Source organism: Streptomyces sp. NPDC030814 (assembly GCF_055572155.1).
The window spans coordinates 151,452-206,273 of the sequence record NZ_JBVIDX010000012.1; the positions used below are offsets into that span (position 1 = coordinate 151,452).

Below are 54,822 nucleotides of genomic sequence, written 5' to 3' on the forward strand. Positions count from 1 at the left end.
AATTGGCGCTGGACGAGGGCGCTTGCTAGAGGACCGCGTTCACACATCAGAAGGAGGTGCGGTGACAGATGTGGACGCGTGCACGCATTCACGAGCGTCCCGCCGCCGACGATCACGTGCGAGACACACCCGCATCGGTGACCATTCCGTGACCTGCGCCACATCACAGCTTGATCACATCAGCCGGGCTTGGCCACGCGGTGCAATCAATGGTAAGCACAGGGCAATTCGGACGTAATCGCGAAAGCGCATGATCACGGGCTTGATCGGTAGTGTCCGCAATGCCCGTTACGTCGTCAATAAAGAGTGACGCGCAGGGAATTTGGGGCTTCCGTTGAACAACTGTGGCGCAGCACACGTTGCTTGAAGGTATGGAGCAGCCCCTGGTACCGCTTGTACCCATGTCCCACACCGCTCACATACGCAGCCACCGGAAACCCCGCCGCAACGCGTCGTCATCGATCGCAGTGCGCGCCGGAGTCGCCGGTGGCATTCTCAGCACCGTGGCAGTGGCCGGCGCGTCAGCGCAGGCGGTCGCCGCGGAGTCGGTGACGCAGACCCTGGAACTGCCCACCTTGACGGCCGACCTGGCCACGCAGACGGCGCAGTCCGCGGACGCCACGCAGCAGATGGCCGCCGACTACCAGCTGCAGGCCGAGCGTGAGGCGGCCGCTGAGGCGGCGGCGAAGCAGGCCGACAAGGACCTGGCGAAGGCCAAGAAGGAAGCGGCCCGCAAGAAGGCCGCCGAGGAGGCGGAGCGCAAGGCCGCCGCCGAGCGCGCCTCGCGGGACAGTGAGCGGACGACCCTCAGCACGAACTCCGCCTCGACGGCCCGGCCGGCCAGCGGCAGCGTCGAGACGGTCATCGCCTTCCTCGAGGCCCAGCTGGGCGACGCGTACGTCCTGGGCGCCACGGGGCCCAACGCGTGGGACTGCTCGTCGCTGGTCCAGGCCGCGTTCAAGCAGGTCGGCCTGGAGCTCCCGCGGGTCTCGCAGGACCAGTCGATGCAGGGCACCGACATCCCGCTGTCCCAGATCCAGCGCGGCGACATCCTGTACTGGGGCGGGAAGGGTTCCGCCTACCACGTGGGTGTCTACCTCGGTGGCGGCAAGTACCTCGACGCGGCGAACCCCTCCAAGGGCGTCGTCATCCAGGACCTGTCCGGCTACCCGGCGTCGGGCGCGGTGCGCGTGCTCTGAGCCGGTCCGCCGACCGCTCATGATGCGGAAGGGCCGCTTGCCCCGTTGGGCCGGCGGCCCTCCGGCATGCCTCCGTACGGGCCGTGACGGGCTCTGGGAGCGCCGTTCGGTCCAGGCCGAAGGTGGTGGGCGGACGAGCCGGTGACGGGCCCCCCGGGGGCGCTTCAGAATCTCCGGGATCGCGGCCGACGGCGGTCCGTCTCCGGCACGTCGTCGCGGGCGCATTCCAGCGGGCTCGGCGCTGCGGGCTCGTCGCTGCGGGCGCGGCCCTAACCGGCGGCGCGCACGAACCCAGCGGCGCGCAGGACGGAAGGCAGGGCACAGGCCGCAAGGCAGGGCACAGGGCGCAAGGTGGTGCGCAAGGCCCAACCGGCCCACAAACCGCCACACTCACGGTTTTCGGTGACGAAAGGGATGCGGGCGAGCGCCCCCGAAAGGCTCCCGGGCCCCGGAGCCTTCGCGTCCGGGGCCGGGAACGAGGGGGCTGGTTCAGGCCGTCACGCCTTGGGGGCCACCTTCGAGAGGCCGTTGATGACGCGGTCCATCGCGTCGCCGCCGGTCGGGTCGGTGAGGTTGGCGAGGAGCTTGAGCGTGAACTTCATCAGCAGCGGGTGGGTGAGACCCCGCTGCGTGGCGAGCTTCATGATCTTGGGGTTGCCGATGAGCTTCACGAAGGCGCGGCCCAGCGTGTAGTACCCGCCATAGGTGTCCTTGAGGACCTGGGGGTAGCGCTGGAGAGCGAGTTCGCGCTGGCCGGGGGTGGCACGGGCGTGGGCCTGGACGATGACGTCGGCCGCGATCTGGCCGGACTCCATGGCGTAGGCGATGCCCTCGCCGTTGAAGGGGTTCACAAGGCCGCCGGCGTCGCCGACGAGCAGCAGGCCCTTGGTGTAGTGGGGCTTGCGGTTGAAGGCCATGGGGAGGGCGGCGCCGCGGATGGGACCGGTCATGTTCTCGGGGGTGTAGCCCCACTCCTGAGGCATGGAGGCGCACCAGGCCTTGAGGATCTCGCGCCAGTCGAGCTCCTTGAAGGCGGCGGAGGTGTTGAGGACGCCGAGGCCGACGTTGGACGTGCCGTCGCCCATGCCGAAGATCCAGCCGTAGCCGGGCAGGAGGCGGTCCTCGCCCGGACCGCGCCGGTCCCACAGCTCCAGCCAGGACTCCAGGTAGTCGTCGTCGTGGCGCGGGGAGGTGAAGTACGTACGGACGGCGACACCCATGGGGCGGTCCTCGCGGCGGTGCAGGCCCATCGCGAGGGAGAGGCGGCTGGAGTTGCCGTCGGCGGCCACGACCAGCGGGGCGTGGAAGGTGACTTCCTGCTTCTCTCCCGAGTCCGGGTCGCCGAGTTTGGCCTTGACGCCGATGATGCGGCCCGTGCGGTCGTCGATGACGGGACCGCTCACGTTGCAGTTCTCGTGGAGGCGGGCGCCGGCCTTCTGGGCCTGGCGGGCGAGCTGCTCGTCGAAGTCGTCGCGCTTGCGGACGAGTCCGTAGTCGGGGTACGTGGCGAGATCCGGCCAGTCGAGCTGGAGGCGGACACCGCCGCCGATGATCCTCAGCCCCTTGTTCCGCAGCCAGCCGGCCTCTTCGGAGACGTCGATGCCCATGGACACGAGCTGCTTGGTGGCGCGGGGGGTGAGGCCGTCGCCGCAGACCTTCTCCCTCGGGAAGCTGGTCTTCTCCAGGAGGAGTACGTCGAGCCCGGCCTTCGCCAGGTAGTACGCGGTGGTGGAACCGGCTGGCCCGGCCCCGACGACGATCACATCGGCGGTGTGTTCGGTAAGGGGCTGGGGCTCGGTCACGACGGGTTCTCCCCAAGAGGTAGTTGAAGCACTGGAAGACCAGAAAACAGGTGCCGACAGGCATCGGACATGGGCAGTCTATTCAGCGGAACCTGATCACCGGCTGAAGGGCTGCCCCTGTGAACCGAGCTCTGCCCGACGTACGGCTGCGCGTCCCCACCGACGAGGACGCCTTCGCGTGGCACCGGATCTTCGACGACCCCGACGTCATGGAGTTCCACGGCGGCCGGTCCGCCGAGCTGTCCGTCTACGAGGAGCTCACCGCGCGCCAGCGTCGCCACGACGCCGAGTACGGGTTCTGCCTGTGGACCATGCTCGACGAGCAGGGCCGGGCGATCGGCTTCACCGGGGCCCAGCCGTGGCCGCAGTCATGGGGTCCGACCGGCGAGATCGAGATCGGCTGGCGGCTCGCGCGCGAGCACTGGGGCAAGGGGTATGTGACGGCGGCCGCGCTCATGACGGTGGAGCGGGTGCGGGCGGCGGGAATCCACAGCGTCGTCGCCATGGTCAACGCCCGCAACGAGCGCTCCATCGCGGTCACCCGGCGGCTGGGCATGGAGCTGGCGGAGACCTTCACGACACCCGTCTCCCAACAGGTGGGCCACTGCTACCGGCTGGCCCTCTGAGCCGCCCCCGCCGACCGGGCTTCCGGGCGCGCACACCCCCAACCGGTGACACAGAGTAGCGATTTCCGGCAGATCGCCACTCAGTGCTTCCGGACGAGCACCCCCGGCGGCTACCCTGCGGGTACCGCTGGGGGTGAACGTCTGTGCGCTTCGCCGGGTCTCTCGGGCCGCCCCTACTTCTGCAGGAACAGGATCGCGACCGCCGCTCCCCCGCCGACCACGAAGGCCGCCGCGATCGTGAGGATCCACATCAGCGCCCGGCTGCGCGGTCGGGCGACGGGGCCGGCCGGGAGCTGGTGGCCGAGCTCGACCATCGGGACCTCGTACGGCTCGACGGGCTGGGAGTGGTGGAACGGTTGGCTCTGCGGAGTGGGTTGGCTCTGCTGGACGGGCGGTACCCCTTGGACCCCGTGGGCCTGGGTCTGCTGGGTCTGCTGGGCCGGGAGCGAGGTGGGCTGGGGCGGGGTGCCGTCGGCCGCGGGGCCGCTCGGCATCGCCGGGAACGGGGGCGCGATCACGCCCGTGCGGGCACCGGCCATCTGCAACAGATAGGGGGCCAGGAAGGCCGCCGCGAAGATCCAGACGATGCCGAAGAGCATGGCCTCGGCGAGGTTGAGACCCACGTCGACCTGGCCGGCGGCGGAGAGGCCGCCCCCGAGGTCGGTCGTGGCGGAGCCGGACGCCTCCATGGCGAAGCCGCTGATGCCGGCGAGGAGGAGGAAGAGACCGAAGAAGACACCGGCGGCGAGGAGTTGCTCGCCCCGGCCCGAGGACCGACGGGCGGCCAGGACGCCGAGGATCAGGGCGCAGACCGCGCCGAGCGCCAACGCGCCCACGACCGCCCAGGCGTTGACGGCGTCACCCAGCTCGGACAGCCCGAACGCCTCACGTTCGTAGCCGCCGTAGGGGGACGGTTCGACGAGGCCGTAGTCGCCGGACGAGTCGTTCCCGTACGACGTGTCGTCCCCGTACCGCGCCCGTCCTGCCTCGCCCTCGACGGACGCGCCCCAGGAGATGCCGAGGAATCCGACGGCGATGTTGGGCAGGATCAGCAGCGCGATCAGCAGCGGGTTGACGTCGCCCTCCCAGTCGGCCTGGACCTCGTCGCTCGACGCGAGGGTGATGAGGGCGACGAGCGAGCACAGGGCGAGGACGATCGCCATGGCTCGTACGGCCGTTCCGGTCGCCCGGAACAGGGACCGCGGACCGGGCCGGACGGCCAGCCAGGCGGCCAGGTCGTCGCGCTGCAGCATCCCGCCCGAGACGGCGGCGGTGAGCAGCAGCGCGCCGAGCGCGGCGAGCCAGGGCGAGGTGGAGACCTCGGCGAGGGCGACGGTCGGCTGGGCGAACAGTCCGAGCAGCAGGACGGCGACGGCAACCAGCAGGGTGACCCGCACGGCCGCTTCGAGCCCGGCGGTACGGCCACCGGGGACGGCGGGGTCGCCGGGAGCGCCGGGGGTGACACCGCCGGGGGCGGTCCAGCCGACGCCGGGTGCGGCGAAGCCGGCGTACGCGGCACGGGCCGCCAGACGGGTACGGAGTTGACGTACGCCGAGGTAGAGCGCGGCGACGAACAGGAGGGTCACGGTGAGCGGGACCAGGGTGAGGGTGAAGCCCGCCTCGACGGTCCGGAGTTCGCCGGAGTAGCCACCGCCGGCCTCGGAGACCTCGAAGCCACCGCCGACGCCCTGGAGGAGCGAGGCGAGGGCGATGCCCATACGGTCCCCGAAGCCGACGATGTCCTCTTCGTCCTGGCCGTAGTCGGGGATGGCGAGGGCGACGGCGCTGCCGAGCAGCAGGAGCACCGGCCAGAGCGCCGCGAGCGCCGATCCGGCCCAGTCACCGCGGAAGGCCCGCCCCAGAAAGGCCCCGAGGGGCGACGGCCGGGCGGGGGCGGGGGCGGGGGCGTGCCCGGGAGGGGGCGGCGGCCCGAGATGCGGGGCACCGGGCACCGCCCCCGGCGGTGGCGGGGGCGGGGACGGCAGGGGTGTTCCGGATGGAGCCGGCTGGGGGGCCGACGGCGGTACGGGCGGCGGGGCGGTCGGTGGTGTCGCAGGTGGTCCGGCAGCGGCGGGCGCGTCGGGTGCCGGGGGCATCGACGGGACCGGTATGCGCTCGCGCCCGCACTTCATGCAGTAACGCGCTTCATCGGGACCGGGTGTCCCGCAGTGCGGGCAGTAGGACGTCATGGAACGCTCCGTCATCCAGAGAACTCGTGCCGTGATCAGACGTGGTCACACGTGTGCTGCGTGCTCTGACGTATCAAACGGACGGCGTTTTCTGTTGACCGGTTCCCATCAACAGGGCGCCCTTTCAGGCATCCCCCTTACGGGTGAACCTTGAACCCCCGGTGCAGGGCGACGACCCCTCCCGTGAGGTTCCGCCACGCGACCTTGCCCCAGCCCGCCTTCTGCAGCCGCTCGGCGAGACCGGCCTGATCGGGCCAGGCACGGATGGACTCGGCCAGGTAGACGTACGCGTCGGGGTTCGACGACACCGCGCGGGCGGCCGGTGGCAGCGCGCGCATCAGGTACTCGGTGTAGACGGTCCGGAACGGCGCCCACGTCGGGTGCGAGAACTCGCAGATCACGACCCGGCCGCCGGGCTTGGTCACCCGGTACATCTCGCGCAGCGCGGCCTCCGTGTCCTGCACGTTCCGCAGGCCGAAGGAGATGGTCACCGCGTCGAAGGTGTCGTCCTTGAACGGCAGCCTCGTCGCGTCGCCCGCGGTGAACGGCAGCCAGGGGGTGCGCTCCTTGCCGACCCGGAGCATGCCGAGGGAGAAGTCGCAGGGCACGACGTACGCGCCGGTCTGCGCGAAGGGCAGCGAGGAGGTGCCGGTACCGGCCGCCAGGTCCAGGACCTTCTGGGCGGGGCGGGCGTCCACCGCCCGCGCGACCTCCTTGCGCCAGCGCCGGTCCTGCCCGAGGGACAGCACGTCGTTGGTCAGGTCGTACCGTTCCGCCACTCGGTCGAACATCGAGGCGACTTCGTGCGGCTGCTTGTCCAGGGATGCGCGGGTCACGGGCCCATTGTGGCAGGAGGGGCCGGGCGCCCACGCGGCGCCCGCCGCAAGGCGGCGCCTTTTCACGCACGGACCCGAACGGCATGGCCCCGTGTGCTTGGTTGCTGTGGTGAGCAGCGTGAGGAATTCCCTGAAACAGTTCGCCGCACTGATATGTGCGGTGGCCCTGACCTGCGCGGGCTGTGCCGCGCAGTCAACGGGGTCCGCGTCGTCCGAGAGGACGGAGACGTCCACGGTGGTGTACGCCCCCTACGTGGACGCCACCAGGGCGTCCGACCTCGACGACGCCGGGTCGGCCGCCGCGTACCACCTCGCCTTCGTGATCGCCGGCCCAGACGCGTGCGAGCCCACGTGGAACGGCACCACCGCGATCGGCGACTCGGCGGTGAGGTCCCGCATCGCGGCGCTGACGGGGTCCGGGGCATCGGTGCGGGTGTCCTTCGGCGGGGCCTCGGGGACGGAGCTGGCCGAGGTCTGCGACAGCGCGGAGGACCTCGCCGAGGCGTACGGCGCGGCGCTCGACGCGGCGGGTGCGACGGCCGCCGACTTCGACGTCGAGGGTGACGCGCTGAAGGACTCCGACTCGGCGGACCTGCGGTCCGAGGCGATCGCCCGCCTCCAGCGGGACCGGCCGGGCCTCTCCGTCTCCTTCACGCTCCCCGTGATGCCGTCCGGCCTCGACGACGACGCTCTCGCCCTGCTCGACTCCGCGAACGACGCGTCCGTGCGGGTCTCCACCGTCAACATCATGACCATGAATTACGCCAGTTCGTACGGCGGCGACATGGGCGATTACGCGGAGCGGGCCGCGAGGGCCGCACACGGTCAGGTGAGGGACGTCTTCGGGACGTCCGTGGCCACGGCCTGGCGGGCGCTCGGTCTCACCTCGATGCTCGGTGTCAATGACGTGGAGAACGAGACGTTCACCTTGGAGGACGCCGCGCAGGTGAGGGAGTTCGCGGAGGAGAAGGGGATCGGCTGGGTTTCCCTGTGGGCGACGTTCCGGGACCGCGAGTGCGGGGACGGGGCGAGTGACGAACTGACCGACTGCAGTGGTGTGGAGCAGGAGGACGGGGCGTTCGCGGAGGCGCTCTCGGGATGAGCGGCCTCACGGCCCTGTCGTCAGCGGCGGCGGTGCACGAGGCGGCCCGCGCAGACCGTCGCCAGACACGCGCCCGTCTCGTCGAAGACCGCGAGGTCCGCTCTTCCGTTGTCGACGATCGCCGTGGGGCGGAGGCCACGCAGCACGACGACGTCGTTGCGCTCGGCGGCGGCGCGGAGTCCGGGGGTGTCCGTGTGGTCCTCCAGCACGGCGGTCGCCCCGGACTTCAGCACCACATGGACGCGTTCCCGTGGGGTGGGCGCGTCGGGGAGCGGACCCTCGTGGACACGGGCGGGGCCGAGCACGCCGGGCCACCGGCGCACGCGGGCGCCCGGGAAGCGCTGCTGGATCTCCTCCAGCGGCCCCGCGGCCCGGACCCGGATGCCCTCGACGACCACGGCGCCGTCCTTGACGGGCTCCGGGTCGTCCCACGTGAGGCGCACCTCGTCGGCGGCGTGGATCGTCAGCATGCGCGCCCCTAGTTGGCGCTGAGGAGCTTCAGTTCGGGGTGGGCGGTGCCGCCCTCGATCGCCGTGGACGAGATGTGGGACATGACGCGCTCGTCGACCGGGTCGTTCGCCGGGTCGTCGTGCACGACGAGGTGCTCGTACGTCGTCGACCGCTGGGCGGGGACGCGGCCCGCCTTCCTGATCAGGTCGATGATCTCCTGGCGGTTGGAGCGGTGCTTGGCGCCGGCGGAGGAGACCACGTTCTCCTCCAGCATGATCGAGCCGAGGTCGTCCGCGCCGTAGTGGAGGGAGAGCTGGCCGATCTCCTTGCCGGTGGTGAGCCAGGAGCCCTGGATGTGGGCGATGTTGTCCATGAAGAGCCGGGCGACGGCGATCATGCGCAGGTACTCGAAGATGGTGGCCTGCGTACGGCCCTTGAGGTGGTTGTTCTCCGGCTGGTACGTGTACGGGATGAAGGCGCGGAAGCCTCCGGTCCGGTCCTGTACGTCACGGATCATCCGCAGGTGCTCGATGCGCTCGGCGTTGGTCTCGCCCGTGCCCATGAGCATCGTGGACGTGGACTCCACCCCCAGGTTGTGCGCGGCCTCCATGATCTCCAGCCAGCGCTCGCCGCTCTCCTTGAGGGGCGCGATGGCCTTGCGGGGGCGCTCGGGGAGCAACTCCGCGCCGGCGCCCGCGAAGGAGTCGAGACCGGCGGCGTGGATGCGCTGGATGGCCTCCTCCACGCTCACCTTGGAGATCCGGGCCATGTGCTCGACCTCGGACGCGCCGAGGGAGTGGATGACCAGCTGCGGGAACTCCTTCTTGATGGCGGCGAAGTGCTGCTCGTAGTACTCCACCCCGTAGTCGGGGTGGTGACCGCCCTGGAACATGATCTGCGTGCCGCCCAGTTCGACGGTCTCCGCGCAGCGGCGCAGGATGTCGTCGAGGTCGCGCGTCCAGCCCTTGTCCTTGGCCTTCGGCGGGGCGTAGAACGCGCAGAACTTGCACGCCGTCACACAGACGTTCGTGTAGTTGATGTTCCGTTCGATGATGTACGTCGCGATGTGCTCCGTGCCCGCGTACCGGCGCCTGCGGACGGCGTCGGCGGCGGAGCCGAGCGCGTGCAGCGGGGCGTCGCGGTAGAGGTCGAGCGCCTCCTCTGGCGTGATCCGCCCACCCTCGGCGGCACGGTCGAGAACGGACTGGAGGTCGGCCTTCTCGGTCACCGGGAGCGTCCCTTTCGTAAGGGTTGGACGGACCAAGCCAGCCTACGTCAGCCGCTCCGCCCGGCCGACGTCAGCCCGCCGTCAGCCCTGAGGCACCGCCCGTCGGCCCCGGTGTGGCGCCCGGGTGTCAGGCCGCGTAGGCCTCCAGGAGCAGGCCCAGGTACGCCCCCGCGATCATGAACGGCCCCAGGGCGACGAGTTGCCTGCGCCTGGCCCGGCCCCGGGCCGCCTGGACCAGGGTCCAGACGCTGCCGACGAGCGCGCCGGCGAAGGTGCCGACGTACAGGGCGCCCCAGCCGTACCAGCCGAGGACCGCGCCCAGACCGACCGCGAGCTTCACGTCGCCGAAGCCGAGGGCGAGGGGGCGGATGAGGAAGAGCAGGAAGTACGCGCCGCCGAGGGTGAGGGCGCCGAACGCCGCGGTGCGCCACTCGCCCGCGTGTTCGGGGGTGAGGGTGGCGGCGCCCAGGAGTACGAGCGCGAGCGCGGCGAACGGGAGGGTCAGGGGGTCCGGGAGGCGCTGGACCGCGAGGTCGACGAGGACGAGCAGGACGCCGACGGGGGCGAGGAGGAGCCAGACCGCGAGTTCCGGGCGGGTGCCGGTGGCCACGGCGAGCGTCGCGCAGACGAAGGCGGTGAGCAGGGCGACGGTGCGGGTGCTCGGACCGTAGGTGCACGGAGCGGGTGCGCAAGCGGGGACGTGGGCCGACGCGGGAGCACGGGTGGTGGCAGCGGAGGTTGGGGTCGCGGGGGCGGCGGCCGCCGGGGCCCGCCCGGGGGCCGTGCAGCGGGCCCGGCCCAGCCAGCCGCGGGCCGGGCCCGTGAGGGGGTGGCCCGAGGGGCACGTGGTCTGCCAGGGGGAGTCCTCGTCGACCGCGAAGCGGTAGGCGGGGCGGGGCAGAAGAGTGCCCGCCACCACGCCCCAGAGGGCGGCGGCGGCCGTCAGGACGATCAGCCAGAGGTCCGGATCCACGGGGGTCAGCCTAAGGGCTGTCCCGTAATCCCCGGCGGGCGCACGACGCCGGCTACGGCACCTCGCCGCGTTGTCGGAACGCCCGCATACATCCCGTATGCGGACGCCCCTCCGCCTTGCGATGCTCCCCCACTGCCTGAACGGCGTGGGAGGTGCCCCCAGCATCCGACGCCGTGCGCTGATCCACCGCGGATTACGGGGCCTTAGGGGGGTGGGGGCGGGGGGGTCCGGGAGGGTTTTGGCCCCTTCCGGATCGCGGCCTCCGCAGGGCCGCAGCCCTCTCAGGACCGCAGCCTCCTCAGGGGGCCTGCGGCTCTGCGCTGGGTGCCGCGTAGCAGCGGATCCTCACCGTCTGTCGGGGGCTCCACTGTTGTTCGACCGTGGCCAGGTGGTGCCAGCCGAGGCGTTCGTAGAGGGCCGCTGCCGCGAAGTCGGACTCCAGCACGTCGAGCACCGGGTGCAGGGCCCGGCCCCGCGCTTCCGCCGTGGCCCGCGCCACCAGCAGCGCGCCGATGCCGTGGCCCCGGGCGGCCGGGGACACGAACAGCCGGTTGACCACGGCGGTCGTCCCGGGACCCACCCCCGCGCGGTCGGCCCACAGCCCGGGCGCCACGTCCGTGCCGTCGCCCCGGGACAGGCCGATGTGGCCGACGACGCGGCCGTCCAGTTCCGCCACCCATGAGGCGACGAGCGAGGCCGGGGTCAGCCAGGTGCGCGGGTCCTCGGGCCAGTTCACGGGGTAGCCGTCCCGCTCGTGGACCTCTGCCAGCACCCGTGCACAGGCGTCGAGGTCGTGCTCGGTCCTCGGCCGGGCGGTCGGTGGACGAACCAGGGGCGCGCCGGGGACGCTGTCGTTCTTCACCGCCGCATCGGATCACGGCCCCACGCCCGCGACCAGTGGATTTCCTACCTCAGCTTCTTCATCCGGGCCGTCGGGTCCCCCGCGTCCGCGTTGTCCGAAGCGTACTGGAGGGCGTCGCCGTCGGTGGTGAAGGTGACGACGTGGGTGTTCCTGGTGCAGGTGCTCGGGTTGTTCTCGGTGTCGGCGATGCTGGTGGCGAGGACGTGCGCGTCGGTGACCTCCTTGAGGACCAGCTTGTCGTCGCAGGCGCCGCCCAGGAGGTCGACCGAGCGGAAGCTGCCCAACTCCTCGCCCACGTCCGCCTCTTTCAGGGTGACCCGGAAGGTGCCGGCGGGGAGTTTGCCGTCCAGGGCGTAGCCGTCGCCCTCCCATGTGCCGAGGTACTTCTTCGGTACGTCGCCCTCTGTGGCGCCCGGCTGTTCGGAGGGACTCGCGCTCGCCGTCGGGGCGGGGGCCGCGGCGTCGCTGTTGCCGTCGTCCTCCTCGTTCCGGAGCATCCCGAAGACGAACACCGACCCCACGCTCACCGCCACGAAGGCGCCCGCGACAGCCAGCGCGATTGAGCAACTCACCCTCCGGCCGCGCCCGTTCGCCTCGGTCGTCGAGGTCGCCGCCACGCTCAGGGAGACCTTGCCGGGCGTGGCCGGCGGCACGGTGTCCGCCACCGCGGCGTCGGCACGTCCGCCGGGCACGTGTGTGACGGGGCCGGAGTGCGCCGACGGCACCGACGGCGTCACCGGCGACATGACGGGCGGCGGTCCGAACGCGCCGCTCACCCCGGCGCCCACCCCGCCGACCCCAGCGGCGGACGCGGCGTCCGCCGCTGCCGGCGCAGCCGGCTCCCCCAGCGAGGGGCTGCTGAATCCCACCAGACCGGAGGGACCCGGTTCCGTCGCCTCCAGGTTGAGGAGGTGGACGGCGCTGCGGCCGACCTGTTCGACGAGCGGACCGGGGAGCCAGCCGGCCGTGACCAGGCGGGCGGCGCCGTCGGGGGCGAGGGCGCGGGCGATCTCGTCCGGGGTGGGCCGGGCGCCCGGCTCCTTCGTGAGGCAGCGCTCGACCAGGTCGCGCAGTTCGCCCCGCAGACCGTCCAGCCGGGGCGGCTCATGGACGACCTTGTAGAGGAGCGCGGCGGAGGAGTCACCGGGGAAAGGAGATTCGCCGGTCGCGGCGTAGGCGAGGACCGCGCCCAGCGAGAAGACGTCCGCGGCACCGGTGACGCCCTGGCCGAGGATCTGCTCGGGCGACATGTAACCGGGGGAGCCGATGGAGACACCGGTCGAGGTGAGGGAGGCCGTGCCGTCGGTGGCACGGGCGATGCCGAAGTCGATGAGGAGCGGGCCGTCCACGGTCAGCAGCACGTTGGAGGGCTTCACGTCACGGTGGACCAGGCCCAGCGCGTGCACCGCGGAGAGCGCCTCCGCGAGGCCGGCGCCCAGCACCCGCACGGTGTGCTCGGGCAGCGGGCCGCCCGCCGTCCGCGACGGCCGCCGAGAGGGAGGGCCCGGCCGCGTACCCGGTCGCCACCCAGGGGACCGACGCCTCCGGGTCCGCGTCGAGGACGGGCGCGGTCCAGGCACCGCCCACCCGCCGGGCCGCCTCCACCTCGCGGCGGAAACGGGCGCGGAACTCCTCGTCCAGCGCGAAGTGCGGGTGCACGACCTTGACCGCGACGGTGCGGCCGCCGGCGCTGCGCCCGAGGTAGACCCGGCCCATTCCGCCGGAACCGAGCCGGCCGAGCAACCGGTAGGGCCCCACGACCGTGGGCTCGCCGACGTCGAGCGGCTGCATCGCCCCCACCCCTCCCCCGTGCGTCCTCTCCACGACTCCCCAGCAGCGTAGTGCCGCACGCCCGAAAGGGAATGCGAACGCCGACCGTCACTCCCACAGGGCCCGGAATTCGTCAAACGAATTTCCGGGGACGGCGCGGTGACAGCCGGGGGAAATGTTCAGGAAAGGAGATCCACCTTCACATCCGCCGGAAATCCCGTCGTGGGTCCGACCCGGCGGGCGAACTCGGCGACCGCCCGCAACTGCGGGTCGCCGAAGCGGAAGTCCAGGGTGGTGAAGTAGCGCTCCAGGACCCGCTCGTCGAAGGCCTCCCAGCGGGCGGCCTGCTCGGCGACCTTGGCGACCTCGACCAGGGACAGGTCGCGGGAGGCCAGGAACGCCTCGTGGACCTGCCGGGTGACCTCCGGGTTCCGCTCCAGGTAGTCCCGGCGCGCCGCCCACACCGCGAAGACGAACGGCAGCCCCGTCCACGCCTTCCACATGGCACCCAGGTCGTGCACCTGAAGGCCGTACGAGGGGCCGTCGAGCAGGTTGGCCCGCAGCGCCGCGTCGCCGATCAGTACGGCCGCCTCCGCCTCCTGCATCATCAGCGAGAGGTCGGGCGGGCAGGTGTAGTACGACGGCTGCACGCCGACACTCTCGGCCAGCAGCAGCTGGGCGAGGCGCACGGAGGTGCGCGAGGTGGAGCCGAGGGCGACGCGGGCGCCGTCCAGGCGTTCGAGGGGGACCTGCGAGACGATGACGCAGGACATCACCGGCCCGTCGCAGCCCACCGCGATGTCGGGGAAGGCGACCAGGTCATCGGCGTTGCGGAGGAACTCGACGAGGGTGATGGGGCCGATGTCGAGGTCCCCGCGCACGAGCTGCTCGCTGAGCTTCTCGGGGGTGTCCTTGGTCAGCTCGAAATCGAGGAGCGTGCCCGTTCTCGCGAGCCCCCAGTACAGAGGCAGGCAGTTCAGGAACTGGATGTGGCCCACGCGCGGCCTGGTGCGAGAATTGTCCACATCGCGAGACTAGACCTCATGAGGTACGGTCCGGGGTCCGGGGTCCGGGCGCGGGACACCACACGATCGGTGGGGCGATCGTCAATCCGGCGCAACGATCACTCAAACATCCGGGTGACGTGATCTTGACCTCTATTGCTTTCGGCTGCCCCCGTGCTAGGCTCGCCGCAAGTTGCAGTTTGGTTTCCCTTGCAGTACAGAGCCTGCGGAGCATGTAACCGCGGGCTCTAGTCGTTTTCAGACGTATGCAGTTGTGCGGCATCTTGTTTTCACACTTGCAGGGTTCTGGAGCAGGGCAACCCTTTGGGCCCAAGGAGGGCTTATGGCTACCGGAACCGTGAAGTGGTTCAACGCCGAAAAGGGCTTTGGCTTCATCGCCCAGGAAGGCGGCGGCCCCGACGTCTTCGTTCACTACTCCGCCATCAACGCGAGCGGCTTCCGTTCGCTGGAGGAGAACCAGCAGGTCTCCTTCGACGTGACGCAGGGCCCGAAGGGTCCGCAGGCGGAGAACGTCACCCCCGTCTGATCTGAGGGATGCCCCCTCTGACGACGTCTGAGAGCAGTACCTAAGGAGCCCCTCGCCTTTCGGCGCAGGGGCTCCTGCCTTCCTTCCCCTTACCGCGAGTGCCGTGCGGGACTTTCACACCGCCCTACACGTGCTGCATCACGAGCACGAACGACGTTCCCGGCGCCAGCGCCTCGTACGAGTGCGGGACATCACCCCGGAACGCTAGGTAGTCACCGGGTCCCAGCTCGACCTCCTCGCCTCTCGGGCCCGCCTTCACCCGGCCCGTGCTCACGGTGAGGTGTTCGACCGTTCCCGGAATGTGCGGCTCCGACTCCCGCACCGATCCCGGTTCCAGCCGGGTGCGGTAGATGTCGCGGCGTGCGCCGGGCGGGCTCGCGGAGAGCAGCACCGCCGTGTAGCTGGAGTGCTCGGAGTGGACCGTGGGCCCCTCCCCCGCCCGGATGACCTGCACCGTCGGCACCGGCGGCTCCATCAGCGCACTGAACGGCACCCCGAGCGCCACGCCCAGCGCCCAGAGCGTCTCCATGCTCGGATTGCCGCTCGCCGCCTCCAGCTGCGACAGCGTGGACTTGGCGATCCCGGCGCGTTTGGCCAGCTCGGAGAGGGAGAGGCCGGCGCGCGTGCGCTCCCGGCGGAGGGAGGCGGCGATCCAGTCGAGCGGGAGGCGCGCAGGGGGCTTCCCGTTGCTCCGCGCTTCTCCGGCTCCGTTCTCGCGTGCTGCGTCGACCATGTCGTTCGCTCCAGAAGTACGATCGTTCGCCTTGACGAACAGAGTGGCTGCTGTTCATTGTAGGAAACATGCGTTCGCTCTTCCGAACACGGCGCACCCCACCGTGGCTCTCCCGCACCCGGCGTCCCGCTGCCCCCGGCGCCCGTGACTCCGGGCTGTTCCGGGACATCGCCCTGGTGTGTCTGGCCGGCGGTGTCGTCGGGGTCTCCTTCGGCGCGATCTCGGTGGCGGGCGGCCTGCCGGTGTGGGTGCCGGTGGTGATGTCGCTGGTGGTGTACGCGGGATCGGCGCAGTTCAGTGCGGTGGCGATTCTGCTGGCCGGGGGCGGGCCGTTCGCGGCGGCGGCCACGGGGCTGCTGCTCAACACCCGTACGGCGGCGTTCAGTCTGGCGGTCGCGGATGTGCTGGGCAGGGGCAGGCTCGCCCGGCTGGTGGGCGCGCACCTCGTCACCGACGAGACGGTGGCCTTCGCCCTGGCCCAGCCGGATCCGGTACGGCGCCGGACCGCGTTCTGGGTCTCCGGCTTCGGCCTCTTCACGACCTGGAACGTGTGCGTCCTCGCGGGCGCGCTCGCCGGTTCCGCCCTGGGCGACACCGCCGTGTACGGCCTCGACGCCGCCTTCCCCGCCGTACTCGCCGCGCTCGTCCTGCCCTCGCTGCGCGAGCAGCCGCCCGTACGCCGGGCCGCGCTCCTCGGGGCCGTGGTGGCGCTGGCGGCCACTCCGCTGAGCCCTACGGGAGTCCCCGTACTCCTCGCGCTGACCGGGCTGCTCGCCTGGCGGCCCCCGGCGGGCGGAAGGGCCGCGGCATGAGCGGGGTCGTCCTCGCGATGCTGGTCCTGGCGGTGGGAACGTACGCCTTCCGGCTCACCGGGCCGCTGCTGCACGGGCGCGTCGAGATCCCCGTACGGGTCCGGGAACTGCTGGCCGCCGCGGCCGTGGTGCTGCTGGTGGCCCTGCTCGCCACGGGTGCCCTGACCGAGGCCGGCGGCGCCGCCGGATGGGCCCGGCCCGCCGGGGTGCTGGTGGGCGGGGCGCTGGCATGGCGGAGGGCACCGTTCGCGGTGGTGGTCCTGGGGGCGGCGGCGACGGCGGGGGTGCTGCGGGCGCTGGGGGTGCCGTAGGCGTACGGAACGCCCACACGGGCTATCCGCCCCTGGAGACCAGTTCGTCCAGTACCCGGCGGACGCGGAAGCCCGAGCCCAGGTCGGGGTCGAGGCCCTTGCCCCTCAAGAGGGCGTTGAGAGAGGCCTGGACGACCTCGGCGCCCTCGGGGGCGACGCGCTTGGAGACCTCCAGCCACTCCAGCGACTCGGCCCCCGCCGGGCTGCCGTCCAGGGTCCAGTGCTCCAGCGTGACCTCGTGGTGGTCGAGCCGTACCCCGCGCCGGCGGAGCGTGTGGACGGGGCCGAGGACGTCGAGCGAGCCGAAGGCGACGCTGACGTCGGCGCAGTCGGCGAGGAAGGCCCGTTGCCGGTCGGAGAAGACGAGCTCCAGCGGCTTCGCCCCCGTGGCCGCCGCCTCCACGGCCGTACGGCCGCAGTCCGAGACGAGGGTGGCGGACAGGACCCGGCGGTCGCCGGACCAGGTGTCCGCGAGATGGAAGGAGTCCGGTCCCTGCTCACGGAAGCGCAACCAGCGCTCCGAGAGCCGGGACCGGCGACAGGGCCGCAATTCCGCGGTCGCGGCCCCACCCCGCCCGCTCCCCGCCCGTAGGCACAGGATCAACCCCGCATCCAGAAGCGGCAGGTGACCCGGCGCCGTGGAGCGGGCGAGAGCCTCACAGAAGTAGACGCGGCGCCGGGCTCCCCCGGTGTCCGGCGCCAGCGCCCGGGTCGCGGCGGCCGCGCCCGCACCCGAGAACGTCACCTTGATCTCGACCGAGTCGAGCCGGTCGAGCGGGTCCGACCGGTCGGGCCGGTCGGACCCGGAGGTGAGATCCCCGCGTTCCACGGATGCCGGCATGAGCCGTCCCCCTTGTTCCGCGACCTGGTTCATCCCCTGGTTTTCCCCTGGTCCCCTGATTTCCCCGGGAAGTCCCTTGGGGTTCCCCCTTGCACTGATCCCTTCGATCCCCTTGATTCCCCATGAACCACGGTTCCTCGATCCCCCATGCAACCGAGGTCCCGCGAGACATCATTGAAGCCCCGCGCGGACCAGGACCGCTTCCGGGAAGTCCCTACATCTCCCGACAACCGATCCCCACGCCGACCTTCTTGGCCCGACGTCCGCACGGCATGATGGACGAGGCGGCGCGGGCACACGCGGGCACCAGGGGGTGGCGCATTGTTACGGGGACTCGTCGGTCGGGAGAGGGAACGCCGACTGATGGACGACCTGCTCGTGGCGGGTGGGGCGGGTGGGGCGGCGCTGCTCCTGTGGGGCGAGCCCGGCATCGGCAAGACGGCCCTGTTGGACTACGCGGCAGATCGGGCGGCTGCCGGAACGTCGGGCTCCGCACCGGCGACGCTCCTGCGGGCCCGGGGTATCGAGACCGAGACCGTGCTCCCGTTCGCCACTCTCGGCGACCTCCTCACGCCCTATTCATCCCTTTTCAGGGAACTCCCCGGAGCGCAACGCGCCGCCCTGGAGTCCTGTCTCGCGCTGAGCGGTGACTCCACCGACCCCCCGGGCAATCCGTACGCCGCCTGCATGGGCGCCCTGAACGTCCTGGCCGCGCTCGGCGACGAGCGTCCCGTCGTCGTCCTCGTCGACGACCTCCACTGGGTGGACCCCTCGTCCCAGCGCGTCCTGCTCTTCATCGCCCGCCGTCTCTCCAGCGAACGCGTCGCCCTGGCGCTCGGCTCCCGCGAGGACCACGGGGAGTCGGGGCCGCGCCGCAGCATCCCGACCGTGCAGGTGGGCGGGTTGACGGCGGAGGAGTGCGCGGAGCTGCTGAACGGCGCCGGCGCCGCGCACGGGAACGGCCCCGCCGACACGGGCGCGGACACCTTCGCGGCCACCGGGAGCGGCGCGGTGGCCGTCGCGCCCAGCGTGCTCGCCGACCTCGTACGCATCAGCGGCGGCAACCCGCTCGCCCTGCGGGAGATCGCGAGTGGGCTGACGGAGGAACAGGCGCGCGGGGAGCGGCCGTTGCTGGACCCGCCGTCCCTCGGCAGTCATCTGGAGCGCGCCTGGGCGACCCGGATCGACGCCCTGCCCGACCCGGCGCGCCGGGCGCTGGTCGTCCTCGCCGCCGGCCGCTCGACGGCGGCGGGCCCGCTGCGGAAGGCGTTGGAGGCGGCCGGGCTGTCGCTGGACGCCCTCTCTCCGGCCGAGGAGGACGGCCTGATCACGGCGACGGCGGACGGCCTGGACTTCCACCACCCGGTGCTGCGCGCCCTGGTCCTGGGCCGCGCGCCCCTCGCCCACCGCTATGCCGCGTTCCAGGCGCTGGCCGAGGTGAGCACGGGTTCGCTGCACGCCTGGTACCGGGCGTCCGCGACCCCCGGCCCCGACGAGGACACGGCGGCAGCGCTCGCGGAGGCCGCGCTGGAGGCCCGGCGCCGCAGCGCGTTCGGGGAGGCGGCGCTGGCCTGGCGCCGGGCCGCCGACCTCACCCCCGACCCGGCCGCCCGCGCCGGGCGCCTCCTCAACGCCGCCTCCGACGCGCTCCTCAGCGGCTCCCCCGCCGGGCCCCAGTGGTGCGAGGAGGCCGTCCGCATCACACCCGATCCGGCGATGCGCGCCGTCATCCAGGGCCTCCTGGGCCGGATGTACACCTGGAAGGGCGAGACCGCGCAGGCGTACGGCCTCCTCGTGAACGCCGCCGACGCCGTACGCGACTCCGACCCGACCCGCGCCTGCCTCCTCCTCGCCGAGGCGACGGCGGCCGCCCGCCTCGACGGCCACGTCCCGGCGGCCGTACGCGTCGCCGAGGAGTCCCTGGCCCTCGCCTCCGAGTCCGGTCCCGAACGCTGGTACAGCCTCACCCTCCTCGGCGGCGCCCTCGTCATGGCCGGCCGTACCACCGAGGGCCGCGCGATGCTGGAGTCCGCCGACCGGCACGGCGCGGGCGACCCCGTACGCGACCAGCAGGTGTACGCGATCGCCGGGCAGGCGTGGAGCCGTGTAGAGGAGTTCGCGCGGGGCCGCGGTCTGCTCAACACGGCGGTGGAGTCGGCGCGGCGGCACAGCGCGGTCGGGGTACTGGGCTTCACCCTCGCCGTACGGGGCGAACTGGAGACCCGCATCGGCCAGTGGGCGTCCGCCCGCGGCGACCTGACGGAGGCGCTGCGCTGGGCGGAGGAACTGGGCCAGCTCACCTGCGTCAGCTACGCCCTGTACTGCCTGGCCCGCCTCGAAGCGCTGCGCGGCGATCGCGTGGAGTGCGAGGAGCATGTGGCGCGGGCCCGGCGTGAGTGCGGGGCGTACGGCATCGGCTGCCAGGAGTTCCATATGACGGCCGTGCTCGGCCTGTCGGCCCTGGCGTACGGTGACCACGACGCGGCGGCCGACCAGTTGGAGCAAACGTTGTCACTCGCCGTGGAGCAGGGCATCGGCAACCCGGAGGTGGTGCCGTTCGCGGCGGACCTGGCGGAGGCACACGTACGGGCCGGGAACGCGGCGCGGGCCGGCGAGGTGGTCGCGTGGCTGGAGGAGCGGGCGCGGGAGACGGGCCTGGCCTCGGCGGAGGCGGCGGCCGCCCGCGTACGGGGCCTGCTGGCAGGGACACCGGAGGAGGCGGAGGCGCACTTCGGGGCGGCGCTGAAGGCACACCAGCGGACGACCGGCCCGTTCGACTGGGCGCGGACGCTGCTGTGCGAGGCGGAGGTGCTGCGGCGCTACCGCCGCCCGGCAGCCGCCCGCACGCCCCTGTCGTCCGCCCTGGCGTGTTTCGAGCGCCTGGGCGCGGTGCCGTGGGCCCGGCGGGCGGCGAGCGAACTGGCAGCGGCCGGGGGGATACCGACGGCCGCCCCGTCCGGGTCCGGGTCCGGTTCCGGTTCCGGCGGCATGGGCGGGGTGCTGGACCAGCTGACCCCGCAGGAGTTCCAGGTGTCGCGGGCGATCGCGCGGGGCCTGAACAACACGGAGGCGGCGGCGTCGCTGTTCGTGTCGAGGAAGACGGTGGAGGCGCATCTGACCCGCGTCTACCGGAAGTTGAAGGTGCGGTCGAGGACGGATCTGACGCGGTTGCTGACGGCGGCGGACCTGGTGGATTGAGTACGGGTACTCATGTGAGGGCTCGTCAGGGACAGGCATCGTTCAGGCATGCGATCGAATCCCCTGTACAAGTCCTTGCTGGCGGCTGCGCTCGGCGGTGCCGTCGTCCTGTCCTGCGTCGGTGTGGGCAATGCCGCTGCCGCGACCGCCGGCGACGCCGAGACCCGGTTCGTGGAGTTGGCCACGAGCATCAGGGACTACTGCACCCCGGTCCGGCCCGGCGGCGGTGGTGTCATCGACCGCCCGGCCGCGACCTCCTCCGTGTCGGGGTTCGGGAAACTCGACTCCACCCAGCCGGTCTCGGTCGACGCGGTGCCGCTGAACGCCGTGGAGCGGTGCGCGGGCAAACAGCACCAGCGGCGCATCCACGACGGGTTCTGGCAGGCCGGGGCGAACCGCAGCTACGAGGCGCTGCACGCCAAGCTGACGGAGCTGGGCTACCCGGCGTCCCGGATCCACCGCATGCGGGACTTCAGCGGCTCCCCGCGGGCCCGGGTCGACCTACGCGTCTCGGGCGGCGACCACTTGGCGGTCCAGGTCACCGGCACATACCTCGGCGCGATGATCGAGACGTTCGGCACGCCGAAGGGGGTGGGCGTCACCGAGGTGCGGCTGAAGCCGGTCATCGACCGCCCGTCGTTCTGACCCCCTTACGGGCCGGTGCTCAGCTCGGCCCACACGGTCTTGCCGAGCGGGCGGTCCTCGACGCCCCACTTGTCGGCGAGCGCCTCCACGATGAGCAGTCCGCGCCCGGACTCGGCGTCACTCACCGGCTGCCCAGGCGTTCTCGGCCGCCGCGTCCCGAAGGCGTCGGCCACCTCGATACGCAGGGTGGCGGTCTCCAAGACGATCCGCAGCAGGAAGCTGTGCCCGTAGACGTAGCCGTGCATCGCGGCGTTCGTCACCAGCTCGGCGACGACGAGGACGGCGTTGTCGTGCACGTCGCTCCCGTATGTGATGCCCCGGGCGTGCAGCCACTGAGCGGCGACTCTCCGCGCGAGCCGGGCGCCTCGGCGGCTGGGCGTGAACAGCTGGGTGAATTCACCGAGGACGGTGGGGATTTCCTGATTCATGTCACTCAGCGTGGTCGACCGGTTCTAGCCTGACCAGGTACGACGGCGGGACGCTATGTAGCCGTACGGGTGCGGTGCGTCGAGTGTCGGGTCGTCGGCCGTGACCACGACGAGGGCGAAGGCGGGATCGATGGCGGACACGGTTCACGAACGGAAGCTGGAGACTCCGGCGGAGGCCGACGGTACGACCGGCGTCTTCACGGCGGTCGGCAAGCTCTTGAAGCTGCTGCGGGAACGGGCCGGACTGACACAGAAGGACCTGGGCGAGGCAGTCGGCTACGGCCCGGACGCGATCAGCGCGATGGAGCGGGGAGTACGGGTCTCCCGCCCCGAGGTACTGGAGAAGGCGGACGAACTCCTGAACGCGGGCGGCCTGTTGCGGGCGATGATCCCGGAGATCAAGGAGGGGATGAAGAAGGCGCGGACCCGGCATCCGGAGTGGTACCGCAGCTATGCGGGATTGGAGGCGGAGGCGGTCGAGCTGCACTTCTATGCCAACCAGGGGGTGCCGGGGTTGTTGCAGACGCCGGAGTACGCGCGGGCGGTGTTCTCGCGTCGTCGACCGCTTCTCGACGACGAGACCATCGAGAGGCGGGTGGCTGACCGCATGGACCGCCAGCAGATCTTCGACAAGTGGCCTGCACCCATGCTCAGTTACGTGCTGGAGGAAGTGGTGCTGGACCGGCCGATCGGCGGTGCGACCGTCCACGCGGAGCAGCTGCGGCAGTTGCTTCGGGTCGGCGGCATGCGGAACGTTGAGATCCAAGTGATGCCGACCAGCCAGGCAGCACACCCCAACATGGACGGGGCGTTCAACCTGCTCACGCCCAGGAGGCACCCACAGGTGGCGTACACGGAGATCCAGGGCTTTCCCCGACTGATCACAGACCTTGAAGAGGTCCGGAAGATCGCAGACCGCTATGGGATCATGCGGGCCATGGCACTCCCTCCCACGGAGTCCCAGGCGTTGATCGAGAAGAAGCTGGGGGAACTGTGAGCGTCGAGGAACTCTCCTGGTTCAAGTCGAGCCACAGTGGGGGCGAAGGCGGCGAATGCCTGGAGATATCCCCCGGCCCCAACGCCATCCACATCCGTGACTCCAAGAACCCCACCGGCCCCCATCTGGCTCTCTCCCGCGCCACCTGGTCGGCGTTCCTCTCGCACTACTTCGAGCGCCACCAGAACGTCGGCCGCCACCAATAGAGCACCCTTCTATCCTCGGGCCAAGGTCTCTGCTGCACCGACGCTTCCTCGAAGTGATCGACTGCGAGGTCGATAGGCCTGAAACCCTCGTCCACCGGCTCGTCAATCACCGGCTTCCGAATCTTACTTACAAATCGAACTTCACTCGCCTGCAATTGCTGATATGCGCGCTGAGCCTCAACGAGGGAGCATGCATTTGCGCCGCCGGCCAGCAGAGGCCACCGAAGTTGGACCATGTCATCCTCCCAGAAGCACACAGGACAAACTAGAGACGATCCAGGTCCTTCCTCGTGCACGAGATGGCCACAACAGGGGCACGGAGATCAACCGAAAGGAAGGATCATGGAATCAGGGCTCCAGGCTGGTTATTGAAGTGCACCATCGGATTGTCCGGCCTACGGGCAACGCCCTCGACCTGCCCACCACATTCCCTCGTCCGCTGATGTTGCCGTCAACCAGCCTGCGGGTGTCCGCCGGAGGTCACCCCGGCGGACACCCTTGCTTCACCGGGTTCTTCGCTCATTGGGAATTCAAGCTGGCGATTCTCACGCGCTGGGCCGCTTTCCGTAGTAAGGCCTTACCGCCGGGGCCAACTTGAGCTGGATTACACGCAGAATTCGAATGCTCAACTCGTCGCTTAAACCTGTGGTCGTCGACCATTCGCACCCCGAACCTGCAAGATCACTAACAAAGACAATCTCTGCGGCCAGCAATATGCGCGCCCAATCAACCGGGGCTAGTGGAATATCGTTTCCGAGTGCCGAACGCAACCTGCCGCATTGGTCGAGCAGATCCTGCATGCCTTCGAACCCCATACCCATAGCGAGCTCGTCGCCGCATCGAGCCGGGCCGCCCCATTCCAGGAGTGCGCGCCGCAGCCAGGTGATCTCGTCTGCGGTGAGCAAGTCACTCGCCACTGCAGTAATTTCAGGCATCAGTTCAAGCCGTCTTCCCAGTATTCATCAATTGTTGCCGGATCTCGACGGAAGATAGTACCGCCGTCTGGATGCATCGGGTCGTGAATTACGATCGTGGACCCATCCTTCCCCTGGTATGCTCTCCGCCCACCGCCCAGCCCCTTCGTGCGTGCCGGGTCCTGCATCACATCCCGGGCGAGGTCTCCGATATCCGTAGGCGAAAGCCCCGGAAAGTCACCGGCATGCTTGCTTCCCGCATGTCCGTTACCGATGTCTGCAGCATCTTCGATGCGTTCTGCGGGGTCACACCAATCTGAATTGTGAACGAGTACCGGAGTCGTACCCGCCAGCACATAGTACGTGTGGATATCACTGATCGTCAGATCGAACGTACGCTGCCGCTCTGTGAAATCGCGCGTCCTGACCACCGGTAGGGCAGAACCGTCTGCAGCGCGGATGGTCATGCCCCGCTTGAGATCGCCCGCGTCGACCCACGTGCCCTCGGAGTCGGACCAGAAGGGGTGGGTCGTGGTCGTGACCAAGGAGTCGGTGCCGTTGGCTGTTTCGATGGTGAGGTCGACGAAGTGCTTGTCGTCCTCGGTGACGATGGTCCCGGCGACTTCACGGACCGTGGTCTCACCCGTTGTCGGGTCGGTGACCGTGACCTTGTCACCGATCTCGACGTCCTCGATGGGTTTGGTGGTTCCGTCGGCCATGAGGACTTCGGTCCCGGCGACGAAGCTGTGAGCAGCGCTGATGAGGCAACCGATAGCGGCGCTATCCGAACGTTTCAGGGCCGCCTGGAAGACGTTCAGCGTGACCTTGGCCAGCTTCCCCAGACCGTAACCGACAGCTGAGATTCCCGCATCAATCGCAGCGTCCTTGCAGCCCTTGCCGTTGTAGCAGTCGACGTAGGAGCGGACCCCGATCATGCGCTTCGGCCGCCGCCGCTCGGGTCGCCTCCATCCGCACTGCCTCGCCGTCGTCCGTCATCGGTTCGTCAAGGCCGTCGAACACGACCACGGCATGGCCCTGCCTCAATCGCCGCTCCGTGATCGCGGGCGGCGTGTCGAGGCCGTTGGCCTCTCATGCAGGTGGGCGAGGAACTTCTCGGACGCGCGGTGCCGCCAGGGGCCGGCCGCGTACTCCCGTAACTCCACGACTGGAGGGACCGTCCGGCCAGCGGTCGCAGCGGGCCCGGAGGGGGCCGCCAGTTAACGCGAGCGCCAGGTGCCGGGCCGGCGTCGACTTGCCCACGCCCGGGTCGCCGGAAAGGACCAGACGGTCGGCGCCCCGGGCGGCGATGAGCTGCAGCACGTCCCGCGCGGGCCGCTCCTGGTACGCCTGCCGCGCCCGCTCCAGCTCCACGCCGGGCGGCAGCTCAGCGGGCCAGTCGCCCGTCCCCACCAGGCGGTTGAGGACGTCGCGGGGCAGCTCCACGGGCGGCGGATCGGTCCGCACCAGCGGCGACACGAACACCTCGCGCAGCGCGACCGGCGGGTGCTCGCCCTCCTCGGCCGGGATCAGCACGGCGAGGTCCAGCCGGCCGTAGCGCTCCCGCACGCGCACCGCGTACTGCTTCAACGCCGCCTTCGCGGCCTCCCCGCCGGGCGGCGGCACCCGGTCCCGCGCCGGCACCGGCTGCACGTACAGGTTCTCGATGTACGTCGCGGGGCTGTTGTCACGGTCGTCGCGGCATGCACGTGCCGCCCGACACCGATCGCACCGTCACCACCGGCATCGACCTGATTCGCGTCCCGCCCCATGGGGGGGACGGTAGCGCTACGGACCTGCCGGCAGCCCGGGTTCGGCCCATTCGTCTCTCAGAGGAGACGTTCGGTGGTCCTGGCGCCGTCACACGTGACGGCATCCGGCGAGGAGGGTGGCGACCATGCGCCTGGCGTCGGCCTGGTCGTAGTCAGGGCCGGTGATGCAGAGGTTTCCGATGGCGCGCATGAGCGTGTAGGCGGTGATGTCGGGGCTGAGCTCACCGGCGGCGACACACGCCTCCAGCAACGTCGCGCAGGCCGGTACCAGGGTGTCGAGCATGAGGGCGTGGAGGTTCTCCAGCCCTGGATCGCCGGAGCCCAGTGCCGCACCGAGGCCGTGCTTGGTCACGAGGAACTCCACGAACGCGTCCGCCCAGCGGGTCAGGGCTGTGAACGGGGAGGCTGACTCCTCGAGGAGTCGGGGCGCGAGTGCGGTGCAGGTGTCGATCTGGTGCCGGTAGACGGCGGTGACGAGATCCGCCCTGGTCGGAAAGTTCCGGTAGATCGTGCCGACGCCGACGCCGGCCCGTTCGGCGATGTCCCGGATGGGCGCCTGGACCCCCTGGTCCACGAAGACCGCCGCTGCGGCCGCCAGCACGGCGTCGCGGGTGCGCTGCGCCTGCGCCTGGCGCACTCCCACCGGTTCCGGCACGACTCCTCCTTTACTCACGGAACAATGTTCCGCTAACTTGGCGGAACAACGCTCCGCCAAATTATGGCAGAGCTACCCATGGAGAAAGCGCAGGTCCCCCATGTCTTCCGAGCCCCTCGACCAGCTGATCGTCTCGATCAAGCCCATCACCGTTCCCGCGCCCGGCCGCGGCGTCGACCTGCCGGTGAAGGTCACCGCTCCGCTGTCGGGCCATGACCTGCCCGTCATCGTGTTCTCCCACGGCAACGCATGGTCCATGGACGCTTACGAGCCGCTCGTCGACAGGTGGGCCGCAGCCGGATTCGTCGTGGTTCAGCCCACCCACCTGGACTCCCGCCGCAATGGCATCGGATGGGGCGACCCGCGCTTCGCCACCATCTGGCGCGTCCGGATCGCCGACCTCCACGCGGTCCTCGACGGTCTCGGCGACATCCTTCTCCAGGCCGGCGGTCTGGACACCCGCGTCGACCAGGAACGCGTCGCCATCGTCGGTCACTCCTGGGGCGCCCAGACAGCCGGCGTGATCCTCGGCGCGCGCGTACTCGACGCGGACGGCATCCCCGGAGAGGACTTCTCCCACTCCGTGGTCTCGGCCGGCGCGCTGATCGCCGCGACGGGAACCGGTGACACGCTCACCCCGTTCGCCGTCGAGCACCTTCCGTTCATGAGGCCGGACTACTCGACCATGACCACACCGGCCCTGGTCATCGCGGGTGGCAAGGACCAGTCGCAGCTCTCCACCCGGGGGGCGGACTGGTTCACCGACGCCTACCACCTCAGCCCGACCCCGAAGAGCCTGCTCCACATCGCCGAGGGTGAGCACACCCTGGGCGGCATCGCCGGCGAGGCGGTCGCCGAAACCACCGACGAGGACCCTTCCCGCGTCACCTTCGTCGCCGACGCGATCTCCGCCTTCCTCCTCGACGCCTTCGGACTCAACGACGCCGCGTGGACGGATCTGAACAACGCCGCTGCGGCCGGCGACGGCACGTGGAGTGTCTCCAGCAAGTGACCCCGGCCGGACCCGGACCGTCCCGTCGACCGAGCCGGGGACGGCCGGAGCGGGCCCCCGACGCCTCAGGCGGCCCGCACGGGGACACGGTCATGACGTCACACTGCCCGAGCCACCCGGTTCAGGCCGGATACGGCCTCTGCCTCTCGTACAACCCCTCGATCTCCGCCGAGAACGCCTCCGCGATCGCCTCTCTGCGCAGCTTCATCGACGGAGTCAGATGGCCCGCCTCCTCCGTGAAGCCGCCGGGGATGACGGTGAAGCGGCGGATGGACTCCGGGCGGGAGACCAGGCGGTTGGCCTCGTCCACCGCCCGTTGGAGGACCATGCGCAGCTCCGGGTCGTCGACCAGGAGTTCCGCGGGCACGGCGTGCTTGCCGTTCATCTGGCGCCAGTGGGTGATGCCCTCGGGGTCCAGGGTCAGCAGGGCGGTGACGTACGGGCGGCGGTCGCCGACGACCATCGCCTGGGCGATCAGGGGGTGGGACCGGAGCCAGTTCTCCAGCGGGGCAGGGGCCACGTTCTTGCCGCTGTCGGTGACCAGGATCTCCCTCTTGCGGCCGGTGATCGTGAGGTAACCGTCGTCGTCGAGTTCGCCGATGTCCCCGGTGGCGAACCAGCCGTCGGGGCTCGTGGGGACGACTCCGCCGGCCTGGGGGTCCCAGTAGCCCCGGAAGATCTGGCCGCCGTGGAGGAGGACCTCACCGTCGGCGGCGATGCGCACCCGTGTGCCGGGCAGCGGCCAGCCGACCGTGCCGAGGCGGGGGCGGACCGGCGGGGTGACGGTGACGGCCGCCGTGGTCTCCGTCATGCCGTAGCCCTCGAAGACGTCGATGCCGGCGCCGGCGAAGAAGGCGGCCAGGCGGCGGCCCAGCGGGGAGCCGCCGCAGATGACGTAACGGACCCTGCCGCCCAGGGCGTTGCGGATGCGGCGGTAGACGAGGGGGTCGTAGAAGGTGCGGGCCGCCTTGAGGAAGGTGGTGGGGCCGGGGCCGGTGCCGTGCTGCTCGGACTCCAGGGCCTCGCCGTAGCGGCGGGCCACCGCCGCGGCACGGTCGAAGGAGGAGGCCCGGCCCATGCGTTCGGCGGAGGCGCGGGCCGTGTTGAAGACCTTCTCCAGGACGTACGGGATGAGCAGCAGGAACGTCGGTCGGAACGACTTCAGGTCCGCGAGCAGGTCCTCGGTGCGGAAGCTCGGCGAGTGGCCCACACGGATACGGGCCCGCATGCACGCGATCGCAACCATGCGGCCGAAGACATGGGCGAGCGGGAGGAAGAGGAGGGTGGAGGCCTCCTCGTCGGTCTTCGCGCGGAAGATCGGGTAGAGGAGGTCGATCGCGTTGTCGATCTCCGCGAAGAAGTTGCCGTGGGTGAGCGCGCAGCCCTTGGGGCGGCCGGTGGTGCCCGAGGTGTAGATGAGGGTCGCGAGGGTGTCGGGGCCCAGCACCCCGCGCCGTACGGCGACTTCCTGGTCGGACACGTCGCGGCCCCGCTCGGCGAGGCGTCCCATGTGGTCCTTCTCGAAGACCCACATGTGGCGGAGGTCGGGGATGCGGTCGAGTTCGGGGCCGAGGGCGGAGGCCTGGCCGGACGTCTCCACGGCCAGGGCGACCGCTCCGGAGTCCTGGAGGATCCAGCGGGTCTGGAAGACGGAGGAGGTGGGGTAGACGGGCACGGTCACCAGGCCCGCCGCCCAGGCCGCGAAGTCCAGGAGCGTCCACTCGTACGTCGTCCGCGCCATGATGGCGATACGGTCGCCAGGCATCAGACCCTCGGCGATCAGGCCCTTCGCCACGGCGAGCACCTCGGCCGCGAACTCCGCCGCCGTCACGTCCCGCCAACGGCCGCCGTCCCCGCCTCCGTTGCCGTTCCCGGTCCCGATGCCGTTCGCGGCCCCGTTGCCAGGGCCGTTCCCGCTCCCGTCGGCGGCCTCGCGGCCGTCCCCAAAACCGCCGCCACGGTTGTCCTTGCGGCTGAGGACGACCGCGCCGGGCTCGTGGTCCGCGTTGTCGAAGGGGATGTCCGCGAGGGAGCCGTAGGTTCCGGGCCGGACCAGCGCGGGGACGTACGCCTCTCGTACCGTGCCGTCCAGCCGCTTCAACTCGGGTTCCACGAGCAGGGGTTCGCTGCGATCGAGGCTTGACACGGGCGGCTCCTGGACGTTCGGTGTGCCCGGATCGTACGGGGCCGATGTGTGAGGTTCGTGTGAGTATGGGGGCGGTCCGGGGATGTTCCGGGGGCGGGGATGTGCAGTGTCGGGCAGCGCTCCGCCGCAGGTCAAGGGGGCGCAAACATTACTTGAGGGTCGCTCGTCCCGTCGGTCCACGCACCTGCTGCACGGGCCCTTACCTCAGGTAACCTGACTTGGGAGTAAGGAAGCGGCGCTGCAAAGGGGAAACCGTCCGATGCCTCAGCTCACCCTCACCGGCCCCCCTCTCCTCCCGCCCCTCCTCGCCCGGGGCGCCCTGCTCTCCCCGTGCAAGAGCCGCAGGCTGCCCCGCACGGCGGCCCGGCACGGCGACGGCACGGTCGGCCGCCTCGACCGGCTCGTCCTGCCCGGCGTACGGATCGATCTCGCGCGTCTCGCCGCGTACGAACGGGTCTGCGGCTTCCCCACCGGCGAGGACGCCGTGCCGCTCACCTATCCGCACGTCCTCGGCTTCCCGCTCGCCATGCGGATCATGTCCGGCCGCGACTTCCCACTGCCTCTGCTCGGGCTCGTCCACACCTCGATCGAGATCACCCGCCGCCGTCGGCTGCCGGCCACCGGGGAGTACGAACTGACCGTGTACGTGGACGGGTTGACGCCCCACCGCCGGGGCACCGAGGCAACGGTGGTGACGGAGGTACGGGACGCCGACGGCGATTGCGGCTGCGACGAGATCGCCTGGGAGTCCCGCAGCACGTATCTCGCCCGCCACCCGACGCACGACGCCCCGGGCACCGTCGACAAGACGGCGCGTCCGGCGTCCGTACCGCTGCCCGCCCTCGCCGAGTGGCGGCTCGCCGCGGATGTCGGACGGCGCTACGGGGCGGTCTCGGGCGACCGCAACCCCATTCACCTGCACCCCCTCGGCGCCCGCCTCTTCGGCTTCCCTCGCGCGATCGCCCACGGCATGTGGACCGTCGCCCGCTGTCTCGCCGAACACGGCACGCCCCCGGCGGCCCTCGTCCGCGCCGAGTTCCGGGCGCCGGTCCCCCTCCCTAGCACCGTCACCTACGCGGCGGACCGCCGCCCGGGCGGCGACTTCGAACTGCGCGGCCCCGACCGGAAGGGCGGGGAGCGGGTGCATGTGACGGGGAGCGTGTATCCGCTGATCCACTGATCCGTTGATCGGCGGCCCGGGCGTGCGCGCGGTATGCGGACCCGGTGTCCCTACGGCGTGGCGAGGTCGGCCGGCGGGGTCCAGGGGCGGCCGTCCATCAGGTTGCCGAGGCCGGACCAGGCGAAGTTCATGAGGGTGGCGGCGGCCTGTCGGGCGGTGAGGCCGGGGGTGGCGTTGGCCCAGGCGGCAAGGGCTTCGGCGGCGCCGACCAGCGCCTCGGCGAGGCCGGCGACCTCGCGTTCGGGGAGGGACGGGTCGCGGCGGGCCTCACGGGCGGCGGCCAGGATCAGCCCCGTCACGAACGTCACCATCTCCTCGCGCATCGCCGCGACCTCGGCGGCGAAGGGTTCGCCGTGCGTACGGGCCTGGAGGTGCAGGACCGCCCAGCCGTCCGGGTTGTGCGCGGTGTGCGTGAAGAACGCCCGCAGCCCCTCCCAGAGTTGCCGGTCGGCGGGCAGCCGGGGGTTCACGCCGTCGCGTACGGCGGAGGTGAGCGCCTCGGCCTCGCGGCGGATGCAGGCGGTGAAGAGGTCTTCCTTGGAGTTCAGGTACAGATACACCAACGGCTTGGACACTCCCGCCAGTTCGGCGATCTCGTCCATGGAGGCGGCCCGGTAGCCGCGCTGCCCGAACGTCCGCACGGCCGCGTCCAGCATCTGCCGTTCCCGTACCGCCCGGGGCATCCGTTTGTTCTTCACAGCACCCATGCGGGCAAGCGTACGGTTTTGCCGCCGGGAAAGATCCCGGCCGGTTTCACGCGGGCCGGCGCGTCATGAAGTGGACCGGCCCGACGCGGACGGGGTCGCCTCGGCCGCCTCGGAAGCCTTGTCGGTGTCGTCGCCGGCCTTCTCCGCGGGTGCGCTGTCCCCGCTCCGGGGGCGGGCGGCGTCGTCCACCTCGTCCTCCTGGCTGCGGTTGGCGGCGAGGTTGGACTTGACGCGGTCGATGGAACGGTCGAGGCGCGGGGCGATCTGCGCGGAGGCCCGGTCGCGCTCCTTGCGGAGGGCCACGAAGCTGATCGGCGCGGAGACGACGAGCGCCAGCATGATCATCCACATGCCGTTGGAGGCACCGAGACCGCGGGGGGCGATGCCGGAGTAGACGAGGGCCCAGACGACCACGAAGCAGCCCACGAAGATCCCGAGGCGCATCAGTGTGTAGCGGAGCATCTCAATCCACTCTTCCATTTCCGTTCCGGACGTTTCCCAAGGCCACCGTCCAGTGAAGCACGGTCGGGGGGCGATCTTGCACGGGGGTACGGGCGCGGCTCAGGTCAGGGGCAGGAGCATGGTGATGTCGTCACGGTGGTCGTCCGGGGCGACCCGGATGGCGCCGGGGACGCGGCCGACCTCCTTGTAGCCGCAGGCCGCGTAGAAGTGCTCCAGGCCGAGGCCGCCGCGGCAGGTGAGACGGACGGCGTCGATGCCGTCGAAGCCGCGGGCCGCGCGCTCTGCCGCCTTCATCAGGTCGCGTCCGTAGCCCTTGCCCTGGTGGGCGGGGTGCACCATCACCGTGTACAGCCAGACCCAGTGGGTCATCAGGCGGTGCGTGTTGAAGGTGAAGAACGCGGTGGCCGCGGGCGCGCCGGCCGCGTCGAACCCGGCCAGCAGGCGCTGCCGGCCCTCCGCCATGCCCGCCATGTGCTTCACCAGCTCCGGCCGTATCGCCTCCGGCGTGACCGGGGGCACGAACCCGACGGCTCCACCGGCGTTGGAGACGTCGGCCCAGAGGGCGAGGATGCCGTCGCGAAGGGCGGGGGTGACGGGAGGGTCCAACTGGAAAGTAAGGGCCATGGAGCAAGGTTAGCCATTACTCCGACCATGGGTGTCCGTGTGAACAGCACGGGGCGCAGCCCCGGCCGCGTTTCGGGGGCGCGGGGAACTGCGCGAACGGCCACGACGGACCCGCAGCCGCCCACAAGCCCGCACCCCCGGCCTACGGGGCGCCCGGCTCACACCCTCATCGGCTGCGGAGACTCCCGCCGCAGCGGATCCGCCCCGTCGTACTCCCGGATGATCTCGTACCGGGTGTTCCGCTCCACCGGCCGGAACCCGGCGTCGCGGATGAGGTCCAGCAGGTCCTCACGGGTCAGCTTGTTCGGCGTGCCGTAGTTGTCCGCGTCGTGGGTGATCTTGTACTCGACGACCGACCCGTCCATGTCGTCGGCCCCGTGCTGCAACGCGAGCTGCGCGGTCTGGACGCCGTGCATCACCCAGAAGACCTTCACGTGCGGGACGTTGTCGAACAGCAGCCGCGAGACCGCGAAGGTCTTCAGCGCCTCCGCGCCCGTCGCCATCTGCGTACGCGCCTGGAGCCGGTTGCGTACCTTGCCGTCCTTCATGTCGACGAAGTCGTGCTGGTAGCGCAGGGGAATGAAGACCTGGAAGCCGCCGGTCTCGTCCTGGAGCTCCCGCAGCCGCAGGACGTGGTCGACCCGGTGCCGGGGCTCCTCGATGTGGCCGTAGAGCATGGTGCACGGGGTCTTCAGACCCTTCTCGTGCGCCAGGCGGTGGATCCGCGACCAGTCCTCCCAGTGGGTGCGGTGGTCGACGATGTGCTGCCGGACCTCCCAGTCGAAGATCTCCGCGCCGCCGCCCGTCAGGGACTCCAGGCCCGCGTCGATCAGCTCGTCGAGGATCTCCGACGCCGACAGCCCGCTGATCGTCTCGAAGTGGTGGATCTCCGTGGCCGTGAAGGCCTTCAGCGAGACGTTCGGGAGGGCCGCCTTCAACTCCCGCAGCGAGCGCGGGTAGTAGCGCCACGGCAGATTGGGGTGCAGGCCGTTGACGATGTGCAGCTCGGTGAGGTTCTCGCTCTCCATCGCCTTGGCGAGCTTGACGGCCTCCTCGATGCGCATCGTGTACGCGTCCTTCTCCCCCGGCTTGCGCTGGAAGGAGCAGTACGCGCAGGAGGCCGTGCACACATTGGTCATGTTGAGGTGACGGTTGACGTTGAAGTGGACGACGTCGCCGTTCTTCCGCGTCCGCACCTCGTGCGCGAGCCCGCCCAGCCATGCCAGGTCGTCCGACTCGTACAGCGCGATGCCGTCCTCACGGGTCAGCCGCTCACCGGAGCGAACCTTCTCCTCCAGCTCGCGCTTGAGCCCGACGTCCATGCCTCCGCCTTCCCTCTACGACAACTCAGGCCACCGTACTCCCCCGCACTCCCCCGCCCTTCGGGCGAGGGACCCCGTGGGGCGGCGTGGCCTCGTACGGCGCTCCGCGCCTACTGCTCCTCCGGCAGCTCGCCGACCCGGTTCTCCCACTTCGTGGAGAGCACGATCGTCGTACGGGTCCGGGAGACGCCCTTCGTGCCGGACAGCCGGCGGATCGTCTTCTCCAGGCCGTCCACGTCGGTGGCGCGCACCTTGAGCATGAAGGAGTCGTCGCCCGCGATGAACCAGCAGTCCTCGATCTCGTCGAGGTCGCGGAGCCGGTTCGCCACGTCCTCGTGGTCGGCGGCGTCGGAGAGCGAGATCCCGATGAGCGCGATCACGCCGAGGCCGAGGGAGGCCGCGTTGACGGTGGCCCGGTAGCCGGTGATGACACCGGCGGCCTCCAGCCGGTTGATGCGGTCGGTGACACTGGGTCCCGACAGGCCGACGAGGCGCCCCAGCTCCGCGTAGGAGGCCCGGCCGTTCTCCCTCAGGGCCTGGATGAGCTGCCTGTCCACCGCGTCCATGCGATCGGTTGCCTTCCGCTGAAGAGTTGCTTGTGAGGAGTTGCTTGTGAGCAGTTGCTCGGTGAGATGAGAGTGGTGCGCCGTGCGTTGCGGGTGAGCGGACACCGCTCAGGTGACCGTGGGGGCCGTGGTGCTCGTATCGCCGGTGTCGGTCTCCTCCGAGGGGCGGGCCCCGCCGATCTCGCCCTCCCAGCGCCGGTACAGGGTGTGCGGGACGCCCGCCGCGTCCAGCACCCGGCCGGCCACGAAGTCCACCAGGTCCTGGATGTGCGTGGCCCCCGCGTAGAAGGCCGGGGAGGCGGGCAGCACGGTCGCGCCCGCGTCGTCCAGGGTCACCAGATGCCGCAGCGTCTGCCCGTTCAACGGCGTTTCCCGTACGGCGACGACGAGCCGGCGCCGTTCCTTCAGGGTCACGCTCGCCGCCCGCTGCAGCAGGTCCTTGCTGAGCCCCAGCGCCACGCCCGCGACGCACGCCGTCGACGCGGGGACGATCAGCATGCCCTTGACGGGGTACGAGCCCGAGGACGGTCCGGCGGCCAGGTCGCCGGCGCTCCAGTGCCGTACGCGGTCGCCGTCGACGTCCACCGGAAAGGTGCCGGGCTTGCCGTCCGCGCCGCGCGACAGCCATTCCCGCAGGTCGTCACGCCAGTGCGCGTCCCGGAACGCGATGCCCGTCTCGTCCAGCAGGGTCAGCCGCGAGGCCCGGGACACCACGAGGTCCACGCTCTCGCCGGCGGCGAGGAGCGCGCGCAGCACGGCGGCGGCGTATGGGGTGCCGGACGCGCCGGAGACCCCTACGATCCAAGGCGTACGCGCCGTCTCTCCTGGCTTGACTTGGTTCACGACACCGAGCCTATCCGGCGCGGTGAGGCGGGAACCGGTCAAGGGGGCACGGCCGTTTCACTGAGGGGACGAGTTGAGTCGGGGGTTGACATGGCAGACGGAGTGCGCGGGGCGCTGAGCCCTGATCGGGAGTGGTCCCGCGGGGACCGCGCGAAGGCGGCCGCCAAGCTGATGGCGGGCTGGGTGGCCCTGCTGTGGATTCTCGAAGTGATCGACACGGCGAGCGGGCACGCGCTGGACGACTTCGGCATCATGCCGCGGTCGGTGCCCGAGCTGGTCGACGTCGTGCCCGCGTCGTTCATCCACTTCGGCTTCGGTCATGTCGCGGCCAACAGCGTGCCTCTGCTGGTGCTCGGCTTCCTCGCGGCGCTGGGCGGGCTGCGCCGGTTCGTCGCGGTCTGTGCGCTGATCATCGTGGCCGACGGTCTGGGCGTGTGGCTGATGTCCCCGGACAACACCAACACGGCGGGCGCCTCGGGCGTCGTGTTCGGGCTGTTCGGCTTCCTGGTCGTCAGCGGATTCGTCGAGCGGCGGCTGCTGGGGGTCGCGGTGGGGGTGCTGGTCGCCGCGATCTGGGGCGGCTCCATCCTCGCGGGCATCGCACCGACCGCGGCGGGCGTCAGCTGGCAGGGCCACCTGATCGGGTTGGTGACGGGGGTGGTGGCGGCGTTCCTGTTCCGGCGCCGTCAGCCCCGCGGGGCGCTCACGGCGTAGGGCGCGCCTTCGGGTCCACGGGGAGGCGGCCGGTGGCGATCGTGAGTTTGCCCAGCGACGAGTCGACGGTGATGTCGGGGCCGTAGGGAATCGTGTCGCGCCCCCGGTAGCCGTCGGGGCCGGGGTTCCACATCGTGACGCAGTGGCCTTTGAGCGGGTCCAGGATCAGGTAATTGGCGATACCGCGAGAGGCGTACCAACGTGGCTTGAGCTCGTAGTCGCGGCGGATGCTGCCCTGGGACACGACCTCGACGACGACTTCGACGAGGTCGGGTGAGTACGCCCCCTGGTTCTTTTCGACCTCCACCGCGGGAATGACGGCCAGGTCGGGGCAGAATTCGTTCTCCTCGTCGAAGGGGAAGGCGACGTCGCTGGTGAAGCCCCATTCCTCGGCAACCTGCTCCCGCAGGGTGTTCCACACCAGTCGGATGGTCTCCGCGTGGTGGGGCTTGACCGGAGTCATCATGATGCTGCCCTCGGCAATCTCCATGCGATAGCCGGGGAACATGTCCTCGAACCGGCTGAGCTGCGAGTGCAGGCGGTCGATGCCCGAGACGGTCACGCTGGCCTCCCTGGGGTCTCTGCACTCGATGGTAGGCCGCACCGTATTCAGAGGGTCAGACCCCGAACCAGAAGATCCAGCAGCGCGCACACGAACAGGGCAATGCCGATGAAGCCGTTGACGCTGAAGAACGCCCGGTTCAGGCGGGACAGGTCGTGGGGCCGGACGATCGTGTGCTCGTAGACGAAGGCGCCCGCGACGATCGCGAGCCCCAGCCACAGGAACGCGCCCGCGTCCGTCACCACCGCGTACCAGACGAACAACCCCGTCGTGAGCGCGTGGCACACCCGCGCCGCCCACACCGCCGCCGGGACGCCGAAGCGGGCCGGGACCGACAGGACGCCCGTCTCGCGGTCGGAGTCGACGTCCTGGCAGGCGTAGATGAGGTCGAAGCCGCCGATCCAGATGCCGACCGCCAGGCCGAGGATCACCGCGTCCCAGGACCACTCGCCGGTGACCGCGAGCCAGCCGCCGACCGGGCCCATCGCCTGGGCGAGCCCCAGGATGGCCTGGGGGTAGTTCGTGAAGCGTTTGCCGTAGGGGTAGACCACCATCGGGATCACGGCGACGGGGGCCAGCGCCAGGCACAGGGGGTTCAGCAGCGCCGCCGCGCCCAGGAAGATCACCAGCGCGATCAGGGCGCCGGTCCAGGCGTGCTTCACCGACATCGCGCCGGTCACCAGTTCACGGTGCGCCGTCCGCGGGTTCCGGGCGTCGATCTCGCGGTCGATGATCCGGTTGACCGCCATCGCGAAGGTGCGCAGCCCGACCATGCAGACGGTGACGAGCAGCAGCCGCGCCCAGTGGATGTCGCCGTCCAGCTGGAACATGGCGGTGAGCGCGGCGATGTAGGCGAAGGGGAGCGCGAAGATCGAGTGCTCGATCATCACCAGCCTCAGGAACGCCTTCGTCCGCCCCGGCTGGGGGATCGCCGCGGATGCGCTGCTCACAGGCCGTACTCCTTCCAGCGGCGGTCGACGAGCGCCGCCGTGGCCGGGTCCGACTCGACCATGTCGGGCCAGCCCCCGTCCCGGGTGTAGCCCTCCTCGATCCACTTCTTCGTCGCGTCGATGCCTGCCTTGCCGCCCCAGAACTGCTGGTAGGAGGCGTGGTCGAGGTGGTCCACCGGGCCCTCGACCACCGTGAGGTCACGGGCGTAGTCCGTGTTGCCGAGGGCGCGCCAGGCGACCTCGTGGAGGTCGTGGACGTCGCAGTCGGCGTCGACGACCACGATCAGCTTCGTCAGGGACATCATGTGGGCGCCCCAGATCGCGTGCATGACCTTCTGCGCGTGCTTCGGGTACTTCTTCTCGATCGAGACGATCGCGCAGTTGTGGAAGCCGCCCGCCTCGGGCAGGTGGTAGTCCACGATGTCCGGGACGATGATCTTCAGCAGAGGGAGGAAGAAGCGCTCCGTCGCGCGGCCGAGGGGGCCGTCCTCCGTCGGGGGGCGGCCGACGACGATCGACTGGAGCAGCGGACGCTTGCGCATCGTCACGCAGTCGATCTTCAGCGCGGGGAACGGCTCCTGCGGGGTGTAGAAGCCGGTGTGGTCGCCGAAGGGGCCCTCGGGGAGCATCTCACCGGGCTCCAGCCAGCCCTCGATGACGACCTCGGCGTTCGCCGGTACCTGCAACGGCACCGTCTTGCAGTCGACCATCTCGATCCGCTTGCCCGCGACGAACCCGGCGAACAGGTACTCGTCGATGTCGCCGGGCAGCGGCGCCGTGGAGGCGTACGTCACGGCGGGCGGACAGCCGAAGGCGATCGCGACCGGCAGCCGCTCCCCGCGCTTGGCGGCCACCTGGTAGTGGTTGCGGCTGTCCTTGTGGATCTGCCAGTGCATGCCGATGGTGCGCTTGTCGTGGCGCTGGAGGCGGTAGAGGCCGAGGTTGCGCACGCCGGTCTCGGGGTGCTTGGTGTGGGTGAGCCCGAGGTTGAAGAAGGAGCCGCCGTCCTTGGGCCAGGTGAACAGCGCGGGCAGCTGGTCCAGGTCCACGTCGTCGCCCTGGAGGACGACCTCCTGGACGGGAGCGCTGTCCGCCTTCACCTTCTTCGGCGGTACGTGGGTCATCGCGCCGAGCTTCCCGAACGCCTCGCGCACGCCCACGAAGCCCTGCGGCAGCTCCGGCTTGAGCAGACCGCCGATCTTGTCGCTGATCTCGCCGTACGACTTCAGGCCGAGGGCCTTCAGCAGGCGGCGGTCGGTTCCGAAGACGTTCATCGCGAGCGGCATGCTCGACCCGCGGACGTTCTCGAAGAGGAGGGCGGGGCCGCCGGCCTTGTTGACCCGGTCGACGATCTCCCCGACCTCCAGATACGGGTCGACCTCGGCCTTGATCCGCTTGAGATCGCCCTCGCGCTCCAAGGCGCGGAGCAGGGAGCGAAGATCGTCGTAAGCCATGGGGTCAAGTATCCCCGAGGGGCTACCCTGACCCCGTCACGGGGCCCGGCGTAAGGTCATGGCTTTCCGCCGCAAAGGGTCGGCGCCGCACGGCCCGCCCGTCAGTACCGGGTCCGGCCCACCGGCCCACCACCGCTTTCCAGGGGGCGTTCCATGTTCAGGGTGTTGATGTACCTCGTGCCGTTGGCGCTGACCATCTACGCGTTCATCGACTGCCTCAACACCCCCGAGGACGAGGCGAAGCACCTGCCCAAGATCGCCTGGGTGTTCATCATCCTGCTCTTCTGGATCGTCGGCCCGATCGCCTGGCTCGCCGCGGGCAAGCTGCGTCACGCGCCCGCGAACGGCCGCACGCCCTCCGAGTGGCACCGCAACCACCGCACGCAGTACGTCGCCCCCGACGACAACCCCGAGTTCCTGAAGTCCCTCGCCGAGGAGAACAAGAAGGACGAGTCCCTGCTGAAGAGCTGGGAGGCCGACCTGCGCCGCCGCGAGGAGGAGCTGAAGCGGCAGGAACGGGAGAAGCGGGACAAGGACGGCGAGGAGTAGGGCGCCTCAGCTCGGAGGGCGGGTTCGTCGGCGAGTGCGGATCCGACGTGGTTTCTCGCGCGGTTCCCCGCGCCCTGAAAGCCGGCCGGGGCTGCGCCCCATGCTTTTCAGCTGAAGGGCGGACCGCAGGCCCGACCCTTCAGGGGCCGCGGGGAACCGCGCGAACAGCCCCCACGCCCCGCGCTCGCCGACGACCCCGCACCCCCGAGTCACAAGGCGCCCGCACGACCTCCCCCGCGCCGACGCGGACCACGGCAACGGGCATCGGACATATGCCCCTAAAAAGTGTGATGCCACCCTTTCAGGGCACACGGTGGGGTGAGCGGGAGAAGGTGATACCAACGAACGACCACGAGTCGGAGAAGCGCCGTTCCTCGTCGCGGCAGGAGCCCGCCGAGGAACGCGTCTCCGCGCCTGAGGCCATTCGGAGCGCGATCGAGCAGCTCGCGGAGTTGCTGGGTCACACCCCGGAGGCCGTTTCCGCGCTGAAACCGACCGAAGAGGGCTGGGAGGCCGAGGTCGAGGTCGAGGAACTGGAGCGCATCCCGCAGACGAGCAGCGTGATGGCCAGCTACCAGGTGGTCCTGGACCCCGCGGGCAATCTGCTGGCGTACGAGCGCGGACGCCGGTACACGCGCGCGCAGATCGACCGCGAAGGCGGCCGCTGAGGCGACCGCCCCCGCGCAACGACTCCCGTGCCCGGAAGGGACGACATCGTGACTGTGGTGCCGCAGGGCGAGGGCGCACTTGCCACCGGCGGAGGCGGCGGAGGCGGCTCGGGAAACCTCTACGACGTGCTGGAACTGGTCCTGGACAGGGGCCTGGTCATCGACGCGTTCGCGCGGGTCTCCCTGGTCGGCATCGAGATACTCAAGATCGACGCTCGCGTGGTCGTGGCCAGTGTCGACACCTATCTGCGTTTCGCGGAGGCGTGCAACCGGCTGGACCTGGAATCGGGTCGCAAGGCACCCGCGCAACTGACGGACATGGTCGGCGACGCCACCGAGGCGGGCGCCCGTGGCAAGAGCAAGGGCGCGCTCTCCGGCGCGGTCGAGGCGGTCACCGAGTCCCTCCAGAAGGGGCGGGACAACCGCGAGTCCGGGCGCGAGAAGCAGCGTGTGCGCTCCGAGCGCGGTGCCGGCCGCCGCTCCTCGAAGGACGACGAGGAGTGAGGTGAACCGATGTCCGTGTACGTCTACGCGATCACCAAGGCGGAGCATCCGCTCGACCTCGATGACGTCAGGGGCGTCGGAGAGGAGCCGGGCGAGCTGCACGCAGTCAGCAACGGCACCCTCAGCGCCGTGGTCAGCGAGGCCCCGGACGACCTCTCGGTCGCCCGCCGGGACCTGGAGGCGCACCACGAGGTGCAGGAGAACCTCTGGTCCGACGGTTCCATCCTGCCGCTGAGCTTCGGGTACGTCGCCCCGGACGAGGACTCCGTGCGTGCCCTGCTGGACGAGCGGAACGATGCCTTCGCCCAGCGGCTCGACGAACTCTCGGGCACAGCGGAATTCAATGTGAAGGGCGTCGCGGACGAGGACACCCTGCTGCGCGCGATCCTGACCGACTCCGGGCAGGCTCGGCAGCTGAACGAGGCGGTCCGCGACGGCGGCGGGACGTACGAGGACCGGCTGGCCCTCGGCGAACTGGTGGCCCAGGAGGTGCAGGCCCGCAACGCGGCCCTGGCCGAGGAGGCGCTCACCGCGCTGCGCCCGTTCGTCGTCTCCGAGAAGGTCGCTCCGCCGTCCCAGCAGTACTTCGTGAACGCCTCCTTCCTGGTGGAGGACGCCCGGTCCGAGGAGTTCACCCGCGCCGGCGGGGAACTGGCCGAGCGCCTGGGCGAGGGCGTCGAACTCCGGCTGCGCGGCCCTCTGCCGCCGTACAGCTTTGTATGACCGCCGTGGAACCCCCTTCGAGGAGGCGATGAGGTGGGACTGGTCGGAACCATCGTGACGCTGCCGTTCGCCCCCGTGCGCGGTATCGGCTGGGTGCTGGACAAGGTGCGCCAGACCGCCGAGGAGGAGTACTACGACCCCGCCCCGGTCCAGGAGGAGCTGATCAACCTGGAGCAGGCGCGAACCGAGGGACGCATCGACGAGGAGGAGTTCACGCGGCGCGAGGACGAGTTGCTGCGCAGGTTGCAGGAGATCAGCGCCTACCGGGCCCAGCAGGGCGCATGACCCCGCGGCCCGTGACGCGTCGGCACGGAAAGAAGACAGGATCATGAAGAACGCCACGATCGGCGCGGCCGTCCTGGGGGGCTACCTCCTCGGCCGGACGAAGAAGGCCAAGCTCGCCATGGGTGTCGGTGCGCTGCTGGCCGGTTCCAAGGCCAGGCCCGGGCAGCTCGCCAAGATGCTCGACTCCCCGTTCCTCAGCACTGTCACCCAGCAGGTGCGCACCGAGCTGACGGACGCGAGCAAGGCGGCGGCGACCTCCATGCTGACGGCGAAGGCGGACAGCCTGGCGGGCGCCCTGCACGAACGTACCGAGGGGCTCCGGGAACGGGCCCACGCGGACGGCGGGGACAACGAACCGGACGGCCAGCAGGACGAGCCGGACGAGCAGCGCGACGACGAACAGGACCAGCCCGAGGCGAAGAAGGGCCGGGACGGGTCGCAACGCCGGAGCGCGTCGCATGGGAAGAAGCAGACCACCTCCGCGAGCCGCGCCAAGAGCGGCGGCACCTCGAAGTCGAGGAGGCAGGACGATGGCTGAGGGCAAGGGAGCGAAAGGCGGTGCCGGCACCCTCAGCAAGGCACGTGACCAGGCGCTGCACAACCCCGGCACGGCCCGGCTGAAGGAGGAGCTGGAGGAGTACATCGAGGCCCGGTTGGCCGTGATGCTCGAAGGCGTGGGCCACAGTCTCGGCGAGGGGGCCCGCCGGATCGGCGAGGGAAGCCTGACGGGCGGCCTGGCCTCGACCGCGTCCCATGCCAAGGGCGCGCTGGTGGAGAAGGCGAAGGGCGCCACCGGCAAGGCCATGGGCGTGGCCGGGAAGGCGAAGGACGTGGCCGGGAAGGCCAAGGAGTCCGCCGCCGGCAAGAAACACGGGAAGCAGCCCGAGGGCGGCACCGGCCGGGGGCACACCATCATCGAGGACATCGACGTGGGTGTCCCGGTGCGCGAGGCGTACGACCAGTGGACGCAGTTCCAGGAGTTCAGCCGGTTCGCCAAGGGCGTGGTCTCGGTCGAGCAGCAGGACGACACCACGACCCAGTGGCATGTGAAGGTCGCCAAGTCGAAGCGTCACTGGCGCGGCAACATCACGGAACAGGTGCCCGACCAGCGCATCGCCTGGACAACCGAGGGCGAGAAGGGCACGACCAAGGGCGTCGTCACCTTCCACCCGCTCGGCGAGAACCTCACCAAGGTGCTGCTCGTCATCGAGTACTTCCCCGAGGGGCTCTTCGAGAAGACGGGCGGCCTGTTCAGGGCACAGGGCCGCCGCGCCCGCCTCGACCTCAAGCTCTACCGCACGTTCGTCATGATGCGCGGCGAGGCATCCGGCGGCTGGCGCGGTGAGATCCACGACGGCGAGGTCACCGAGCCGGACGGCTCCGCCGAGGACACCGAGGCCCAGGACTCGGGCACCGACACCGGCGAGGACGAGGACACCGAAGCTCGGGACGAAGACGAGGAGGAGGGGGAAGAGGGCGAGGACGAGGAAGAGGACACGGAGGCCAGGGACGAGGAGGAAGACGAGGAAGAGGACGACGAAGACGAACGCGACGAGGACGTGACCGCGGACGACGCGTACGAGGACGACTCCCCCGACGACGAGTACGAGGACGACGAGCCAGACGAGTACGAGTACGAGGCCGAGGACGAGGAGGAAGAGGAAGAAGAAGACGAGGAACCGGAAGGGGAAGCGAGGTCGAGCGCGTCGTGAGCCAGCCCGCCGACTCCCCCGCCCAGACCCCGTCGCGGGCCTTCACCCCGTACGGCGGCCAGGGGTCCAGCGCGAACCTCGCCGACATCCTCGAACGGGTCCTCGACAAGGGCATCGTCATCGTCGGCGACATCAAGGTGAACCTGCTGGACATCGAGCTGCTCACGATCAAGCTGCGTCTTCTGGTGGCATCGGTCGACAAGGCCAAGGAGATCGGCATCGACTGGTGGGAGCACGACCCCGCCCTCTCGTCGCGTGCGTCCCGCTCCGACGGCCGCCGCTCCCTGGAGGAGCAGAACGAACGCCTCCGGGACGAGATCAGGGAACTCCGCGGCCGCCTCGCGGAGTCCCCGGCCCAGCTGCCCCCGAGTGGCTCCTCCGAACGCCGACCTGCCCCCGACCCCGAGCGCAAGGCCCGCGCCGCACCCCGCAAGGAGCGTCGCGCGTCGGACGAGCCGCGCCCCAAGCGGCGTAAGGCCGCCGTGCGGGAGGACGACGAGCACGACGAGGACCGGCGCAGATGAACGCGTACGACCCGCCCGCCGCGTACGACGACGAGTACGACCGGCCCCTCAGCCAGCGCCAGGTCGCGCTGATCGATCTGCTCGACCGGCTGCTGAGCGGCGGCGTGGTGCTGACCGGCGATGTCGTGCTCAGCATCGCGGACATCGACCTGGTGCGGATCTCGCTGCGCGCCGTGATCGTCGCAGTCCGGGAGCAGATGGAGGAGCAGTGGGCACCGGTCCTGCCGGCCGGGACGTCCACGGGCCCGGCGTACGCGGAAGGGAAGGGCCATGGCGTCGATGCCCTCTGAGGGTCCGCCCATGGACCGGCTCCGGGAGGTGGCGGAGGCCGCGCGGCGCGCGTTCTCGCTGCTTCCCGCGCGGCCGGACGAGATCGCCCCGCCACCGCTCTCCCGCGGCGGGGCGGTCGCCCACCGGCTGCGGACCGATCCGGACACGGTGGAGCGGGACCTCGTCAAGCTGGTGCTCACCATCGTCGAACTGCTGCGACAGCTGATGGAACGCCAGGCCCTCCACCGGGTCGACCAGGGTGGTCTGACCGAGGAACAGGAGGAACGCCTCGGCATGACGCTGATGGTCCTGCACGACCGCATGCGAGAACTCTGCGACCGCTACGGCCTCACCCTGGACGAGCTCAACCTGGACCTCGGTCCCCTGGGCACCCTGCTCCCGCCGTAATCCCCCTCCGCACAGGTGGGCCCGCCGTTTCGCGGGCAGAGTGAGGTCATGGCTGAGGAGACGACGGCGGGGGACCACCAGCATCGGGCGTCGGCGCGGGCGTGGCTCGCCACCGCCGTGGCGGAGGCGCGGGCCGGTCTGGCCGAGGGCGGCATCCCCATCGGCGCCGCGCTCTACGGCCCGGACGGAACCGTCCTCGGGCGGGGGCACAACCGCCGGGTCCAGGACGACGACCCCTCCATGCACGCGGAGACGGCCGCGTTCCGCGCGGCGGGCCGGCAGCGGACGTATCGCGGAACGACGATGGTGACGACGCTGTCGCCGTGCTGGTACTGCTCCGGTCTGGTACGGCAGTTCGGCATCTCGCGGGTGGTGATCGGCGAGGCGGTGACCTTCCACGGCGGTCACGACTGGCTGGCGGAGCACGGCGTGGAGGTCGTGCTGCTGGACGACGCGGAGTGCGTGGCCCTGATGCGTGACTTCATCGAGAAGAACCCGGCTCTGTGGAACGAGGACATCGGTGAGTAGATCGGAGAGCAGATCGGTGAGTGGCCCGGGCACCCCCCGTATCCCGACCATCGACCTGGTCCCCTGGTTCAACGGCGACGAGGAGGCCCGTGCCCGTATCGCGCGGACCGTCGACGAGGCGCTCCAGAGCGCCGGCTTCCTGCTGGTGACCGGCCACGGGGTGGACCCGGCGCTCCGGGCACGCGTCCGGGAGGCCGCGCGGGCGTTCTTCACGCTGCCGGCGGAGCGGAAGAGGGCGTACGAGGTGAAGGTGGGCGGCAGGGGATGGCTGGGTCCGGGGGCCGAGGCGAACGGCTACTCGGAGGGGACCGAGACCCCGCCGGACCTGAAGGAGTCGCTGACGTTCGCGACGCATGAGCCGTTCGAGGACCCGGTGGTCAACGCCGAGTGGTACCAGCCGAACGTCTGGCCGGCGGAGGTGCCGGAGCTGCGGCCGCTCTGCGAGGAGTACCTGGCGCGGATGGGCGAGCTGGAGCGGCATCTGCTCACCCTGCTGGGCGACGCGCTCGGCCTCGAACCGGACTTCTTCGCCCGGCACATGAGCCGTCCGACCTACGGCTTCAACATCAACTGGTACCCGGGCCGGGACGTCCTGGGCGACCCCGCGCCCGGCCAGTTCCGGATCGGACCGCACACCGACTTCGGCACGGTCACGATCCTCGACCGGCAGGCCGGCAGGGGCGGGCTCCAGGTGTACACCGACGAGGGCGGCTGGGAGGACGCACCGTACGACCCGGCAGCCTTCACCATCAACATCGGCGACCTGATGGCCCGTTGGACGGGTGACCGCTGGCGTTCCGGCCGTCATCGCGTGCTGCCGCCACCGGCCGACGAGCCCGCGGAGGAGCTGATGTCGCTGGTCTACTTCGGCGAGTGCACACCGGGGACGGTCGTCGAGTCGGTCCCCGCCCCGGTCGGCCGTGTCGCCCACCCGCCGGTCGACTCGCACGTCTACCTGAGGGAGAAGCTCGACTCGATCACCGTGGACTGACCGCCATCTTGTATCGAGCATTTGACACAAACACGTGTCCGGGCCATCTTGTATCCACGACTTGGTACAAGATGATCCGGGGGGATCTCCACATGCTCGACAGCGCCCCGCTCCCGTACCGGCTCCTCGAGCACGCCGACCACTACGCCCGCTGGTCCGGGCTGGCCATCGGCATCGTGGTGGCGCAGGCAATCTCCACTCTGGGAGACGTCGAGTTCGAGCAGCGCGTCGTGCTCTGCATCACGGCCTTCGGGCTGTGCGCGGTGGCCGGCGTACTGCTCGCCGACGCGCTGACCCTGCGACCCCAGGAGGCGGTACGGACCGCGAGTCTCGCCCCGCGCCTGGTCAGAGACCATGTGCCGCCGCGCATGGGCCCGCTGATCGCCCTCCAGGGGGTCTCCCTCGTCGCGCTGCTGGTGATCACGGCCGCCACGGCCTCCGTCGACCCCGACCGCGTCTTCAGCACAGGGAAGGTCGTCCACATCACCTGCAACGGGATGCGGGCGAGCCTCGGCCCGTGGCCCGGCCTGTACTACAGCCTCCCGATGTTCGGTGCGCTCGCCATAGCGACCCCCACCTGCGTCTGGGCACTGCGCCGCATCGCCCACGGGCCGGGCGAGGACCAGCAGCGCCGCGATCGCGCGTGGGCGGTCACCGGGGCCTGGGGCCTGCTGGTGTCGAGCCAGCAGCTGTACGCGGTGCTCATGGTCTCCGTCGCGCTGACGGAGACGGGCTGCGCCGGGGCCGTGGGTGTGCTCACCTTCTGGGTGTTCTACCCCCTGGCCCTGCTGAACCTGTTCACCGTCGTCTGGTCCCTGGTCACCGTGGTGGCGCCGAGGGCGGTCGAGGACGAGGCACCGCTCGACGGCGATCTCGCGCACGACGCCGCGACGGCCCTCGACGACGAACCCGCCGAGGGGACGCTTCACCGATGACCGACCCCGCCGTTCGCGTCGACACCACCAGCCAGGTACCGCCGTACGAGCAGATCCGCGCCCAGCTGGCCGCACTGATCCGCACCGGCCGGCTGGCCGAGGGCGAGCGGCTGCCGACCGTACGCCAGCTCGCCGCCGACCTCGACCTGGCACCGGGCACGGTCGCCCGCGCCTACCGCGAACTGGAGGCGGCCGAGCTGATCCGCACCCGCCGGGGCGCGGGCACCCGCGTCGCCGCCCTCCCCGCCGGTCCGCGCACCCACGACGCCGACCAGCTCACCACGCTCGCCCGCGATTTCACCTCGGCCGCACGGGCGCTCGGCGCCGACACGGAGCACATCCTGACCGCCGTACGCGACGCCCTGGCGTGACGGCACGCTAAGGGGTCCTTTCGCCGAGGGCACGGCCTCCTGCGCCTCGAACGCCGCGTAGTCGCCGAAGGTACGGCGGTGGCGCGGACGCCCGGTCTCCTGCGTGTGGCCGCGCTGTGATGTGCTCAGAGCGGACATCCCGTCAGCCCGCGAGTCCGCCGCTCCGATCGGCGACGTGAGGGACGGGTACGAGCGTCATGGACAGGTACGACCTGAGCGCGGCGATCTGGATCAAAAGCAGCCACAGCGGCACCGACGGCGGGTACTGCCTGGAAATGGCGACCTGGGTCAAGAGCAGCCACAGCGGCGGCAACGGCGGCAACGGCGGCAACGGCGGCAACGCATCGAAATCGCCCCCGCCACCCCCGGCGTCGTCCCCGTCCGGGACAGCGAGAACCCCGACGGGCCCGTACTGGTCATCAACCGCTCCGCCTGGCAGCACTTCGTGGACGCCCTTCCGGCACTCTCGTGACCCGAACGAACACTCTTCGCCCTACTCCGAAACAACTGCCCCTGCTCGCACAGCTGTTGATACCCACAGCTGTCATGACGCACGCGAAGGAAGAGCCGTTCGTGGTGTTGGCGGATGCCCGGGGCGCGGACAAGAGCACGGCGCTGCGGGAGCTGCGGGAGGCGTACGAGGGGCGTACCCCCGTCGCGCTGATGGACGGCGAGGAGACACGGTTCGAGCAGCCACCGCCGGGCCGCCCGGCGGAGTCGTGGTCGCCCGTCTACGAGGCGCTGGCGACGATCGCGGAGCAGCTCGCCGCACCGGTGGCCGGGACGGGGCGCGTCGCGTTCCCCCGGCTGGCGTGCGGTCTGCTCGCCGTGGCGGCCGGCGGGTGGAGCGACCGCGAGGTGCCGCGGCTCCGGGAGGAGGCCGAACGGGCGCTGCGGCTGAGCGGCACGGGTGGTCTGCTGGGGAGACCCGCGGGACGGTGGACCGGCAAGGTGGTCACACGGCTGGTGTCGTCCATTGCGATGTCCGGGACGGGGCCCGTGGTGGAGGCGACCGTCGAGGCGGCGCTGGAGGCGTTCAGCGAGGGCATGACGCCGTCGTACCGGCGGCTGCGGAGGGGGGCGGTCTGGTACCGGGACTATCCGTACGCGGCCGGAAACCCCAAGGTGGGTCTGGTCCTGCTGTCCCGGCACTTCAGGGCGTCCGGGGAGGCGCGGGCGCACGCCGAGCGGCATCTCGTACGGGCGTTGCTGGCGGACCTGGGAGACGGGGGCGGTCGGCCGGTGATCCTCATAGACAACGTGCAGGAGACGGCGGGGCTGCGGCTGATGGAGTCGGTACTGCGGGACCGGGCGGCCGGGATAGCCGACCGGGCGGTGTTCTACGCGGGGTTGCGGGGCCGGGAGCATCCGGCGCTGCGGCACGCGACGCGGACGAGTGACTGGATGCCGGGGCGCGCGCCGTCCTCCCGGGCGGTGCTGGTGCCGCTGCCTCAGTGACGGCACTGGGCGCCTCATGACTCGGGGCCGGGTGTTCGATGGCGGGTGCGGGTGAGTGGGGGCCGTTCGCGCAGCCCCCGTGCTTCTGAAAAGCGGCCGGGGATACGCCTCGTGCTTCTCATGGGAAGGGCGGGCCTCAGGCCCGTCCCTTCAGGGGCGCGGGAACGGCTCGAGAAACCACGCCGAACCCGCACCCGCCGAAGCAACCGCACCCCCGAGCTGCAAGGCCCGGCCCCCGATCAAGGACGCTGCCCCGTCCGGTCCACCACCGCCCGTTCCACGATCGCCACCGACGAGACCATGTCCCCCACCCTCAGCGTCTGGCAGTCGTCGTCCGGCGGGTCGACGTTGATCGAGTTGAGGGCCAGGAACGCCGACGTCCGCTCGTCGAAGAGCAGTTCGTGCCGGGAGCGGCCCTGGCCGAAGTCGGGGAACCGTCCCTCGATCCCGACGGACACGCCCGTACGGTCCGCCGTGTCCCGCGCGCCCTCGTACACGGTCAGCCCGGGGATCCGGGCGAGCGCCCGGTACAGCGCGGCCTCCGCCTTCGGCGGCAGCAACTGCGTGGACACCAGCTCGGCGCCCTTCTCGAACGCCTTGCGGTCGGCGGCCTTCTCACCGGCAGGCGGCTCCTTGCCGGCCTTCGCCCCGTACAGGTAGCGGTACATGCCCTCGGCATCGGTCGGCAGCTCGTCCTCCGCCTCCCGGTAGGAGTTGACGAAGCCCTTCATCCGCGGCTGCTCGGCGAGGGACTGCTCCACCTTCACCCCCTCCTCCCGCCCCCGGGACAACCCCACGTGCCGGCCGTCGACCGACCGCCAGGTCTCCCACACCCCGAACGGGTGCCCCTCCAGGGTGCTGGGGCAGTCGGAGACCGCCAGTTCCTCGTCCGCCTTCCAGTGGTAGTCCTCCTGCTTGGTGTACACGAACTGGTCGTCCTCGATCCTGGGCGGCTTCCGCTTCCCGGCGGCCTCGGCGGCCCGCTCCAGCACCTCGGCGGCGCTCCGGTCGCTGGCCGTGCCACCCCACCGGCCGGCCCCTTTGGTCACGGCGGGCAGCGACGGACCGGCGACGTGCTGGGTCACCGCGGCGCCGACGACCACGGCGACCGTCAGGGCGGCGGCGACGGCGGGCGCCGCGAAGGCGGGCCGCCGCCACAGCGGCCGTACGACCGCGGGGCGGGAGCTGTCCACGCCCTCGGTACGGTTCTCGATCTCCCTCATCAGATGCTCCCTCAGGACGCTGTGGCGGCCCGGCGGAAGGTCCCGCTCCACGGCGGACGGGACGTCCCGGGAGGTCGGGATCTCTTGGGGGGACTGGTTGTCGTTCACTGGTTCCCCTCCTGGATGGGCCCGGCCACGGGCGTGTGGCCGCCTTGTGTCTGTCCGCGCCCGGCAGCGGGTTCCCCGGCGAGTGCCGCGGCGAGCTTGGCGCGGGCCCGGGAGAGCCGGGAGCGGACGGTGCCGACGGGAATGCCGAGCGCCTCCGCGGCACCGGCGTAGTCGAGGCCGCCCCAGGCGCACAGCGCGAGCACCTCGCGCTCGGGCCGCCGCAGCCGGTCCACCGCCGTACGCACCGCCCGCAGATACGCCGTGTCGTCGAGCTTCCCGGCCACCTCGTCGGCGAAGTCCCGCACGGACTCGGGCCTCGGCAGCCGGGCGACGGCGGCGGCGTGCCGCCGGGCGGCACGGCGGCTGTTGCGGACCACGTTCGTGGCGATGCCGAGCAGCCAGGGGCGCGGCGAGCCCCCCTCCGCGTCCAGCCGGTCACGCAGCCGCCACGCCTCCAGGAAGGTCAGCGACACGATGTCCTCGGCCGTCGCCCAGTCCCCCGTCAGCCGGAAGGCGTGGTTGTACACGGAACGCGCGTACGCGTCGAAGACCTCGCCGAAGGCCTCCGCGTCCCCGTCCCTGATCCGGGCGCGCAACGCGCTCCGGTCCCCCTGATTCGTCTCCACGTCCTCCCCCTGTCCGCACGCCGAAGGCCGGTTCCCGTGACTCACGTCACGGGAACCGGCCTTCGGTGTACGGCGGTTGTACGGGACGGCTACACGGGGGTCACCCGACGTCGGCGTAGGAGTGCTTGCCGCTGACGAAGATGTTGACGCCGTAGTAGTTGAAGAGCCAGCAGGCGAAGGCGATGAGCGCGATGTACGCGGCCTTGCGGCCCTTCCAGCCGGCGGTGGCGCGGGCGTGCAGATAGCAGGCGTAGGCGACCCACGTGATGAACGACCAGGTCTCCTTGGGGTCCCAGCCCCAGTAGCGGCCCCACGCGTCGCCCGCCCAGATGGCGCCCGCGATGATCGTGAACGTCCACAGCGGGAAGACGGCGGCGTTGACGCGGTACGAGAACTTGTCGAGGGACGCCGAGGCGGGCAGCCGCTCCATGACGGAGGTCGCGAACCGGCCCGGCCGGCCGCCGCTCGCCAGCTTGCTCTCGTAGGAGTCCTTGAACAGGTACAGGATCGTGCCGACCGCGCCCACGTAGAAGACGGCGCCGCAGAAGATGGCGGTCGAGACGTGGATGTACAGCCAGTACGAGTGGAGGGCGGGAACCAACTGGTCGCTGGCGGTGTACAGGACAGTGACGGCGAGACCGAGATCGAGGAGGACCGTGGTGATCAGCGGCAGGCCCAGCCAGCGCACGTTCTTCTTCAACGCGAGCAGCGCGAGGTACACCCCGACGGCCACCGTGGAGAAGGTGATGTTGAACTCGTACATGTTGCCCCACGGCGCCCGCTGCACCGACAGCGCCCGCGCGAGCACACCGGCGGCCTCGACGGCCCACGCCAGCACCGTGAGGGACACGGCGATACGGCCGTAGAGATCGCCCTGTTCGTCCCCGCCGTGGGCGCCGGGCCCGTCCGGGACCTCCCGCGCACCGGCGGCGGCCCGCACGACCACCTTCGGCCGCTCCAGCACGGAGGTGCCCCCGGCCGACTTCACGGTCACCGCGGGCGCGTCCGCCTTCTTCGCCGCGTCGGCCCCGGCGGTGAGCGCGGCGGCCGTCCGGCCCACCTTGCTGCGGCTGCCGAAGAGCCATTCGGCGATGTACGCGAAGAAGGCCAGCGTGTACACGGCCATCGCGGAGTAGATCAGCGTGTTGCTGATGTTCGCGAGATTCTCGTTGGTCGCGGCGGCGAGAGTCACTTCTCAGCCCCTTCGGCAGTGACGACTGGGGGTTCGGAGTCGGATTCGGGGTCGGGCCCGGGGTCGGGCGCGGTGGGAGCCTCGTCGTGGATCACCGCGGCCAGGTCGCCCAGTTCCTCCGGTACCTTCGCGGACTCGCTGCGGCCGAGGCCCGCCATCTCGACCACGGTCACCCCGTCGGCCCCGGCGACCGCACGGACCCACACCCGGCGGCGCTGGATGAACAGGGACCCGGCGAGACCGAGGATCGCGGTGATCGCGCCCGCGAGGGCCCAGCCGCTGCCGGGCTGCTGGGTCACCTGGAAGCCGGCCCACTCCTTGACCCCGTCGAACGTGATGGTGCCCGCCCCGTTCGGCAGGGTCATGGACTCGCCGATCTTCAGGTTCTCCCGCACCTGCGCGCCCTTGGAGTCCCGGAACGCCTTCAGCTTCGACTTGTCGAGCTGGTACACGCTCTGCGGCAGCCCGGCGTTGACGCGCAGATCACCGTGGTACGGCGTCAGGTTCAGCCGCGGGTTCAGCAGCGCGGGGAACTGCGAGACCACCGCCGTGTCCTTGCCGCCGTACGTCGGGAGGAAGAACGCCTGGATACCGAGCTGGTCCCACCTGCCCTTGGCGTCCCGGTAGCCGTCCATCACCTTGATCGCGCCGGTGGAGGTGACATTGGAGTCCAGCGGCAGCAGCGGCACCGCGTCCTCGAAGACGACCTTGCCCCGGCCGTCCCTGATGGTGATGACGGGCGCGTAGCCGTGGCTGACGAGATAGACCTTCGAGTCGTCGATCTCCAGCGGCTTGTTGACCTCGATCCGGGTGGTCTTCTCCTTGCCGTCCGCACCGACGGCGTAGACGACGCTCGCCTCGTAGACCCGCGGGGTGCCCTTGTTGGGCCCGGTGGCCTCGTAGGTGCCGCGGAAGTTCTTGAGGTCGAAGCTGAACGGATTGAGGTCGTCGGCGGAGAAGAGGTTGCCGGACTTGAAGTCGTCGTACTGCGGCAGGACGTTGGAGAAGCCGTCGCCCTCGACGATCAGTTTGTTGCCCTCGGACTTGTAGAGCTGCCCCCAGGCGAAGGCGATGAGCATCACGATCAGCGCGAGGTGGAAGGCCAGGTTGCCGGCCTCCCGGAGGTAGCCCTTCTCGGCGGCGACCGCGTCCCCGGCGACCTGCACGCGGAACCGGCGCCGCTTCAGCGCCTTCAGCGCGACCTCACGGACCTGCTCCGGGGTGGCCTCCGTGCGCCACGTCGCGTACGCCGGCATGCGCGTCAGCCGCTTCGGCGCACCCGGCGGGCGGCCGCGGAGCTGGCCGACGAACTGCCAGGTGCGCGGCACGATGCAGCCGATGAGCGAGATGAACAGCAGGATGTAGATCGCGGAGAACCACACCGAGCTGTAGACGTGGAACAGCCCGAGCTTCTCGTAGATCGGCCCCAGGGTGTCGTGCCGCTTCATGAAGTCGGCGACCCGGGTCTCGTCCTGGCCGCTCTGCGGGATCAGCGAGCCGGGGATCGCCGCCAGCGACAGCATGAAGAGCAGCAGCAGCGCGACCCGCATGGAGGTCAGCTGCCGCCAGAACCAGCGGGCCCAGCCGATCACCCCCAGCTGGGGCACGTTGAGGGCGTCCTCCTGCGGGGCGGTGGACAGCGGCGAACCGACGACGTCGAGTTCGCTGTCGTCGCGCTTGCCGGAGTCGGTCGTCGTCATTGGCTCAGATCCCAGGGGTGAAGCCGGTGGACCAGACCTGCATCTCCTGCACGATGCGGTCCCAGGCACCGGTCAGCATCAGCACTCCGATGGTGATCATCATGCCGCCGCCGATGCGCAGCACCCACGCGTAGTGCCGCTTGACCCAGCCGAAGGCGCCGAGCGCCCTGCGGAAGGCCACCGCGGCGAGCACGAAGGGCAGGCCCAGCCCCAGACAGTACGCCACCATCAGCAGCGCGCCGCGCACGGCGCTGCCCTCCTGCATCGCGAGGACGTTCACGGCGGCGAGGGTCGGGCCGATGCAGGGGACCCAACCTATGCCGAAGAGCGCGCCGAGGACCGGGGCGCCCACCAGGCCGGTGGCCGGCTTGGTGTGGAAGCGGAACTCGCGCTGGGTGAGCCACGGCATGAGCCCCATGAAGAAGAGCCCCATGAAGATCATCAGGCCGCCGAGGACCTTGGCGAGCACGTCCTGGTGTTCCAGCAGGGTCCGGCCGAAGTACCCGAAGAGCGCCCCGCTGGAGACGAACACCGCGGTGAACCCGAGCACGAACAGCCCGGCCCCGGCCGCCATCCGCCCCTTGCGGGCGTCCGCGAGGTCGGTGCCGCCGACGCCGGTGACGTACGACAGATAACCGGGGACGAGGGGCAGGACGCACGGAGAGAAGAAGGAGACGAGGCCGCCGAGCAGGGCGATCGGCAGCGCGAGCAGCAGGGCCCCGCTGGAGACGGTCTCGGTGAGGTCGGCGGCGTTGGTGGTGACGGCGGTGTTCAGCACGGTCGCGGTCGTCGTTCCCGGCACGTCACTTCTCCGCGAGGATCGGCTTGAGCATCTTGCGCAGCGATTCCTCGGTGAGTGGCGACTGAGCCCGCGCCGCGAGCTTCCCCTGTCGGTCCACGACGATCGTCGAGGGGATCAGCTGCGGGTTGAGCGTGCCCTTCTCGAACCGGAGCAGCAGCTTCCCGGTGGGGTCGTACAGGCTCGGGTAGGTGACCTTGAACTCTTCCTCGAAGGCCAGCGCGGGGCGGGTGCTGGTGTCGCGGGTGTTGATGCCGACGAACTGCACGCCCTGACCGGCGAGGTCCTTGGAGACCTTGACGAAGTTGGGCGCCTCCGCGCGGCACGGCGGGCACCACGAGCCCCAGACGTTCAGGACTACGATCTTGCCCTTGTAGGCGGAGGCCACATCGAGTTCACCGCCGTCGATGGTCTTGCCGGCGAGCTTGGGCGCGGTGCCCCGCTCCCCCCTCTTCACGGTCGCGATGCCGTCGGAGCCGGCCACGAAGCCGGTACCGCCGCCACCGCCCTCGATGCCTCCGCCCGAACAGGCGGACAGCACCAGCGCCAGGGCGGCGGCCCCGGCGGAGAGCAAAGCGGCACGACTGCGGCTCGTACGGACACTCATGT

60 protein-coding genes and 2 pseudogenes are annotated in these 54,822 nt (G+C 70.7%); 29 read left to right on the forward strand and 33 right to left on the reverse strand.

Annotation, left to right across the window (positions count from 1 at the left end):
* Positions 1–371: 371 nt before the first annotated feature.
* On the forward strand, positions 372–1,199 hold the full coding sequence (locus tag ACZ43N_RS25130) for a C40 family peptidase (protein WP_468100516.1): 828 nt from the start codon (positions 372–374) through the stop codon (positions 1,197–1,199).
* 497 nt (positions 1,200–1,696) lie between these two features.
* Here ACZ43N_RS25130 and ACZ43N_RS25135 read toward each other — a convergent pair whose 3' ends face one another.
* On the reverse strand, positions 1,697–3,001 hold the full coding sequence (locus ACZ43N_RS25135; protein WP_468100517.1) for a geranylgeranyl reductase family protein: 1,305 nt from the start codon (positions 2,999–3,001) through the stop codon (positions 1,697–1,699).
* 119 nt (positions 3,002–3,120) lie between these two features.
* Between ACZ43N_RS25135 and ACZ43N_RS25140 the strand changes: the two genes are divergently transcribed.
* Entirely contained in the window at positions 3,121–3,627 is a 507-nt protein-coding gene (locus ACZ43N_RS25140) for a GNAT family N-acetyltransferase (protein ID WP_468100519.1), read from the forward strand.
* Positions 3,628–3,800: 173 nt separating this feature from the next.
* Here ACZ43N_RS25140 and ACZ43N_RS25145 read toward each other — a convergent pair whose 3' ends face one another.
* The gene (locus ACZ43N_RS25145) at positions 3,801–5,831 is read right to left on the reverse strand and encodes a zinc-ribbon domain-containing protein (protein ID WP_468100521.1); all 2,031 of its coding nucleotides are present in this window, start codon (positions 5,829–5,831) and stop codon (positions 3,801–3,803) included.
* A 122-nt stretch (positions 5,832–5,953) separates the two neighbouring features.
* Positions 5,954–6,652 (reverse strand): demethylmenaquinone methyltransferase, encoded by a 699-nt coding sequence (locus ACZ43N_RS25150; RefSeq protein WP_468100523.1) that lies wholly within the window; start codon positions 6,650–6,652, stop codon positions 5,954–5,956.
* A gap of 118 nt (positions 6,653–6,770) precedes the next feature.
* Here ACZ43N_RS25150 and ACZ43N_RS25155 point away from each other — a divergent pair, with 118 nt between their 5' ends.
* Positions 6,771–7,754 carry a chitinase gene (locus ACZ43N_RS25155; RefSeq protein ID WP_468100525.1) on the forward strand — a complete coding sequence of 328 codons (984 nt, stop codon included), beginning with the start codon at positions 6,771–6,773 and terminating at the stop codon, positions 7,752–7,754.
* A gap of 20 nt (positions 7,755–7,774) precedes the next feature.
* Here ACZ43N_RS25155 and ACZ43N_RS25160 read toward each other — a convergent pair whose 3' ends face one another.
* From ACZ43N_RS25160 to ACZ43N_RS25185, 6 genes and pseudogenes are all read right to left on the reverse strand, one after another.
* Positions 7,775–8,224 (reverse strand): hypothetical protein, encoded by a 450-nt coding sequence (locus ACZ43N_RS25160; RefSeq protein WP_468100527.1) that lies wholly within the window; start codon positions 8,222–8,224, stop codon positions 7,775–7,777.
* An 8-nt stretch (positions 8,225–8,232) separates the two neighbouring features.
* Positions 8,233–9,432: a cyclic dehypoxanthinyl futalosine synthase gene (mqnC, locus tag ACZ43N_RS25165; protein ID WP_468100528.1), complete on the reverse strand. Its 1,200-nt coding sequence runs from the start codon at positions 9,430–9,432 to the stop codon at positions 8,233–8,235.
* A gap of 127 nt (positions 9,433–9,559) precedes the next feature.
* The gene (locus ACZ43N_RS25170) at positions 9,560–10,405 is read right to left on the reverse strand and encodes a prepilin peptidase (protein WP_468100530.1); all 846 of its coding nucleotides are present in this window, start codon (positions 10,403–10,405) and stop codon (positions 9,560–9,562) included.
* Between the two features lie 298 nt (positions 10,406–10,703).
* Entirely contained in the window at positions 10,704–11,267 is a 564-nt protein-coding gene (locus ACZ43N_RS25175; RefSeq protein WP_468100531.1) for a GNAT family N-acetyltransferase, read from the reverse strand.
* 44 nt (positions 11,268–11,311) lie between these two features.
* Positions 11,312–13,058, reverse strand: a pseudogene (locus ACZ43N_RS25180) (serine/threonine-protein kinase).
* A gap of 158 nt (positions 13,059–13,216) precedes the next feature.
* Positions 13,217–14,062 (reverse strand): menaquinone biosynthetic enzyme MqnA/MqnD family protein, encoded by an 846-nt coding sequence (locus ACZ43N_RS25185; protein ID WP_468100533.1) that lies wholly within the window; start codon positions 14,060–14,062, stop codon positions 13,217–13,219.
* A 322-nt stretch (positions 14,063–14,384) separates the two neighbouring features.
* On the opposite strand from ACZ43N_RS25185, the gene ACZ43N_RS25190 reads away from it, so the two are divergent.
* Positions 14,385–14,588, forward strand: a complete 204-nt coding sequence (locus tag ACZ43N_RS25190; RefSeq protein WP_003992177.1) for a cold-shock protein — start codon at positions 14,385–14,387, stop codon at positions 14,586–14,588.
* Positions 14,589–14,712: 124 nt separating this feature from the next.
* Here the strand turns inward: ACZ43N_RS25190 and ACZ43N_RS25195 are convergent, their stop codons facing one another.
* Positions 14,713–15,321 (reverse strand): helix-turn-helix domain-containing protein, encoded by a 609-nt coding sequence (locus tag ACZ43N_RS25195; protein WP_468100534.1) that lies wholly within the window; start codon positions 15,319–15,321, stop codon positions 14,713–14,715.
* 68 nt (positions 15,322–15,389) lie between these two features.
* Here ACZ43N_RS25195 and ACZ43N_RS25200 point away from each other — a divergent pair, with 68 nt between their 5' ends.
* On the forward strand, positions 15,390–16,133 hold the full coding sequence (locus ACZ43N_RS25200; protein ID WP_468100536.1) for an AzlC family ABC transporter permease: 744 nt from the start codon (positions 15,390–15,392) through the stop codon (positions 16,131–16,133).
* Positions 16,130–16,444, forward strand: a complete 315-nt coding sequence (locus tag ACZ43N_RS25205; RefSeq protein WP_468100537.1) for an AzlD domain-containing protein — start codon at positions 16,130–16,132, stop codon at positions 16,442–16,444. Before ACZ43N_RS25200 ends, ACZ43N_RS25205 begins: the two co-directional genes overlap by 4 nt.
* A 22-nt stretch (positions 16,445–16,466) precedes the next feature.
* Here ACZ43N_RS25205 and ACZ43N_RS25210 read toward each other — a convergent pair whose 3' ends face one another.
* Positions 16,467–17,285 carry a hypothetical protein gene (locus ACZ43N_RS25210; RefSeq protein ID WP_468100539.1) on the reverse strand — a complete coding sequence of 273 codons (819 nt, stop codon included), beginning with the start codon at positions 17,283–17,285 and terminating at the stop codon, positions 16,467–16,469.
* Positions 17,286–17,648: 363 nt separating this feature from the next.
* Here ACZ43N_RS25210 and ACZ43N_RS25215 point away from each other — a divergent pair, with 363 nt between their 5' ends.
* A complete protein-coding gene (locus tag ACZ43N_RS25215; protein ID WP_468100540.1) occupies positions 17,649–20,483 on the forward strand; it encodes a helix-turn-helix transcriptional regulator in 2,835 nt (944 codons plus the stop codon).
* Between the two features lie 48 nt (positions 20,484–20,531).
* Positions 20,532–21,128, forward strand: a complete 597-nt coding sequence (locus tag ACZ43N_RS25220) for a hypothetical protein (RefSeq protein ID WP_468100542.1) — start codon at positions 20,532–20,534, stop codon at positions 21,126–21,128.
* A 5-nt stretch (positions 21,129–21,133) separates the two neighbouring features.
* On the opposite strand, the gene ACZ43N_RS25225 is transcribed toward ACZ43N_RS25220, so the two are convergent.
* A complete protein-coding gene (locus tag ACZ43N_RS25225; RefSeq protein ID WP_468100543.1) occupies positions 21,134–21,556 on the reverse strand; it encodes an ATP-binding protein in 423 nt (140 codons plus the stop codon).
* Between the two features lie 130 nt (positions 21,557–21,686).
* Here ACZ43N_RS25225 and ACZ43N_RS25230 point away from each other — a divergent pair, with 130 nt between their 5' ends.
* Both ACZ43N_RS25230 and ACZ43N_RS25235 read left to right on the forward strand, forming a co-directional pair.
* Positions 21,687–22,553: a helix-turn-helix domain-containing protein gene (locus ACZ43N_RS25230; protein WP_468100545.1), complete on the forward strand. Its 867-nt coding sequence runs from the start codon at positions 21,687–21,689 to the stop codon at positions 22,551–22,553.
* On the forward strand, positions 22,550–22,759 hold the full coding sequence (locus ACZ43N_RS25235) for a DUF397 domain-containing protein (protein WP_468100547.1): 210 nt from the start codon (positions 22,550–22,552) through the stop codon (positions 22,757–22,759). The genes ACZ43N_RS25230 and ACZ43N_RS25235 overlap by 4 nt, the downstream gene beginning before the upstream one ends.
* Here ACZ43N_RS25235 and ACZ43N_RS25240 read toward each other — a convergent pair.
* The 5 genes and pseudogenes from ACZ43N_RS25240 to ACZ43N_RS25260 form a co-directional block, all read right to left on the reverse strand.
* Positions 22,720–23,067: pseudogene (locus ACZ43N_RS25240) on the reverse strand (CPCC family cysteine-rich protein); the annotation flags it as partial. The gene ACZ43N_RS25235 and the pseudogene ACZ43N_RS25240 overlap by 40 nt on opposite strands.
* Before the next feature lie 237 nt (positions 23,068–23,304).
* The gene (locus tag ACZ43N_RS25245; protein ID WP_468100548.1) at positions 23,305–23,676 is read right to left on the reverse strand and encodes a hypothetical protein; all 372 of its coding nucleotides are present in this window, start codon (positions 23,674–23,676) and stop codon (positions 23,305–23,307) included.
* A 17-nt stretch (positions 23,677–23,693) separates the two neighbouring features.
* Entirely contained in the window at positions 23,694–24,608 is a 915-nt protein-coding gene (locus ACZ43N_RS25250; RefSeq protein ID WP_468100550.1) for a polymorphic toxin-type HINT domain-containing protein, read from the reverse strand.
* Between the two features lie 154 nt (positions 24,609–24,762).
* Positions 24,763–25,323, reverse strand: coding sequence for a hypothetical protein (locus ACZ43N_RS25255; protein WP_468100551.1), 561 nt, complete (start codon positions 25,321–25,323; stop codon positions 24,763–24,765).
* Between the two features lie 207 nt (positions 25,324–25,530).
* Complete coding sequence (locus tag ACZ43N_RS25260) at positions 25,531–26,097, reverse strand: TetR/AcrR family transcriptional regulator (protein ID WP_468100553.1); 567 nt, start codon at positions 26,095–26,097, stop codon at positions 25,531–25,533.
* Between the two features lie 100 nt (positions 26,098–26,197).
* On the opposite strand from ACZ43N_RS25260, the gene ACZ43N_RS25265 reads away from it, so the two are divergent.
* A complete protein-coding gene (locus ACZ43N_RS25265; RefSeq protein ID WP_468100555.1) occupies positions 26,198–27,109 on the forward strand; it encodes an alpha/beta hydrolase family protein in 912 nt (303 codons plus the stop codon).
* A 121-nt stretch (positions 27,110–27,230) separates the two neighbouring features.
* Here the strand turns inward: ACZ43N_RS25265 and ACZ43N_RS25270 are convergent, their stop codons facing one another.
* Positions 27,231–29,255, reverse strand: coding sequence for an AMP-dependent synthetase/ligase (locus tag ACZ43N_RS25270; RefSeq protein WP_468100556.1), 2,025 nt, complete (start codon positions 29,253–29,255; stop codon positions 27,231–27,233).
* Positions 29,256–29,514: 259 nt separating this feature from the next.
* Between ACZ43N_RS25270 and ACZ43N_RS25275 the strand changes: the two genes are divergently transcribed.
* Positions 29,515–30,435 (forward strand): MaoC family dehydratase, encoded by a 921-nt coding sequence (locus tag ACZ43N_RS25275; RefSeq protein ID WP_468100558.1) that lies wholly within the window; start codon positions 29,515–29,517, stop codon positions 30,433–30,435.
* A gap of 50 nt (positions 30,436–30,485) precedes the next feature.
* Here the strand turns inward: ACZ43N_RS25275 and ACZ43N_RS25280 are convergent, their stop codons facing one another.
* The 6 genes from ACZ43N_RS25280 to ACZ43N_RS25305 all read right to left on the reverse strand — a co-directional run bounded on the left by ACZ43N_RS25280 (position 30,486) and on the right by ACZ43N_RS25305 (position 34,959).
* Positions 30,486–31,142 (reverse strand): TetR/AcrR family transcriptional regulator, encoded by a 657-nt coding sequence (locus ACZ43N_RS25280; RefSeq protein ID WP_468100559.1) that lies wholly within the window; start codon positions 31,140–31,142, stop codon positions 30,486–30,488.
* Between the two features lie 63 nt (positions 31,143–31,205).
* Complete coding sequence (locus tag ACZ43N_RS25285; RefSeq protein ID WP_468100561.1) at positions 31,206–31,622, reverse strand: DUF4229 domain-containing protein; 417 nt, start codon at positions 31,620–31,622, stop codon at positions 31,206–31,208.
* An 81-nt stretch (positions 31,623–31,703) separates the two neighbouring features.
* A complete protein-coding gene (locus tag ACZ43N_RS25290; protein WP_468100563.1) occupies positions 31,704–32,228 on the reverse strand; it encodes a GNAT family N-acetyltransferase in 525 nt (174 codons plus the stop codon).
* Between the two features lie 158 nt (positions 32,229–32,386).
* A complete protein-coding gene (mqnE, locus tag ACZ43N_RS25295) occupies positions 32,387–33,550 on the reverse strand; it encodes an aminofutalosine synthase MqnE (protein ID WP_468100565.1) in 1,164 nt (387 codons plus the stop codon).
* 110 nt (positions 33,551–33,660) lie between these two features.
* Entirely contained in the window at positions 33,661–34,116 is a 456-nt protein-coding gene (locus tag ACZ43N_RS25300) for an Lrp/AsnC family transcriptional regulator (RefSeq protein WP_468078228.1), read from the reverse strand.
* A 108-nt stretch (positions 34,117–34,224) separates the two neighbouring features.
* On the reverse strand, positions 34,225–34,959 hold the full coding sequence (locus tag ACZ43N_RS25305; RefSeq protein ID WP_468100567.1) for a UbiX family flavin prenyltransferase: 735 nt from the start codon (positions 34,957–34,959) through the stop codon (positions 34,225–34,227).
* Positions 34,960–35,049: 90 nt separating this feature from the next.
* On the opposite strand from ACZ43N_RS25305, the gene ACZ43N_RS25310 reads away from it, so the two are divergent.
* On the forward strand, positions 35,050–35,673 hold the full coding sequence (locus ACZ43N_RS25310; protein ID WP_468100569.1) for a rhomboid family intramembrane serine protease: 624 nt from the start codon (positions 35,050–35,052) through the stop codon (positions 35,671–35,673).
* Here ACZ43N_RS25310 and ACZ43N_RS25315 read toward each other — a convergent pair.
* From ACZ43N_RS25315 to ACZ43N_RS25325, 3 genes are read right to left on the reverse strand one after another with little or no spacing between them, the layout of a single operon-like run.
* Entirely contained in the window at positions 35,663–36,235 is a 573-nt protein-coding gene (locus ACZ43N_RS25315; protein WP_468100571.1) for a Uma2 family endonuclease, read from the reverse strand. The genes ACZ43N_RS25310 and ACZ43N_RS25315 overlap by 11 nt on opposite strands.
* Before the next feature lie 47 nt (positions 36,236–36,282).
* Positions 36,283–37,185: a menaquinone biosynthesis prenyltransferase MqnP gene (gene mqnP, locus ACZ43N_RS25320; RefSeq protein ID WP_468100573.1), complete on the reverse strand. Its 903-nt coding sequence runs from the start codon at positions 37,183–37,185 to the stop codon at positions 36,283–36,285.
* A complete protein-coding gene (locus ACZ43N_RS25325; RefSeq protein WP_468100575.1) occupies positions 37,182–38,639 on the reverse strand; it encodes a menaquinone biosynthesis decarboxylase in 1,458 nt (485 codons plus the stop codon). The genes mqnP and ACZ43N_RS25325 overlap by 4 nt, the downstream gene beginning before the upstream one ends.
* 153 nt (positions 38,640–38,792) lie before the next feature.
* On the opposite strand from ACZ43N_RS25325, the gene ACZ43N_RS25330 reads away from it, so the two are divergent.
* From ACZ43N_RS25330 to ACZ43N_RS25405, 16 genes are all read left to right on the forward strand, one after another.
* Positions 38,793–39,188 (forward strand): PLD nuclease N-terminal domain-containing protein, encoded by a 396-nt coding sequence (locus ACZ43N_RS25330; RefSeq protein ID WP_468100577.1) that lies wholly within the window; start codon positions 38,793–38,795, stop codon positions 39,186–39,188.
* Between the two features lie 290 nt (positions 39,189–39,478).
* Positions 39,479–39,856: a gas vesicle protein GvpO gene (gene gvpO, locus ACZ43N_RS25335; protein ID WP_468100579.1), complete on the forward strand. Its 378-nt coding sequence runs from the start codon at positions 39,479–39,481 to the stop codon at positions 39,854–39,856.
* A 54-nt stretch (positions 39,857–39,910) separates the two neighbouring features.
* Entirely contained in the window at positions 39,911–40,360 is a 450-nt protein-coding gene (locus ACZ43N_RS25340) for a gas vesicle structural protein GvpA (RefSeq protein WP_468100699.1), read from the forward strand.
* A gap of 9 nt (positions 40,361–40,369) precedes the next feature.
* Positions 40,370–41,083, forward strand: coding sequence for a GvpL/GvpF family gas vesicle protein (locus tag ACZ43N_RS25345; protein ID WP_468100581.1), 714 nt, complete (start codon positions 40,370–40,372; stop codon positions 41,081–41,083).
* Positions 41,084–41,116: 33 nt separating this feature from the next.
* On the forward strand, positions 41,117–41,368 hold the full coding sequence (locus ACZ43N_RS25350; protein ID WP_468100582.1) for a gas vesicle protein GvpG: 252 nt from the start codon (positions 41,117–41,119) through the stop codon (positions 41,366–41,368).
* Between the two features lie 43 nt (positions 41,369–41,411).
* A complete protein-coding gene (locus ACZ43N_RS25355) occupies positions 41,412–41,906 on the forward strand; it encodes an ABC transporter substrate-binding protein (protein ID WP_468100584.1) in 495 nt (164 codons plus the stop codon).
* Entirely contained in the window at positions 41,899–43,080 is a 1,182-nt protein-coding gene (locus ACZ43N_RS25360; protein WP_468100585.1) for an SRPBCC family protein, read from the forward strand. Before ACZ43N_RS25355 ends, ACZ43N_RS25360 begins: the two co-directional genes overlap by 8 nt.
* On the forward strand, positions 43,077–43,604 hold the full coding sequence (locus tag ACZ43N_RS25365) for a gas vesicle protein (protein ID WP_468100586.1): 528 nt from the start codon (positions 43,077–43,079) through the stop codon (positions 43,602–43,604). The genes ACZ43N_RS25360 and ACZ43N_RS25365 overlap by 4 nt, the downstream gene beginning before the upstream one ends.
* Positions 43,601–43,894, forward strand: coding sequence for a gas vesicle protein (locus ACZ43N_RS25370; protein WP_468100588.1), 294 nt, complete (start codon positions 43,601–43,603; stop codon positions 43,892–43,894). Before ACZ43N_RS25365 ends, ACZ43N_RS25370 begins: the two co-directional genes overlap by 4 nt.
* A gap of 10 nt (positions 43,895–43,904) precedes the next feature.
* Entirely contained in the window at positions 43,905–44,282 is a 378-nt protein-coding gene (locus ACZ43N_RS25375) for a gas vesicle protein K (RefSeq protein WP_468100590.1), read from the forward strand.
* Between the two features lie 48 nt (positions 44,283–44,330).
* Positions 44,331–44,810 (forward strand): nucleoside deaminase, encoded by a 480-nt coding sequence (locus tag ACZ43N_RS25380; protein ID WP_468100591.1) that lies wholly within the window; start codon positions 44,331–44,333, stop codon positions 44,808–44,810.
* Positions 44,803–45,801 (forward strand): isopenicillin N synthase family dioxygenase, encoded by a 999-nt coding sequence (locus ACZ43N_RS25385; protein WP_468100593.1) that lies wholly within the window; start codon positions 44,803–44,805, stop codon positions 45,799–45,801. Before ACZ43N_RS25380 ends, ACZ43N_RS25385 begins: the two co-directional genes overlap by 8 nt.
* Positions 45,802–45,893: 92 nt before the next feature.
* Positions 45,894–46,736 (forward strand): hypothetical protein, encoded by an 843-nt coding sequence (locus tag ACZ43N_RS25390; RefSeq protein WP_468100595.1) that lies wholly within the window; start codon positions 45,894–45,896, stop codon positions 46,734–46,736.
* Positions 46,733–47,107 (forward strand): GntR family transcriptional regulator, encoded by a 375-nt coding sequence (locus ACZ43N_RS25395; RefSeq protein WP_468100596.1) that lies wholly within the window; start codon positions 46,733–46,735, stop codon positions 47,105–47,107. The genes ACZ43N_RS25390 and ACZ43N_RS25395 overlap by 4 nt, the downstream gene beginning before the upstream one ends.
* A 175-nt stretch (positions 47,108–47,282) precedes the next feature.
* Complete coding sequence (locus tag ACZ43N_RS25400; RefSeq protein WP_468100598.1) at positions 47,283–47,579, forward strand: DUF397 domain-containing protein; 297 nt, start codon at positions 47,283–47,285, stop codon at positions 47,577–47,579.
* A gap of 74 nt (positions 47,580–47,653) precedes the next feature.
* Positions 47,654–48,565 carry a hypothetical protein gene (locus tag ACZ43N_RS25405; RefSeq protein WP_468100600.1) on the forward strand — a complete coding sequence of 304 codons (912 nt, stop codon included), beginning with the start codon at positions 47,654–47,656 and terminating at the stop codon, positions 48,563–48,565.
* A 239-nt stretch (positions 48,566–48,804) separates the two neighbouring features.
* Here the strand turns inward: ACZ43N_RS25405 and ACZ43N_RS25410 are convergent, their stop codons facing one another.
* The 6 genes from ACZ43N_RS25410 to ACZ43N_RS25435 form a co-directional block, all read right to left on the reverse strand.
* Positions 48,805–49,896 (reverse strand): CU044_5270 family protein, encoded by a 1,092-nt coding sequence (locus ACZ43N_RS25410; RefSeq protein WP_468100602.1) that lies wholly within the window; start codon positions 49,894–49,896, stop codon positions 48,805–48,807.
* On the reverse strand, positions 49,893–50,522 hold the full coding sequence (locus ACZ43N_RS25415; RefSeq protein WP_468100604.1) for an RNA polymerase sigma factor: 630 nt from the start codon (positions 50,520–50,522) through the stop codon (positions 49,893–49,895). The genes ACZ43N_RS25410 and ACZ43N_RS25415 overlap by 4 nt, the downstream gene beginning before the upstream one ends.
* A 100-nt stretch (positions 50,523–50,622) precedes the next feature.
* Positions 50,623–51,714 carry a c-type cytochrome biogenesis protein CcsB gene (ccsB, locus tag ACZ43N_RS25420; protein WP_468100605.1) on the reverse strand — a complete coding sequence of 364 codons (1,092 nt, stop codon included), beginning with the start codon at positions 51,712–51,714 and terminating at the stop codon, positions 50,623–50,625.
* Complete coding sequence (gene resB, locus ACZ43N_RS25425; RefSeq protein ID WP_468100607.1) at positions 51,711–53,414, reverse strand: cytochrome c biogenesis protein ResB; 1,704 nt, start codon at positions 53,412–53,414, stop codon at positions 51,711–51,713. The genes ccsB and resB overlap by 4 nt, the downstream gene beginning before the upstream one ends.
* A 4-nt stretch (positions 53,415–53,418) precedes the next feature.
* Positions 53,419–54,216, reverse strand: coding sequence for a cytochrome c biogenesis CcdA family protein (locus ACZ43N_RS25430; protein ID WP_468100608.1), 798 nt, complete (start codon positions 54,214–54,216; stop codon positions 53,419–53,421).
* Between the two features lies 1 nt (position 54,217).
* A complete protein-coding gene (locus ACZ43N_RS25435) occupies positions 54,218–54,820 on the reverse strand; it encodes a TlpA family protein disulfide reductase (protein ID WP_468100610.1) in 603 nt (200 codons plus the stop codon).
* Between the last annotated feature and the right edge of the window lie 2 nt (positions 54,821–54,822).

Coding starts and splice junctions, on each gene's coding strand:
- ACZ43N_RS25130 (WP_468100516.1), top strand. CDS start 372: ATGGAGCAGCCCCTGGTACCGCTTGTACCCATGTCCCACACCGCTCAC.
- ACZ43N_RS25145 (WP_468100521.1), bottom strand. CDS start 5,831: ATGACGGAGCGTTCCATGACGTCCTACTGCCCGCACTGCGGGACACCC.
- ACZ43N_RS25160 (WP_468100527.1), bottom strand. CDS start 8,224: ATGCTGACGATCCACGCCGCCGACGAGGTGCGCCTCACGTGGGACGAC.
- ACZ43N_RS25190 (WP_003992177.1), top strand. CDS start 14,385: ATGGCTACCGGAACCGTGAAGTGGTTCAACGCCGAAAAGGGCTTTGGC.
- ACZ43N_RS25195 (WP_468100534.1), bottom strand. CDS start 15,321: ATGGTCGACGCAGCACGCGAGAACGGAGCCGGAGAAGCGCGGAGCAAC.
- ACZ43N_RS25200 (WP_468100536.1), top strand. CDS start 15,390: ATGCGTTCGCTCTTCCGAACACGGCGCACCCCACCGTGGCTCTCCCGC.
- ACZ43N_RS25205 (WP_468100537.1), top strand. CDS start 16,130: ATGAGCGGGGTCGTCCTCGCGATGCTGGTCCTGGCGGTGGGAACGTAC.
- ACZ43N_RS25210 (WP_468100539.1), bottom strand. CDS start 17,285: ATGCCGGCATCCGTGGAACGCGGGGATCTCACCTCCGGGTCCGACCGG.
- ACZ43N_RS25215 (WP_468100540.1), top strand. CDS start 17,649: ATGGACGACCTGCTCGTGGCGGGTGGGGCGGGTGGGGCGGCGCTGCTC.
- ACZ43N_RS25220 (WP_468100542.1), top strand. CDS start 20,532: ATGCGATCGAATCCCCTGTACAAGTCCTTGCTGGCGGCTGCGCTCGGC.
- ACZ43N_RS25225 (WP_468100543.1), bottom strand. CDS start 21,556: ATGAATCAGGAAATCCCCACCGTCCTCGGTGAATTCACCCAGCTGTTC.
- ACZ43N_RS25230 (WP_468100545.1), top strand. CDS start 21,687: ATGGCGGACACGGTTCACGAACGGAAGCTGGAGACTCCGGCGGAGGCC.
- ACZ43N_RS25250 (WP_468100550.1), bottom strand. CDS start 24,608: ATGATCGGGGTCCGCTCCTACGTCGACTGCTACAACGGCAAGGGCTGC.
- ACZ43N_RS25265 (WP_468100555.1), top strand. CDS start 26,198: ATGTCTTCCGAGCCCCTCGACCAGCTGATCGTCTCGATCAAGCCCATC.
- ACZ43N_RS25275 (WP_468100558.1), top strand. CDS start 29,515: ATGCCTCAGCTCACCCTCACCGGCCCCCCTCTCCTCCCGCCCCTCCTC.
- ACZ43N_RS25280 (WP_468100559.1), bottom strand. CDS start 31,142: ATGGGTGCTGTGAAGAACAAACGGATGCCCCGGGCGGTACGGGAACGG.
- ACZ43N_RS25285 (WP_468100561.1), bottom strand. CDS start 31,622: ATGGAAGAGTGGATTGAGATGCTCCGCTACACACTGATGCGCCTCGGG.
- ACZ43N_RS25290 (WP_468100563.1), bottom strand. CDS start 32,228: ATGGCCCTTACTTTCCAGTTGGACCCTCCCGTCACCCCCGCCCTTCGC.
- mqnE (WP_468100565.1), bottom strand. CDS start 33,550: ATGGACGTCGGGCTCAAGCGCGAGCTGGAGGAGAAGGTTCGCTCCGGT.
- ACZ43N_RS25300 (WP_468078228.1), bottom strand. CDS start 34,116: ATGGACGCGGTGGACAGGCAGCTCATCCAGGCCCTGAGGGAGAACGGC.
- ACZ43N_RS25310 (WP_468100569.1), top strand. CDS start 35,050: ATGGCAGACGGAGTGCGCGGGGCGCTGAGCCCTGATCGGGAGTGGTCC.
- ACZ43N_RS25325 (WP_468100575.1), bottom strand. CDS start 38,639: ATGGCTTACGACGATCTTCGCTCCCTGCTCCGCGCCTTGGAGCGCGAG.
- ACZ43N_RS25330 (WP_468100577.1), top strand. CDS start 38,793: ATGTTCAGGGTGTTGATGTACCTCGTGCCGTTGGCGCTGACCATCTAC.
- gvpO (WP_468100579.1), top strand. CDS start 39,479: ATGCCACCCTTTCAGGGCACACGGTGGGGTGAGCGGGAGAAGGTGATA.
- ACZ43N_RS25345 (WP_468100581.1), top strand. CDS start 40,370: ATGTCCGTGTACGTCTACGCGATCACCAAGGCGGAGCATCCGCTCGAC.
- ACZ43N_RS25355 (WP_468100584.1), top strand. CDS start 41,412: ATGAAGAACGCCACGATCGGCGCGGCCGTCCTGGGGGGCTACCTCCTC.
- ACZ43N_RS25360 (WP_468100585.1), top strand. CDS start 41,899: ATGGCTGAGGGCAAGGGAGCGAAAGGCGGTGCCGGCACCCTCAGCAAG.
- ACZ43N_RS25370 (WP_468100588.1), top strand. CDS start 43,601: ATGAACGCGTACGACCCGCCCGCCGCGTACGACGACGAGTACGACCGG.
- ACZ43N_RS25375 (WP_468100590.1), top strand. CDS start 43,905: ATGGACCGGCTCCGGGAGGTGGCGGAGGCCGCGCGGCGCGCGTTCTCG.
- ACZ43N_RS25380 (WP_468100591.1), top strand. CDS start 44,331: ATGGCTGAGGAGACGACGGCGGGGGACCACCAGCATCGGGCGTCGGCG.
- ACZ43N_RS25390 (WP_468100595.1), top strand. CDS start 45,894: ATGCTCGACAGCGCCCCGCTCCCGTACCGGCTCCTCGAGCACGCCGAC.
- ACZ43N_RS25395 (WP_468100596.1), top strand. CDS start 46,733: ATGACCGACCCCGCCGTTCGCGTCGACACCACCAGCCAGGTACCGCCG.
- ACZ43N_RS25405 (WP_468100600.1), top strand. CDS start 47,654: ATGACGCACGCGAAGGAAGAGCCGTTCGTGGTGTTGGCGGATGCCCGG.
- resB (WP_468100607.1), bottom strand. CDS start 53,414: ATGACGACGACCGACTCCGGCAAGCGCGACGACAGCGAACTCGACGTC.
- ACZ43N_RS25435 (WP_468100610.1), bottom strand. CDS start 54,820: ATGAGTGTCCGTACGAGCCGCAGTCGTGCCGCTTTGCTCTCCGCCGGG.